Annotated in this window: 58 protein-coding genes and 2 other annotated features (2 of these 60 only partly in view); of the genes, 11 read left to right on the top strand and 47 right to left on the bottom strand. The window is 36.8% G+C overall.

The annotated features are described in order from the left end of the window. From rpoD to rpsU, 10 genes are all read right to left on the bottom strand, one after another. A protein-coding gene (gene rpoD, locus J3U71_RS04375; RefSeq protein WP_220219689.1) for an RNA polymerase sigma factor RpoD crosses the window boundary here: on the bottom strand, positions 1–94 show its beginning. Its footprint begins 1,028 nt before the window's first position; the window shows 94 of its 1,122 coding nt (coding positions 1–94); the start codon lies at positions 92–94; its stop codon lies off the left edge, out of view. Positions 95–107: 13 nt separating this feature from the next. Beyond that, positions 108–1,904 carry a DNA primase gene (dnaG, locus tag J3U71_RS04380; protein WP_267392647.1) on the bottom strand — a complete coding sequence of 599 codons (1,797 nt, stop codon included), beginning with the start codon at positions 1,902–1,904 and terminating at the stop codon, positions 108–110. Between the two features lie 25 nt (positions 1,905–1,929). Then, the gene (glyS, locus tag J3U71_RS04385) at positions 1,930–3,996 is read right to left on the bottom strand and encodes a glycine--tRNA ligase subunit beta (protein WP_267392781.1); all 2,067 of its coding nucleotides are present in this window, start codon (positions 3,994–3,996) and stop codon (positions 1,930–1,932) included. Then, the gene (gene glyQ, locus J3U71_RS04390; protein WP_220219692.1) at positions 3,989–4,906 is read right to left on the bottom strand and encodes a glycine--tRNA ligase subunit alpha; all 918 of its coding nucleotides are present in this window, start codon (positions 4,904–4,906) and stop codon (positions 3,989–3,991) included. Before glyQ ends, glyS begins: the two co-directional genes overlap by 8 nt. Positions 4,907–5,156: 250 nt before the next feature. After that, on the bottom strand, positions 5,157–5,912 hold the full coding sequence (recO, locus tag J3U71_RS04395; protein ID WP_267392646.1) for a DNA repair protein RecO: 756 nt from the start codon (positions 5,910–5,912) through the stop codon (positions 5,157–5,159). 1 nt (position 5,913) lies between these two features. Beyond that, positions 5,914–6,822: a GTPase Era gene (gene era, locus J3U71_RS04400; protein ID WP_267385552.1), complete on the bottom strand. Its 909-nt coding sequence runs from the start codon at positions 6,820–6,822 to the stop codon at positions 5,914–5,916. After that, positions 6,822–7,346 (bottom strand): rRNA maturation RNase YbeY, encoded by a 525-nt coding sequence (gene ybeY, locus J3U71_RS04405; RefSeq protein WP_267392645.1) that lies wholly within the window; start codon positions 7,344–7,346, stop codon positions 6,822–6,824. Before ybeY ends, era begins: the two co-directional genes overlap by 1 nt. Then, positions 7,346–8,308 carry a PhoH family protein gene (locus J3U71_RS04410; protein WP_267392644.1) on the bottom strand — a complete coding sequence of 321 codons (963 nt, stop codon included), beginning with the start codon at positions 8,306–8,308 and terminating at the stop codon, positions 7,346–7,348. Before J3U71_RS04410 ends, ybeY begins: the two co-directional genes overlap by 1 nt. Positions 8,309–8,330: 22 nt before the next feature. Then, complete coding sequence (locus J3U71_RS04415; RefSeq protein ID WP_103751662.1) at positions 8,331–8,774, bottom strand: GatB/YqeY domain-containing protein; 444 nt, start codon at positions 8,772–8,774, stop codon at positions 8,331–8,333. Between the two features lie 125 nt (positions 8,775–8,899). Beyond that, a complete protein-coding gene (gene rpsU / locus J3U71_RS04420) occupies positions 8,900–9,076 on the bottom strand; it encodes a 30S ribosomal protein S21 (protein ID WP_009560161.1) in 177 nt (58 codons plus the stop codon). 189 nt (positions 9,077–9,265) lie between these two features. Here rpsU and J3U71_RS04425 point away from each other — a divergent pair, with 189 nt between their 5' ends. The 3 genes from J3U71_RS04425 (at position 9,266) to J3U71_RS04435 (ending at position 11,929) form a co-directional block, all read left to right on the top strand. Continuing rightward, a complete protein-coding gene (locus J3U71_RS04425; RefSeq protein WP_103751663.1) occupies positions 9,266–10,093 on the top strand; it encodes a pyruvate, water dikinase regulatory protein in 828 nt (275 codons plus the stop codon). A 127-nt stretch (positions 10,094–10,220) separates the two neighbouring features. Then, the gene (gene msrA, locus J3U71_RS04430; RefSeq protein WP_267392643.1) at positions 10,221–10,769 is read left to right on the top strand and encodes a peptide-methionine (S)-S-oxide reductase MsrA; all 549 of its coding nucleotides are present in this window, start codon (positions 10,221–10,223) and stop codon (positions 10,767–10,769) included. A gap of 281 nt (positions 10,770–11,050) precedes the next feature. Beyond that, positions 11,051–11,929, top strand: coding sequence for a YitT family protein (locus J3U71_RS04435; protein WP_220268002.1), 879 nt, complete (start codon positions 11,051–11,053; stop codon positions 11,927–11,929). Between the two features lie 50 nt (positions 11,930–11,979). Here J3U71_RS04435 and msrB read toward each other — a convergent pair whose 3' ends face one another. Beyond that, a complete protein-coding gene (gene msrB, locus J3U71_RS04440; RefSeq protein WP_220268003.1) occupies positions 11,980–12,411 on the bottom strand; it encodes a peptide-methionine (R)-S-oxide reductase MsrB in 432 nt (143 codons plus the stop codon). A gap of 146 nt (positions 12,412–12,557) precedes the next feature. On the opposite strand from msrB, the gene J3U71_RS04445 reads away from it, so the two are divergent. Together J3U71_RS04445 and tpx are read left to right on the top strand one after the other, a co-directional pair. After that, on the top strand, positions 12,558–13,751 hold the full coding sequence (locus tag J3U71_RS04445; protein ID WP_220268004.1) for an aminotransferase class I/II-fold pyridoxal phosphate-dependent enzyme: 1,194 nt from the start codon (positions 12,558–12,560) through the stop codon (positions 13,749–13,751). A gap of 87 nt (positions 13,752–13,838) precedes the next feature. Beyond that, positions 13,839–14,336 carry a thiol peroxidase gene (gene tpx / locus J3U71_RS04450; protein WP_220268005.1) on the top strand — a complete coding sequence of 166 codons (498 nt, stop codon included), beginning with the start codon at positions 13,839–13,841 and terminating at the stop codon, positions 14,334–14,336. Positions 14,337–14,377: 41 nt separating this feature from the next. Here tpx and J3U71_RS04455 read toward each other — a convergent pair whose 3' ends face one another. From J3U71_RS04455 to prmA, 7 genes are all read right to left on the bottom strand, one after another. Then, a complete protein-coding gene (locus tag J3U71_RS04455; RefSeq protein ID WP_103751669.1) occupies positions 14,378–14,878 on the bottom strand; it encodes an NUDIX hydrolase in 501 nt (166 codons plus the stop codon). A gap of 76 nt (positions 14,879–14,954) precedes the next feature. Then, a complete protein-coding gene (gene aspS, locus J3U71_RS04460; protein ID WP_267392642.1) occupies positions 14,955–16,802 on the bottom strand; it encodes an aspartate--tRNA ligase in 1,848 nt (615 codons plus the stop codon). A 5-nt stretch (positions 16,803–16,807) separates the two neighbouring features. Continuing rightward, positions 16,808–18,094: a histidine--tRNA ligase gene (gene hisS, locus J3U71_RS04465; RefSeq protein WP_220268007.1), complete on the bottom strand. Its 1,287-nt coding sequence runs from the start codon at positions 18,092–18,094 to the stop codon at positions 16,808–16,810. 281 nt (positions 18,095–18,375) lie between these two features. Beyond that, positions 18,376–18,813 (bottom strand): D-aminoacyl-tRNA deacylase, encoded by a 438-nt coding sequence (gene dtd / locus J3U71_RS04470; RefSeq protein ID WP_220219702.1) that lies wholly within the window; start codon positions 18,811–18,813, stop codon positions 18,376–18,378. Further along, entirely contained in the window at positions 18,813–21,047 is a 2,235-nt protein-coding gene (locus tag J3U71_RS04475; protein WP_267392641.1) for a RelA/SpoT family protein, read from the bottom strand. The genes dtd and J3U71_RS04475 overlap by 1 nt, the downstream gene beginning before the upstream one ends. A gap of 15 nt (positions 21,048–21,062) precedes the next feature. Next, positions 21,063–21,416 carry a hypothetical protein gene (locus J3U71_RS04480; protein ID WP_267392640.1) on the bottom strand — a complete coding sequence of 118 codons (354 nt, stop codon included), beginning with the start codon at positions 21,414–21,416 and terminating at the stop codon, positions 21,063–21,065. A 44-nt stretch (positions 21,417–21,460) separates the two neighbouring features. After that, entirely contained in the window at positions 21,461–22,405 is a 945-nt protein-coding gene (gene prmA / locus J3U71_RS04485) for a 50S ribosomal protein L11 methyltransferase (protein ID WP_267392639.1), read from the bottom strand. A 58-nt stretch (positions 22,406–22,463) separates the two neighbouring features. Here prmA and ybaK point away from each other — a divergent pair, with 58 nt between their 5' ends. Further along, positions 22,464–22,964 (top strand): Cys-tRNA(Pro) deacylase, encoded by a 501-nt coding sequence (gene ybaK / locus J3U71_RS04490; protein WP_220219706.1) that lies wholly within the window; start codon positions 22,464–22,466, stop codon positions 22,962–22,964. Between the two features lie 157 nt (positions 22,965–23,121). Beyond that, positions 23,122–24,069 (top strand): sugar-binding transcriptional regulator, encoded by a 948-nt coding sequence (locus tag J3U71_RS04495; protein ID WP_103751677.1) that lies wholly within the window; start codon positions 23,122–23,124, stop codon positions 24,067–24,069. Here the strand turns inward: J3U71_RS04495 and citX are convergent. The 18 genes from citX to J3U71_RS04585 form a co-directional block, all read right to left on the bottom strand. Beyond that, a complete protein-coding gene (gene citX / locus J3U71_RS04500; protein ID WP_267392638.1) occupies positions 24,062–24,610 on the bottom strand; it encodes a citrate lyase holo-[acyl-carrier protein] synthase in 549 nt (182 codons plus the stop codon). The two genes, J3U71_RS04495 and citX, sit on opposite strands and share 8 nt — an antisense overlap. A 200-nt stretch (positions 24,611–24,810) precedes the next feature. Beyond that, positions 24,811–26,349 carry a citrate lyase subunit alpha gene (citF, locus tag J3U71_RS04505; RefSeq protein ID WP_103751679.1) on the bottom strand — a complete coding sequence of 513 codons (1,539 nt, stop codon included), beginning with the start codon at positions 26,347–26,349 and terminating at the stop codon, positions 24,811–24,813. Next, complete coding sequence (gene citE / locus J3U71_RS04510; RefSeq protein ID WP_220219708.1) at positions 26,339–27,253, bottom strand: citrate (pro-3S)-lyase subunit beta; 915 nt, start codon at positions 27,251–27,253, stop codon at positions 26,339–26,341. The genes citF and citE overlap by 11 nt, the downstream gene beginning before the upstream one ends. Continuing rightward, a complete protein-coding gene (gene citD / locus J3U71_RS04515) occupies positions 27,254–27,550 on the bottom strand; it encodes a citrate lyase acyl carrier protein (protein ID WP_103751681.1) in 297 nt (98 codons plus the stop codon). Then, positions 27,540–28,598, bottom strand: a complete 1,059-nt coding sequence (gene citC, locus J3U71_RS04520) for a [citrate (pro-3S)-lyase] ligase (protein ID WP_267392637.1) — start codon at positions 28,596–28,598, stop codon at positions 27,540–27,542. Before citC ends, citD begins: the two co-directional genes overlap by 11 nt. A 34-nt stretch (positions 28,599–28,632) precedes the next feature. Beyond that, on the bottom strand, positions 28,633–29,424 hold the full coding sequence (locus J3U71_RS04525) for an alpha/beta fold hydrolase (RefSeq protein ID WP_103751683.1): 792 nt from the start codon (positions 29,422–29,424) through the stop codon (positions 28,633–28,635). Then, positions 29,425–30,891, bottom strand: coding sequence for a DASS family sodium-coupled anion symporter (locus J3U71_RS04530; RefSeq protein ID WP_103751684.1), 1,467 nt, complete (start codon positions 30,889–30,891; stop codon positions 29,425–29,427). Between the two features lie 16 nt (positions 30,892–30,907). Beyond that, positions 30,908–31,606, bottom strand: a complete 699-nt coding sequence (locus J3U71_RS04535; RefSeq protein ID WP_267392636.1) for an RraA family protein — start codon at positions 31,604–31,606, stop codon at positions 30,908–30,910. Positions 31,607–31,624: 18 nt separating this feature from the next. Beyond that, the gene (locus tag J3U71_RS04540; RefSeq protein ID WP_267392635.1) at positions 31,625–32,554 is read right to left on the bottom strand and encodes an L-lactate dehydrogenase; all 930 of its coding nucleotides are present in this window, start codon (positions 32,552–32,554) and stop codon (positions 31,625–31,627) included. Positions 32,555–32,775: 221 nt separating this feature from the next. After that, a complete protein-coding gene (locus J3U71_RS04545; RefSeq protein ID WP_267392634.1) occupies positions 32,776–34,173 on the bottom strand; it encodes a flavocytochrome c in 1,398 nt (465 codons plus the stop codon). A 29-nt stretch (positions 34,174–34,202) separates the two neighbouring features. After that, positions 34,203–35,606 (bottom strand): class II fumarate hydratase, encoded by a 1,404-nt coding sequence (locus tag J3U71_RS04550; RefSeq protein WP_267392633.1) that lies wholly within the window; start codon positions 35,604–35,606, stop codon positions 34,203–34,205. Between the two features lie 225 nt (positions 35,607–35,831). Then, positions 35,832–37,880, bottom strand: coding sequence for a copper-translocating P-type ATPase (locus J3U71_RS04555; RefSeq protein WP_267392780.1), 2,049 nt, complete (start codon positions 37,878–37,880; stop codon positions 35,832–35,834). Positions 37,881–38,008: 128 nt separating this feature from the next. After that, entirely contained in the window at positions 38,009–39,388 is a 1,380-nt protein-coding gene (gene brnQ, locus J3U71_RS04560) for a branched-chain amino acid transport system II carrier protein (protein WP_267392632.1), read from the bottom strand. A gap of 137 nt (positions 39,389–39,525) precedes the next feature. Further along, positions 39,526–39,775, bottom strand: a binding site (T-box leader). 92 nt (positions 39,776–39,867) lie between these two features. Then, entirely contained in the window at positions 39,868–40,509 is a 642-nt protein-coding gene (locus tag J3U71_RS04565; RefSeq protein WP_267392631.1) for a copper homeostasis protein CutC, read from the bottom strand. A gap of 15 nt (positions 40,510–40,524) precedes the next feature. Next, entirely contained in the window at positions 40,525–41,475 is a 951-nt protein-coding gene (locus tag J3U71_RS04570) for a N(4)-(beta-N-acetylglucosaminyl)-L-asparaginase (protein WP_267392630.1), read from the bottom strand. A 126-nt stretch (positions 41,476–41,601) separates the two neighbouring features. Beyond that, positions 41,602–43,017 carry a DASS family sodium-coupled anion symporter gene (locus tag J3U71_RS04575; protein ID WP_103751694.1) on the bottom strand — a complete coding sequence of 472 codons (1,416 nt, stop codon included), beginning with the start codon at positions 43,015–43,017 and terminating at the stop codon, positions 41,602–41,604. A gap of 21 nt (positions 43,018–43,038) precedes the next feature. Further along, positions 43,039–44,859 (bottom strand): FAD-binding protein, encoded by a 1,821-nt coding sequence (locus J3U71_RS04580; protein WP_267392629.1) that lies wholly within the window; start codon positions 44,857–44,859, stop codon positions 43,039–43,041. 12 nt (positions 44,860–44,871) lie between these two features. Further along, positions 44,872–46,656, bottom strand: coding sequence for an FAD-binding protein (locus J3U71_RS04585; RefSeq protein WP_267392628.1), 1,785 nt, complete (start codon positions 46,654–46,656; stop codon positions 44,872–44,874). A 211-nt stretch (positions 46,657–46,867) separates the two neighbouring features. On the opposite strand from J3U71_RS04585, the gene J3U71_RS04590 reads away from it, so the two are divergent. Further along, entirely contained in the window at positions 46,868–47,749 is an 882-nt protein-coding gene (locus tag J3U71_RS04590; protein WP_220268024.1) for a LysR family transcriptional regulator, read from the top strand. 494 nt (positions 47,750–48,243) lie between these two features. On the opposite strand, the gene dhaM is transcribed toward J3U71_RS04590, so the two are convergent. The 5 genes from dhaM to J3U71_RS04615 all read right to left on the bottom strand — a co-directional run bounded on the left by dhaM (position 48,244) and on the right by J3U71_RS04615 (position 51,600). After that, a complete protein-coding gene (dhaM, locus tag J3U71_RS04595) occupies positions 48,244–48,615 on the bottom strand; it encodes a dihydroxyacetone kinase phosphoryl donor subunit DhaM (RefSeq protein ID WP_267392627.1) in 372 nt (123 codons plus the stop codon). A gap of 2 nt (positions 48,616–48,617) precedes the next feature. After that, positions 48,618–49,199 carry a dihydroxyacetone kinase subunit DhaL gene (dhaL, locus tag J3U71_RS04600; protein ID WP_267392626.1) on the bottom strand — a complete coding sequence of 194 codons (582 nt, stop codon included), beginning with the start codon at positions 49,197–49,199 and terminating at the stop codon, positions 48,618–48,620. Positions 49,200–49,217: 18 nt separating this feature from the next. Continuing rightward, positions 49,218–50,213, bottom strand: a complete 996-nt coding sequence (gene dhaK, locus J3U71_RS04605; RefSeq protein WP_267392625.1) for a dihydroxyacetone kinase subunit DhaK — start codon at positions 50,211–50,213, stop codon at positions 49,218–49,220. A gap of 111 nt (positions 50,214–50,324) precedes the next feature. Next, positions 50,325–50,807 (bottom strand): nitroreductase family protein, encoded by a 483-nt coding sequence (locus J3U71_RS04610; protein WP_220268028.1) that lies wholly within the window; start codon positions 50,805–50,807, stop codon positions 50,325–50,327. Positions 50,808–50,850: 43 nt separating this feature from the next. Then, positions 50,851–51,600, bottom strand: coding sequence for an SLAP domain-containing protein (locus J3U71_RS04615; RefSeq protein WP_267392624.1), 750 nt, complete (start codon positions 51,598–51,600; stop codon positions 50,851–50,853). Positions 51,601–51,812: 212 nt separating this feature from the next. On the opposite strand from J3U71_RS04615, the gene J3U71_RS04620 reads away from it, so the two are divergent. Together J3U71_RS04620 and J3U71_RS04625 are read left to right on the top strand one after the other, a co-directional pair. Further along, positions 51,813–52,667 (top strand): glycosyltransferase family 8 protein, encoded by an 855-nt coding sequence (locus J3U71_RS04620; RefSeq protein ID WP_220268030.1) that lies wholly within the window; start codon positions 51,813–51,815, stop codon positions 52,665–52,667. Positions 52,668–52,822: 155 nt separating this feature from the next. Beyond that, positions 52,823–53,104 (top strand): HU family DNA-binding protein, encoded by a 282-nt coding sequence (locus J3U71_RS04625; RefSeq protein ID WP_220268031.1) that lies wholly within the window; start codon positions 52,823–52,825, stop codon positions 53,102–53,104. 57 nt (positions 53,105–53,161) lie between these two features. On the opposite strand, the gene J3U71_RS04630 is transcribed toward J3U71_RS04625, so the two are convergent. The 5 genes from J3U71_RS04630 to J3U71_RS04650 form a co-directional block, all read right to left on the bottom strand. Further along, a complete protein-coding gene (locus J3U71_RS04630) occupies positions 53,162–53,863 on the bottom strand; it encodes a methionine ABC transporter permease (RefSeq protein ID WP_267392623.1) in 702 nt (233 codons plus the stop codon). Beyond that, entirely contained in the window at positions 53,856–54,917 is a 1,062-nt protein-coding gene (locus tag J3U71_RS04635) for a methionine ABC transporter ATP-binding protein (RefSeq protein WP_267392622.1), read from the bottom strand. Before J3U71_RS04635 ends, J3U71_RS04630 begins: the two co-directional genes overlap by 8 nt. 29 nt (positions 54,918–54,946) lie before the next feature. Next, positions 54,947–55,804 carry a MetQ/NlpA family ABC transporter substrate-binding protein gene (locus J3U71_RS04640; RefSeq protein WP_103751708.1) on the bottom strand — a complete coding sequence of 286 codons (858 nt, stop codon included), beginning with the start codon at positions 55,802–55,804 and terminating at the stop codon, positions 54,947–54,949. Between the two features lie 43 nt (positions 55,805–55,847). Then, positions 55,848–56,088, bottom strand: a binding site (T-box leader). A gap of 59 nt (positions 56,089–56,147) precedes the next feature. Then, a complete protein-coding gene (locus J3U71_RS04645; protein WP_127326205.1) occupies positions 56,148–56,339 on the bottom strand; it encodes a hypothetical protein in 192 nt (63 codons plus the stop codon). Further along, the gene (locus J3U71_RS04650) at positions 56,281–56,850 is read right to left on the bottom strand and encodes a dihydrofolate reductase (protein ID WP_220219729.1); all 570 of its coding nucleotides are present in this window, start codon (positions 56,848–56,850) and stop codon (positions 56,281–56,283) included. The genes J3U71_RS04645 and J3U71_RS04650 overlap by 59 nt, the downstream gene beginning before the upstream one ends. Positions 56,851–57,044: 194 nt before the next feature. On the opposite strand from J3U71_RS04650, the gene J3U71_RS04655 reads away from it, so the two are divergent. Further along, positions 57,045–57,356: a TipAS antibiotic-recognition domain-containing protein gene (locus J3U71_RS04655; protein WP_416381417.1), complete on the top strand. Its 312-nt coding sequence runs from the start codon at positions 57,045–57,047 to the stop codon at positions 57,354–57,356. Between the two features lie 36 nt (positions 57,357–57,392). On the opposite strand, the gene pnuC is transcribed toward J3U71_RS04655, so the two are convergent. After that, on the bottom strand, positions 57,393–57,671 hold the 3' portion of the coding sequence (gene pnuC / locus J3U71_RS04660; RefSeq protein WP_267392621.1) for a nicotinamide riboside transporter PnuC. 435 nt of this gene lie beyond the right edge of the window; only the last 279 of its 714 coding nucleotides appear in the window; its start codon lies beyond the right edge, outside the window; its stop codon occupies positions 57,393–57,395.

The following is a 57,671-nucleotide window of genomic DNA, read 5'->3' on the forward strand; positions in this document are numbered from 1 at the left end:
TTGATTTTTCCTTTTTTACAGCTTTAACAACATCTCTAACGACTTTATCTAAAGATGGTTGTTCATTTTTGCTAGTGCTTTTCTTTTCTACCACTGTAAGCCCCCCTTTAACCCTGGATTCTTTTTAATTGTAAAATCTTTTGTGTGATTGTAATAATTTCATCAGAGTCCATTTTGCGCTTGGCATCCTGAAGATTATTCATCAAATCATGCAGCTGATCATTCAATTGCCGCATTTGCAGTGCACGAATTTGCTCACTAAGTTCACGATCAGAAAAATCCTGGGGCATGTCTGTCATTTCAGCATTTACTATTATACCTTGAAGTTGACTAGGAATAAAATTTAAAAAACTATTCACTGTCGGTTTTTCTTGGGTTTCACTAAAATTTAACCATAATTCCGCTAATTTTTGGTAATTTTGATCTGGAAATAAAAACTTATTTTCCAGTAAGTAATCACGAGCGTGTTCTGAATGAATAAATAAATATAAAAGTCTCGTTTGTACCGGATCATTAGCCGGTGAAGTATCAGCTACTATTTCAGGTGGCGCATCCTGTTCAGCGCTCACCATACTTTGATTACCTTTATGTTGCTGAGCAGCATTAAACTGCCGGCGATATTTAACCAAATTTACTTTTAAAGAATCAAGCGAGACTCGTTGCTGCCGTGCAATTTTTTCTAAATAGAGGTCTTGTTCTACAGGATTAGATAATTGTGCAATCTCTCGAACCGCTTCGTCTAAATATAATAATTTTTCGCGATCGTTACTCAAATTATATTTTTTAGCCAGCCGCTTTAAGTAAAAATCGGTTGGCGTTAAAGCGCCTTTGATTTCGTCACGATATTTTTCTACACCGTATTTTTTGACATACTCATCTGGATCCAACTTCTCGGGAAGAACGACGACACCAAGATTAAAACCACCTGCTTTTTCAAATAGCTTAGTAGCACGTTCTTCAGCATGAACTCCAGGATCATCACCATCATAATTGATGATAATGTTTTTGGTAATACGCTTAAGCATGTAAACCTGCTGCTCGGTTAGGCTTGTCCCCATAGAAGCAATTCCTGATTTAACACCAGCTTGATAGGCAGCAATTACATCCATGTATCCTTCGTATAATACTAAATGTCCTTCAGCTCTTGCTGCTTTTTTGGCTTCAGCAAAATGAAAAAGTACGTTTGATTTTTCAAAAACCTTTGTTTCCGGACTATTCATATACTTGGCTTCGGTTTTATCATTAGATAGCCTTCTACCAGAAAAACCAACTGCATAGTCGCCCTCATTTGTTAAGGTAAACATTAAGCGGTCACGAAAACGGTCGAATAGTTCCCCACTTTGTCCCTGAACAAATAAGCCACTCGCAATTAAATCCTGATCTTGGTAATCATGTCCTCGAAGGTAAGTTAACAGCAGATTATTTTGCTTTGGTGCATACCCAATCCGAAAATGATCAATAATTTCTTCAGTCAGTCCACGTTGATGGGCATAATCTAATCCCCGTTTACCTGCATTGGTTGACAACAAAACGCGATGATAAAAATCCGCTGCTTCCTCATTTATTTTAATTAAAATGTTGGAATATTTTGGTGTTTTGTTGGTAAACTCACCAACATCAATATGAGCAATCTCAGCTACCTTTTGAACACTTTCAGGAAAAGTCAGGTTTTCCTTTTCCATTAAAAAGGTAAAAACATTGCCACCTTTGCCACAACCAAAACACTTAAAAAATTGCTTTCCCTCATTAACGGTAAAAGAAGGCGTTTTTTCTTCATGAAAAGGACATAGTCCGACATAATCTTTCCCTTTCTTTTCAAGAGAAACATACTGGCTAATCACGTTAACGATATTGACATTATCGCGAACTTTGGCAATGGTTTCCTCAGGTATTAAGCCAGCCATTTTTTCACCCGCTTTTTTAATCTATTTATTTAATTACTAATTTACTCAAATCACCCAAGTTATCGGCTAATTCAGCAACTGCACTTAATTGGTTTAACCGGTTATTTTTAATTTCTTCGTTTTTATCTAAAATCATATTAGTCTCGAAGTAGCGGTCAATAACTGGTTGTAATTTAACAAAACCGTCATACAAATCAGTTAAGTTAGAAATATCTTTTAGTGCATTAACGCCAGCATATAATTCTTGCTCGCTCTCATTAGCAAATAAATCGGGATTAACTGCATTCTTACCCTTGTACTTGGCTTTTTTCAGAATATTCTTAATTCTGATTAGACTTTCAACCACTGGTTTAAATTTATCATCATCATGGTGCAGTTGCAAAACATTAGCAGCTGCCAAGATCTGAATTGGATCTTGTTGGCTGGAAGCAAGAACTGCATCAATAATGTCGTACTTAAAGTTATTTTTCTGCAAATATTGCTTAATTCGATCACGGATAAAGGCTGCAATTTCTTCGTCTTGTTCAGCTGTTTTTGGTAATTTAGCTGGAGTCTTATCGTCAAGAGCACTAACAATTTCAGGTAAAACTTCTTTAAATGGCAGAGACCATTTTTGCTTCAACAAAATTCGTACGATACCGTATGCATAACGGCGAAGAGCATATGGGTCATTTGAAGAACTTGGTATCATGCCAACGGCAAAAAAGGTGATGATGGTATCAAGCTTATCTGCAACTGACAATAAGGAGCCAACTGTAGTTTCAGGTAATTTACCTTCGGAAGTTGTCGGCATGTAATGTTCCTTGATTGCAACGGCAACATCATCTTTTTCACCAGCAAGTTTAGCGTAATGCATCCCCATAATTCCCTGAAGTTCAGCAAATTCACCAACCATTTGGGTTACTAAGTCAAATTTATACAGTTCACTTGCCCGATCAAAATCCTTAACCGTTTGTTCGTCTAACTTCCACCGCTTAGCAAGCAAATCACCAATGATCCGAACCCGAACAGTTTTTTCTGCCATTGAGCCAATCTTATCATGGAAAGAAACGTTCTTTAATTTATTTACAAAATGACTCAACGGGTATTTGCGGTCTTCATCATAAAAGAATTGGGCATCATCTAAACGAGCAACCAACACTTTTTCATTACCAGAAACAACATTTTCTAAGTAGTCTTTATTACCATTTCTGACAGAAATAAAGTGGTTGATTAAATGACTGTCTTGATCATAAACTTCAAAATAGCGCTGATTATCTTTCATTGAAGTAATTAAGACTTCTTGTGGCATTTCTAAATATTTTTTGTCAAATGAACCGGCAAAAACAGTTGGATATTCAACTAAATTTGTAACCTCTTCTAACAGATTTTGGTCCATTTTGATTTGCCAATTATTTTCTTTAACCAGCTGATTCATTTGATCAACAATCATTTCTTTACGCTTTTTTGCATCAACGATTACAAATTGATCTTTTAAAGCATCCTCATAATCAGCAGTGTTTGCAAGCACCACTGAGTCGCCCAAGAAGCGGTGCCCCTCTGTTTTACGACCAGCTGTAATATCTAAAATTTTGACAGGAATAACATCGCTACCAAATAAGGAAACTAACCAGTGAATTGGACGAACAAATTCAAAGTCGTGTGAATCCCACCGCATTTTTGTCGGGAAGGTCATTGCTTTGATAATGTCGCTCATGCCTAAAAGGATATCAGCTGCTTTTTTACCTTCTTTTTGAACGTGAACGTATGCATACTCGGTTCCCTTAAGTTCTTCGAAGTAGATATCGTCAGTTGACATTCCTTGGCCACGCGCAAAACCTTCAGCCGCTTTCGTCCAATTTTTGTCTTTATCCAAGGCAATCTTTTTGGCTGGCCCTTTTTTTATCTCATCGATATCATCTTGCTTTTCAGCTAATTCTTCAACTAGGATTGTTAGTCGACGAGGAGTAGAAAAAGTTTTTACGTTTTTGAATTTTAAACCATTTTCTTTTAAGAATTTTTCGGTTCTTTCGGCAAGTTGCTTAACGCTACGCGAAACAACGTGCGCAGGCATTTCCTCAGTACCGATTTCAAATAAATAATCTTTAGTCATCTTCAAGCCCCGCATTCTTATCTTCTGCATTCTTTAACAAAGGAAAGCCTCTCTTTTCACGCTCTTCTACAAAGCAGGTAGCTATTTCATGTGCCATACTTCTAATTCTTGCTAAATAACCAGCACGTTCAGTAACAGAAACTGCTCCGCGTGCATCAAGTAAGTTAAAAGTGTGTGAACATTTCAAGATGTAGTCGTAAGCTGGTTGAACTAGGTTTAACCCAATTAGTTCTTTAGCAGTTCTTTCGTAGACATCAAAGAATTTCAATAAATCTTCTTGATTAGATTCTTCAAAGGCATATTTTGAATTTTCATACTCGGCTTCTTTAAAGATATCACGATAGTAAACTCCGTTACCCCATTCCAAGTCAAAAACAGAGTTAACGTCTTGAATATAGGAAGCTAATCGTTCAACACCATAAGTGATTTCACTCATCGTTGGCTTTACGTCAAGTTCGCCGACCGTTTGGAAATAAGTAAATTGGCTTACTTCCATTCCGTCTAGCCAAACTTCCCAACCGACACCGGCACAACCCATTGATGGATTCTCCCAGTTATCCTCGACAAACCTGATATCGTGTTCAAGCGGATTAATGCCTAAAACTTTTAAGCTATCAAGATAATATTGCTGAATATCGGTTGGAGCAGGTTTAATGACCACTTGAAATTGGTGGTGTTGGAAAAGCCGATTGGGATTATCTCCATAACGGCCATCAGCTGGGCGTCTTGAAGGCTCAACGTAACAAGCAGCCCAAGGTTCTGGTCCCACAGCTCGTAAGAATGTGTACGGGCTCATCGTTCCTGCCCCTTTTTCAACATCGTATGATGGCATAACCATACAGCCCTTTGAAGACCAAAATTCTTCAAGTTTAAAAATCATATTTTGAATTGTCAGTTTTTTCTTTGCCATTTCTGTTCCTCCCTGCATTAGGCCATAAAAAAAGCCTATGCAAAACTTGCATAGGGACGATTAAATCGCGGTTCCACCCTAATTCAGGAAAATTAATAATTATTCCCTGCTCTTAATTAGATTGACTAGAGGTGCCTTTTCCCAGATGTCCTTGCACCGTCCGACACTCGCTTTACTGGTACTTTCTCTGATCCTCATCTTTATCAAAACACACTAATATTTTACCATAATAACAATTTAACCTAAAGCTTTACATGGATAAATTCAACTCATCAAGGAATTTTTTCGTTTTTAAATTAAGGTCAATCGTTTCTTGGTAAATGCGATCGATTGCTTTACGGGTAGCTTTCTTGGTAGCAGAATTAATTTTTACTGTTCCCAAACGCTCAAAAGGTAAAAGAGCAATTGTACGCAAAACGGCAGTTTCTTTCGGTAATAAATGAAGACGGGCAGAATCTACGTAAAAGTGCTGACTGCATAAGATGCCACCCTGTTTAATTGAATAATCGAATTCGCCTTGTTGCTTGCCGCAAATTACACAGTGCCGCAGTTCTGGTGCAACTCCATAAGCGGCTAATAGCTGCATTTGCACCATTTGAGTGATCATTTCAGGGTCTGTTCCAGCATCAATTTTTTGAAGAGTATAAAAAAGCAAATCGTAATATTTACCAATGTTTTGGTATTCAATAAAAGCGTGGTCGGCTAAATCTAAAATAAATGAAGCATAAGCATTTTTGGTTAAATCATTAAAAATGCCATCAAATTGCTTAACATTCTTATACGTCCGTAAGTTACTTAATCCTTGACCAGAAGAATAGATGACGTAAGTACCAAATGAAAAATTAAGCAGACTTGCCCCTAATTTTGATTTTGGCCTCAACGCTCCGCGAGCAATCATCGTAATAATGCCATTTTTTTGCGTCACGATTTTAGCTAGTAAATCAGCTTCATGAAATTTTTGTCGTTTAAAAATAATTCCTTGAACTTCTTTCAGCTCGCGCGCCATTTTAAGTTAAATCCTTGGTGTTATACCCAATTTGTTTCAAAAATCTTGGATCAGAGCGCCAGTTACGTTGAACTTTTACCCAAAGATGTAAGTTTACCTTTTCACCGAGTAAGTCTTCAATTTGCTTACGTGAATTAATACCAATCTTCTTAAGCATACTGCCATTTTTACCAATAATAATTCCTTTTTGGCCGCTTTTTTCGACGTAAATAGTTGCTTCAATTTGGAGTTTATTATTTTCATGCTTATTCATCTGTTCAACCCAAACAGCCGCAGCATGAGGTACTTCTTCAGCAGTAAGCTGCAAGATTTGCTCTCGGATCAACTCTGCCACCATAAAGTATTCTGGGCGATCAGTAATTTGATCAGGATCATAATACGCAGGACCTTCTGGCAAATAGTCATAAAGAACTTTATTTAAATCCGTAATACCAATACCTTGCGTAGCAGAAATCGGCAGGTATTCCTTGAAAATTCCTAATTGACGATAGTCATCAATGATCGGCAATAATTCATTAGGGTTAACCTGATCGACCTTGTTAATCACTAAAAATACGGGTACCGTAACCTTTTTCAATAATTCGATAATGTACTGGTCACCCTTACCCATTTTTTCAGGTTCAACCATAAATAAAATCAAATCGACCTCATTTAAACTAGAGACACTGGCTTTATCCATGTAATCATCTAACTCAACATGAGGCTTAAAAATTCCAGGCGTATCGACAAAAACAACTTGCATATCGTTGGTAGTATATATGCCGGATATTTTATTTCGCGTAGTTTGCGGCTTATTAGAAGTAATTGCTACTTTTTGTCCAACTAAAAAATTCATTAGAGTCGATTTACCAACATTGGGACGGCCAAGTAACGCAACAAAACCAGATTTATTTTTCTTTTCTTCAGACATTATTTTCCTCTGCCTTTATCTAATTGATCAGGATAAAGCGGTAAACCATAGTCTTCCAAAACTTTACCTTGAATCCCAAACATTTCTTTAGCCTCTTTTGGATCAATATGATCGTAGCCGTTTAAATGTAAAAAACCATGGACTAGTGTGTAGCCAAATTCACGTTCCCAACCAGTACCATATTCTTCACTATGACGCTTTATGACCCTTGGACACATAAATAAATCGCCAATATCCTCTTGAAAAGTTGGATCAGCTGCAAAAACAGCAAAATCAAGCATGTCATCGCCATCTTCAATTGCAAAAGAAATGACATCCGTTGGCCGATCTTTTTCACGATACTCGGCATTAATTTTTTGACTACGTTCTTCGTCAACGAAATTAATGCTCATTTCCAAATTATTTTTCTTGCCAATTTCATTTTTAGCAAGTAAAAGCAGTTTAGCAATCCAATCTTGCCAATTTTGGTCGTTATTTTCTAAAAAACCGACTTCATCATTGTAAGTGATTTCGATTGGTGTCATTAATTTCGTTCATCTTCCTTTTCATAAGCATTGATAATTTTGGCAACTACCGGGTGACGAACAACATCATTAGCGGAAAACTGAATAAATTTAATCTGTTCAATTCCCTTCAAAATGTGTTGCGCGTCAATTAATCCGCTACGCTGACGTCCAGGTAAATCTACCTGGGTCATATCACCATTAACTATCATTTTGGAATTAAAGCCTAACCGAGTTAGAAACATTTTCATCTGCGCATCGGTGGTGTTTTGTGCTTCGTCTAGAATTACAAAAGCATCATCCAGAGTCCGTCCTCGCATATATGCTAAGGGGGCAACTTCAATTACTCCGCGCTCCATCAAATGACCAGTTGTGTTTGTTCCTAATATAGAATATAGAGAATCATAGATTGGTCGCAAATACGGATCTACTTTTTCTTTTAAATCGCCGGGCAAAAATCCCAGTGACTCGCCAGCTTCGACAGCAGGCCTAGTAAGAACTATCCTAGAAACCTCACCTTTTTTAAAAGCTGCTATTGCACAAACAACAGCCAAAAACGTTTTACCAGTACCAGCAGGTCCGATACCAAATACAACATCATTTTTGGCGATTGCTTCAACGTACTTCTTTTGTCCCATATTTTTGACTCTAATCGGTTTGCCTTTAGCATCACGAATTAAAATCTTTTTATACAGGTCAGGAAAATACTCTGTTGTTCCTTTGTCAGCCATTTTCATCGCACTGACGACATCGGTAGCTCCGATATTAATATTGGCACTGACAACATTATCAAGTGCCTTTAAAACAGCCAATACTTTCTTAGTATTAGCGTCTTGATTAGCACCCTCAATAATAATTTCACTGCCAGTGTCAGTAACATTGACATCATAGCCTTCGGCTAAAAGAGTTAAGTTGCTATCATTAACCCCAACAAGCTTTTGAATGTTTTCTGGATTTTTTGGAATAAAAGTGGTTTGAACCAAATATCCATGCTCCTTTTCTTAATTAACCAAGCTGACTGCGTACCGCGTCAGAAGCTGCTTTACCGTCGGCTCTACCCTTGATTTTTGGCATCACTGCTTTCATTACTTTACCAAAATCTGCTTTTCCAGTAGCACCAACTTCTTTAATTGTTGAAGTAACTATTTCGCTTAATTCATCATCGGAAAGCTGCTTTGGCAAGTAACTCTCAACAACAGCCAGTTCTTTTTTAGTTTCATCAGCTAAGTCATCACGATTAGCTTTGGCAAATTCGGCAATTGATTCTTCACGCTGCTTTTTTTCGCGGTTAAGAACGGTTAGTTCCTCATCGGAATTCAATTCATGTCCTACTTTAATCTTTTCATTCATTAAAGCAGACTTAATCATTCGCACAGTGTTAAGCTTCACTTTATCACGTGCCTTCATTGCTTCTTTCATATCAGACATAATTTGTTCAGATAAACTCAAAGTAACTCCCTCTTTCTAATTAAAACCTAGATAAATTATACCAAATTCCTGAACTAGATTGGCAAAAAAATAACTAATGTTAAAAAAGACACCTACCACAATTGATAGGTGTCTTTTCAAATCCATTAATAATGTCTACGCTTCCGAGCTGCTTCTGATTTCAGCTTTCTGCGGACACTAGGTTTTTCATAGAATTCGCGCTTACGATATTCTTGCAAAGTACCACTTCTTGAAACGGAACGTTTAAAACGACGAAGAGCATCATCAATAGACTCGTTTTCGTGAACGACTGTCTTGGCCATATGTGATCCCTCCTTCCATTTCTTGACGTAACCGTCATGCATTTATATAAATTATATCAAACCATATTAATCGGTCAATACATACGTACAATATTTTTCAAAAAAATTTGTGCGTCAGACTATTTTTTATTTCAAATCTGTTAATGAGGGTGCTTAAATTGTATAATTAGAGAAAAAAAGGAGCTAATAATGGTTGAAGAAACACCAAAAAAAGAAGTCAACATAGTAATTATTTCGGATTCGGCTGGTGATACTGCTTTTAACAATGCTGTTGCTGCAGCTGCACAGTTCCCCGATGCACAAATTAATTATCGGCGTTACCCATTTATCATTAATAAAGAAAAATTAGAGGAAACTTTCCAAGAGGTAGAAAATTACCCTAATTTAATTATTATCTACAGTTTGGCTAAGGATGAAATGCAAATTCCAGTAATACGGTTCGTGCGTGAGCATCATATTGAGAGCGTTGACGTTCTCTCCCCTGCAATGGAAGCAATTCAAAAAACTACCGGTATGCGGCCGCAAATGAAAATTGGTGCCCAGCATAAAATGAACCAAAAATATTTTGACCGTATTTCGGCGATGGAATTTGCAGTAATGTACGATGATGGCAAAGATCCAAAAGGCTTTCTTGAAGCTGATGTGGTCTTACTAGGAGTCTCACGAACCTCTAAAACCCCATTATCATTGTTTTTAGCTAACAAGAACTTAAAAGTCGCAAACTTGCCTCTAGTTCCCGACACGCATATTCCAAAGGAAATATATAAAGTTGATCCTAAGAAAATAATTGGTTTAACTAATGACCTGTCGGTTTTAAATGAAATTCGGCGCCAACGAATGATTTCGTACGGATTAAACCCAGATACTACTTATTCGAATACCGATGCTATCAAAGCTGAGCTTGATTCTGCTAAAAAGCTATATGACAAGTTGGGATGTTATGTCATTAACGTGGCTCACCGCTCAATTGAAGAAACGGCAGCACTAATTTTAAAACATTTAGGGATTGAAGATTAGTAATTGTTTTATCTAACAGATAACCTTGAAAGAGTTCGATTAATTGCAGTTATCTCAGGTCTGAATTAGACTTACCTTAAAGCACTTAATTAATATGTGTTAAATTTTACGAGAAGGTGGACAAAAGATGACAGAAATAAATTCTGATAAGTCAAATTTAGATACTGCAATTTTTGCAGGTGGATGTTTTTGGTGTATGGTTAAGCCATTTGATTCTTTACCTGGAATTAAAAAAGTGGTTTCTGGTTACACAGGTGGCACAGTAGAAAACCCAACCTATGAACAAGTAGTCAGTGGAAGGACTGGACACACAGAAGCTGTTGAAATTACTTTTGATCCCCAAGTAATGCCTTATGAAAAGCTATTAGACTACTATTGGCAAGTAACGGATCCAACCGATGCTTCTGGTCAATTTCAGGATCGCGGGGCTAATTATCGTCCAGTAATTTTTTATAATTCTTCAAGTCAAAAAGTTGCTGCTGAAAAATCCAAACAAGAATTACAAAATAGCGGTAGATTTGGTGCTCCAATTGTTACAGCAATTGAGCCAGCAAAACCTTTCTACCCTGCTGAAGATTATCATCAAGATTTTTATAAGAAGAATCCATTAAGATATCAATTAGAAGAATCTGGCGGTCGTGAAGAATTTATCAAAAAACATTGGAAGAATAAATAATTTTTTGCAAAAATAGTTACTATTTTGTTTAGGTTATCATTTGTATTATTGTATTTACGATAAGTTCTTATTAAAAAAGCAACTTCAATCATATAGAAACTTTTAAGTGCTTTTGAACCATTGTTTTTCTTTATATATAAGATGTTTATACACTTTAGGCTAATATAAATTTTTAATGTAATATACGCCAAAAAGGTAATCGGTTTAACGACTGATTATTTTTTTGGTATAATGCAGAGCTAGAAAATTACTTACAACTATTTTGCAAAAGGAAAATATAAATGGATCAACTCGATAAATTTAATCGGCGTTATAGTTTATTATCAAAGATTTCTGCCTCATTTTTTTATTCTTTAACGGTCGCCATTGCCCTTAATTTTTTCTGGGGACCCGGACATATGTATTCGTCTGGAATTACCGGTTTTGCTCAATTGATTAATACGTTAAGTGAGCGCTTTTTGCCGGTTACGCTGTCTACTTCGGAAATGTACTTCGCATTAAATCTTCCCATTTTATTATTGGCATGGTTTAAAATCGGGCATAAGTTTACCTTCTTCACTGTGGTAACCGTTATTTTGGGTTCAATTATGATGCACGTCATTCAGCCAGTCAACATGCACGTTGATCCGTTAGTTTGTGCAATATTTGGTGGAATGATTAACGGCTTAGGAACCGGTTTTGCTTTAAAAAATGGTATTTCAACTGGTGGCTTGGATATTATTGGTATTGTCATTAGAAGAAAAACTGGTGCAAGCTACGGTAAAGTCAGCATTTTAATTAACCTAGTTATTATTGCTGCTGCTGGTTTTGCTTTTGGCTGGAATCGAGCACTCTATTCGGCATTAACTATTTTTATTAATGGACGCGTGATTGATGCAATCTATACGCAGCACCAAAAATTACAAGTAACTATTGTCACGGATCAACCACAAGCAATCATTGATGGTATTCAAGAAAAAATGCATCGTGGGATTACCATTTTTCATGATGTCGAAGGTGCATACAGTCACAGCGAAAAAAAGGTTTTAATAACTGTTATTGATCGTTACGATATGTATGATATTTTACAAATCGTCAAAAAGAGTGATCCATACGCTTTCATGAGTGTTACCGAAGTTGAACGCGTATATGGCAGTTTTAAAGAGCAGGAAATTGTCTAACCAAAAAGCACACCTCGTTTGAGGTGTGCTTTTATTTTACATAATTTTTATTATTTAAAGATTTTTTTAAATTCGCCATAACCCTTTTCATCGAGTTGGTCATAAGGAATAAAATCTAAAGCCGACGAATTAATGCAATATCTTAATCCGCCTTGATCGGCTGGTCCGTCATTAAAAACATGTCCTAGATGAGAATCGGCATCAGGACTTTTAACTTCGGTCCTTTCCATGCCCATTGACTGATCACGATGATATACCAGTTTTTCAATTGGCTTTGTAAAACTAGGCCAGCCACAACCCGCGTCGTATTTATCCTCACTTGAAAATAGTGGCTCACCTGACACAATATCAACGTATATCCCTTTTTGATAAAAATCATCATATTTACCTTTAAAGGGATAGTCGGTAGCTGCATGCTGCGTTACTTCATATTGATCTTGGGTTAATTCTTTTAACCTTGCGTTTTTCTTTGTCTCGTCCATATTTTCACCTTCTTTATTTAACTATACCAAAGTTTCTTTTAATAACCTCATTATGAGCTCAATAAATTAACGTTAATTTAAATATTCGCAACGCAAATACTAGGTTATAATGATATCTGTACAAAAATTCTAGAAAGGTTTTTTTTATGCCAACATTAGCAAAAAGTTTATTTAAAACGATTAATCAGAAAATTAGTAAATTACCAAAATCCGAAATTCGTGCTTTCAGCGACAATATCTCGCAAATTCCTGGAATCATCAAACTTACTGTCGGTGAACCTGATTTAAAAACTCCGGAACATATTAAGAAAGCCGCAATGAATGATATTGCCTGTGATGATTCCCATTACGCACCCGAAGCAGGAAAAGAAGAATATTTAAAAGCGGTTAGCAAATATTTAAATGATAGTTTAGGTGTTTCCTACGATTCGAAAGGAGAAATCTGTGCAACTGTTGGCGTTTCAGAAGCACTAAATGTTTCAATAATGTCGATTATTAATCCGGGTGATAAAATTATTGTCCCTACTCCCGTGTGGGGCGTTTATTTTGGCATTATTGAAATGGCTGGTGGAATTGCAGTTCAAGTCGATACCTCCGCTAATAATTTTATTCTTTCTCCAGAAATGTTGTGTGACACGTTGGAGAATGAAGGCAAAGGTGCCAAGGCCATCATTATGACGGATCCCTCCAATCCTACTGGTCGTGTTTATTCTAAAGAAGAACTGACAGATTTAGCTGAAGTCATTTGTGACTATAACTTATTCGCTTTAAGTGATGAAATTTACGCAGAGTTAATATATGGCCATAAAAAGCATTATTCCTTAGCACAAATTATTCCTGAACGGACCATTTTGTTATCGGGTCTATCAAAGAACTTTGCCATGACAGGCTGGCGAATTGGCTACATTGCCGCTCCTAACGAAATTATGAAAACAATTATTAAAGTAAATTCGTTTATGATTACTTCCGTAACCGATAATGTTCAAATCGGAGCAGCTGAAGCGTTAGAAAATGGCGAGCAAGATTATGTAGAAGCTCGGGCAATTTATGAAAGAAGATTGCATATTGTTCAAACTGGACTTGAGAAAAATGGGTTCAAAATGGCTACTCCCGAAGGTGCTTTTTATGTTTTTGCGCAAATACCAGACAAATTTGGCCAAGATGACGTTGCTTTTGCTAAAGATTTAGCTGTTAAAGCTAAAGTTGGTGTTGTTCCGGGAAGCTACTTTGGTAAAGGTGGACAAGGCTTTGTTCGTCTTTCTTATGCCTCTTCAGATGAAAATCTAAAATTAGCTGTTTCTAGGATCAGTGAATACGTCAAAGATACTTTAAATAATTAAAGTGCGTATCGTTTGGGGTTTAAAGGCTTTCTAGTTTAAACTAGAAAGGTATTATTGTTATTTTATATCAGAAAAGGGTTTAAAAGAATGAAAATTACAATGAAAAATGAGCCTTTAACAACTAATGGTCAACCACCTGTTGTCGGCGCTAACTTACCAGATTTTGAAGTTAAAAAAGCTGATGGTACAATCGTTAAAATGAGTGAGCTAATCAACCAACCTACTTTGATTAGTGTTGTGCCTAATATCAACACTAGCGTTTGCAGCATTTCTACTAAGCGCTTTAATGGTGAAGTTGACAAGTATCAAAACATTAATTTCTACACTGTTTCAACAAACACGCCAGCTGAACAAAAAGATTGGTGTGCAGCCGAAGATGTTGAAAACATGGAACTTTTGTCAGATGAAAGTCATGATTTCGGTGAGAAGATGGGACTTTTTGTTGAATCTGCTGGAATTGATGCAAGAAGTATTTGGATCGTTGATGCTGACAACAAAGTTCTTTACCAAGAACTAATTCATGAAATGACTAATGAACCTAATTATGATGCAGCATTAAATTTCTTAAATAATTTAAGCAAATAATAACCAAAAAAGGCAGCTAGTAAAGCTAGCTGCCCTTTTTATTAAAATAGCGGTTTTTGCAGTATTTGCCAATCAGTATAAGTTTGATCCTGTAAACTAAATTCATTCGGTCTAAGTAAGTATTCTTTTGCCTTTAAAACAAGTGGCGAAGAATTTTGAATATTAATTTTAGCCAAAGGAACTTTGACTGCGCCGAGTGAATCTTGCCCAGCAAATTGCTCTACGCTTTGCTGCAGTTTTCCTGTAAAAGACGTAATCCGATAAAACACGCAAATATGTTGGTTATAATGCCACTCCTGATAATCCCACGGATACCTAAAGGAGGTGACTCCGATTTGGTCAAAATGAAGAGCCTCAAGCCCAGTTTCTTCCTTAACTTCACGAACAACGGCTTTAGCTAACTCTTCCCCATCTTCTAAGCTGCCTCCTGGTAAGTCATAGCGATTAATGTAGGGTCCGGCATTTTTTCTGATAACAACTAATTCATTTGAATTACCAATTATTCCATAACAGCCAAACGCACGATGATATTTTTGTGACATAATTTTTCCTCAATTAAAATTACAATGTTTTCTAAAAAATAAAGAGATGAAGCTTTTTTGCTCCATCTTTTTGCATTTAATCTTCTTCCCAAGTTGAATGGGCAGCATAATCCTTAACGGCCTGCTCTTGCAGGTTGGCGTCAGTTTTCGCTACACTTTCTTGGTATTGTTCCTCAACTTCAATTCCTAAATCAGCTAATTGCTGATCGGCTACTGGAGCTGGAGCATGCATCATTGGCTCGGAAGCATTGGCATTCTTTGGAAAGGCCAGTACATCTCGAATATTATCTTTTTCTGCTAAAAGCATTGCAAACCGATCTAAGCCAATCGCCAAACCTGCATGTGGTGGGAATCCCATATCTAAAGCTTCGAGTAAGTAACCGAATTGTTCATAGGCACGTTTCTTGGTAAATCCTAAAGCTTTGAACATTTTTTCTTGAATTGAACGTTTATGAATACGGATTGAGCCACCACCAAGTTCATCACCGTTCATAACGATATCATAACTGCGAGCATGCGCTTTATGTGGATCGGTATCAAGTAGCTTAATTCCCTCATCATCGGGCATCGTAAATGGGTGGTGAGCAGCAATCCATCTACCAATACCTTCATCGTATTCAAATAGTGGCCAATCAACTACCCAAACAAAATCAAATTCATGTTTAGGAATAATTCCAGTTTCCTTAGCAAATTCACGCCGTAAATGATCAAGTGAGTCACAACAAACTTTCCATTTATCAGCTACAAAGACTAACAACTCGCCACCTTCGAGTTGGAACTCATTAATAAGTTGTTCTTGGTTCGTAGTAGTTAAAAAGCGTGCAACTGGACCTGAAAATTCATTATTTTCATATTTAACCCAGGCAAGACCTTTTGCATGGAAACGTTTGATATATTCTTGTTTCTTTTCAATTTGCTTGCGTGAATATGCCTTAGCACCACCCTTAACAGCAATTCCCTTTACAAAACCACCATCAGCAATTGCACCTGAGAAAACTTTAAAGTCGCTATCCTTGAAAATAGGACTTAAATCATGAATAAGCATGTCAAAACGGATATCAGGCTTATCTGTTCCGTAATTATTCATTGAATCGGTCCAAGAAATTCGTGCAATCGGCGTCTTCAAGTCAATGCCCATTACATCCTTCATAATCTTTTTAAGCAGTCCTTCAGTATAGTCTTGTACTTGCTGTTCATCGGTAAAAGATGTTTCCATATCAATTTGCGTAAATTCGGGCTGACGATCCCCACGCAAATCCTCGTCTCTGAAACATCTTGCTAATTGATAATACTTATCAAAGCCTGCTCCCATCAATAACTGTTTGAACAATTGTGGTGATTGCGGTAAAGCATAAAAACTACCGGGGTAAATACGCGATGGTACTAAATAGTCACGAGCTCCCTCAGGTGAGGACTTACCCAAAACTGGTGTCTCAATATTAATAAAGCCGTTTTCGTCAAAATACTCGTGAGTAGCTTGCAAAATTTTAGACCGCAAAATTATTGCTTTTTGTAAATTAGGCCGACGCAAATCCAGATAACGGTATTTCAGCCGAGTCTGTTCCCCAACTTCAATATTGTCTTTAATTTCAAATGGAGGGTTTTGTGACTTATTTAAAATGTTAATTTCGCTAGCATCAACTTCAACTTCACCAGTCTTCATTTCGGGGTTAACACTTGAACGCTTAACAACCTTGCCTTTTACTTGAATAACGTATTCATTACCCAGTGAATCAGCAATTGCCATCAATTTTTTTCCTGAGTCATGGTTAATCACAACTTGGACAATGCCTTCACGATCGCGCAGATCAATAAAAACTAGGTTCCCCAAGTTACGAACACGTTGAACCCAACCATATAGGTTAACCTCTTGATCAATATATTCGGCAGTAATGTTGCCACAGTAATTCGTTCTTTTTTCCATTTTGTTTAATCCTTTAATTTCTTTATGACTTCTTTGATATTGTCGACATCGGTCAAGTTTAATTCTAATGTTTTACCATCACTTAATCTTTTAACATTCAAAATTCCGTTAGCAAGTTCCTTGGCACCTAACGTGATTACAAACTGGGCGTGCACACGGTCGGCCTTTTTAAACTGTGCCTTAAGTTTCTTTTGGTCAACATCATATTGGGCCTTAAATCCTTGATTACGTAAAGAGCGCGCTATTTCAACCGCTTTAATTTCCGTTCCGTCACCAATATTGGTAATGAAAAAGTCGATTCCTTGATCGGCAAAAAGAGCTGGATTCTGCTTTTGTAAAACTAGCATTAAGCGCTCTTCGCCAATACCAAATCCTACAGCTGGAGTTGCCGGACCATCAAATTCTTCAACTAGATTATCATAGCGTCCCCCACCTAAGATTGTAGTGGCAGATTCCCATAGACTAGGATCTTCAACCATGAATTCAAAAATAATTCCTGAATAATAATCTAACCCGCGAACCAAATCATTATCGATTGTATATGAAATGCCGAGCTGATCGAGCATTTGGGTAATTTGGTCAAAATTCTTTCTTGCATCATCATTAAGATAATCAATTATTTTAGGAGCATTTGGTAAAAATTGTTTATCTTGTTCGTCTTTAGAGTCTAAAATCCGCAATGGATTCTTTTCCAAACGACGCTTAGAATCATCCGATAATTGCTCTTTTAATGGTCTAAAGTAGTTAACTAATGCATCATGATAATCTTTTCGAACCTGAGCATTACCCAGGGTATTAATGTGTAATTCATAATTTTTTACCCCAAGTTCTGCCAGTAAATCATGAGCCAAAACAATTGTTTCAACATCAGCCAATGGATTTTTGGAACCAAAACTTTCAATTCCAATTTGGTGAAATTCACGTTGACGGCCTGCTTGTGGCCGTTCATAACGGAATGTTGATTCAAGATAATAAACATTGAGTGGCTTGACCATTTCGGGTGCATATAATTTATCTTCAACATATGCACGAACCACACCCGCAGTTCCTTCAGGTCTTAGAGCAATATGTCTGCCACCCTTATCATTGAAATCATACATTTCTTTTTCAACTACATCAGACGTTTCACCGCTAGAACGTGAAAATACTTCATAGTTTTCAAAACTAGGGGTTCTAATTTCACGGTAATTTGCTCTTTTGAAGAAATCACGTAAAATTTGTTCTACTTTTTCCCAAGATCCTGATTGATCAGGGAGAATATCAACTGTTCCCTTAGGTTTTTGAACTCTCATTTAATCATCCTTTTTAATAAAAAGACGCCCTTGAATAAAATCAAGGGCGCTCTGAATTAGCACGGTACCACCTTTTGCCTGCTGCGAATAACGCTCGCGATGCGGTTATTATCTGGTAAAGGGGTCACAGTTTAGCTTTTTATCCGTTCTTTCAGCAAGATGAACGTTCTCTGTTATTAAAAAGTGCTAATCTTCAGTCTCTGTCATTGATAATTTCTTTTTTAAGCTTATAGTTTTAACCTTAAAAAGTCAACCTGTACTGTTATTTCGGCTAAAATTTTTTATAAGTCAAGTACAATCGTAAAAGGTCCATCATTTTCTAAAGTAACTTGCATGTCGGCACCAAATTTGCCGGTAGCAACATCCAAGCCATTATTTTCAAGTTCATGATTAAAAGCCTGCCATAACTCATCCGACTTTGGTGGTCTCATTGCCTGAATAAAGCTAGGACGATTACCTTTCTTAGTATCGGCAAGTAAAGTGAATTGACTAACACTCAAGATTTTGCCGCCAACATCTTTAATTGCCAAATTAGTCTTTCCGTCTTGATCTTCGAAAATCCGCATTTTAGCTATCTTAGAAGCAGCTTTTTTCACCGTTTGGCTATCGTCGCCTTCTTTTAAGCCAACTAATAATAGAAGGCCCTTTTTGATTTCACCAACATTTTCGTTTGCAATTTTAACGTTAGCATAATTTACTCTTTGAATTACTACACGCATTAATTATCAGCCCTTCTAGTTTCATAAACATCAGGAATATCACGTAACTTGGTTAAAATACTATCAAGTTGACCAGAATTATTGACAGCAACTGTTGCATAAATATGAGCAATATTTTCGTCATTAACTTTACCTGAAAGATTGTTGATGTTAGGCGTTAGTGAGTTTAATTTAGTTAAAACATCGCTTAATAGACGACTGCGGTTATAACCAAAAACTTCAATATTAGCGTTAAAGGCCTGCACGCTGTTTTCTTCAACATTTTCCCATTCTACTTCAATTAGGCGTCCTTGACTTGCATCATTATGAATAATATTACGACAATCTTTACGATGAATAGTAACACCACGGCCTTTGGTAACATAACCCACAATCTTATCTCCAGGAACTGGATTGCAGCACTTAGCCAAATGCAGCATTAAATCGCTGATACCTTGAATCACCACGCCATTCTTGTGTTTAACTTTCATAGCTGAGGAATTACTATTATTTGTTTCAGAAACTGCTTTTTGTCCTGAATTTAAAATTTCTTCTTCAAGCTGCTTTTGGCGCTTTTTTTCATCCTCATGGCGAATGTCGGCAGTCAAGCGATTAACCACACTAATGGCCGAAAGATCACCAAAACCAACTGATGCAAACAATTCATCTGCTGTATGATAATTTAATTGTTGCAATAGTTGCTCGATGTGGTCTTTATCCATGAATTCCTTAGGTGAGAAATTTTGCTCGCGTAAATTATCCGCGATCATCTGCTCACCTTGCTCAATGCTATGCTCTCGGTCTAAGTTTCTAAAATAGCGCCTGATTTTATTTCGAGCGCGTGAAGTTTTGACCATGTCCACCCAATCCCGCGATGGACTAGCATTGGATTGCGTCATAATGTCAATGACATCACCGTTTTTTAACTTGTAGTCTAGCGGCACTAATTTGCCATTCACTTTAGCGCCAACTGCGTGACTTCCTACTTGAGTATGAATCTCGTAGGCAAAGTCCAACGTAACTGAGCCTTTGGGCAGTTCGTAGACCTCACCTTTAGGCGTAAACACGTAAACACGGTCAGAGAAGATCTCACTTTTGACGCTTTTCATAAATTCGTCGGCATCCTGTGTTTCATCCTTTAATTCAAGAATTTCTCGCACCATGTCAAGTTTTTCGTTGGAGGAAGTTTGCTCAACTCCTGAGAAATTGCCACGCTTATATGCCCAGTGGGCAGCTACACCGTATTCCGCCACTTCATGCATTTGTTCTGTTCTAATTTGAATTTCAAGTGGACGGCCACCGGGACCAATGATTGTAGTGTGAAGTGATTGATAACCGTTTACTTTTGGAACGGCAATATAATCTTTAAATCTTCCGGGCATCGGCTTCCACTTAGTATGGACGGCACCTAAAACTGCATAACAATCCTTGACAGTCTTAACAATTACCCTAACCGCTAAGAGATCGTAGATTTCATTAAAATCCTTATGCTTATTAACCATTTTTTTATAAATGGAATAGATATGCTTAGGTCGACCATGAATATCATAAGTAATTCCTAAACCATCTAAACTTTCTTTTAATGTATTAATTGCATCTTGAATATATTTTTCCCGTTCGCTTCTTTTTAAGCTCATTAAGTTAACGATTCGGTAATAAGCTTTTGGATTAAGATAATGAAAACTGAGATCTTCCAGTTCCCATTTAATAGTACCGATACCTAATCGATCAGCTAATGGAGCATAAATGTCCATTGTTTCTGAAGCAATACGTCGTTGTTTATCCGGCCGTAAATGCTCTAGCGTGTGCATGTTATGCAATCTATCAGCTAACTTGACCATAATGACACGGATATCCTTAGCCATTGCTATGAGCATTTTACGGTGATTTTCAGCTAAGAACTCTTGGTGCGATTTGTATTCATATTTATTTAGCTTAGTAACGCCATCAACAATGAAAGCAACATCTTTACCAAAGATATTTTTAATATCGTCATTAGTTACTTCCGTATCTTCGACTGTGTCATGTAAAAAGCCGGCAGCTATTGTATCTGGGTCAAGTCCAAGAGTGGCCAAGGTCCCTGCCACTTGCGTGGGATGCACAATGTAAGGCTGACCAGACGCGCGTTTTTGCTCTTTATGCGCATTTTCAGCAAATTCATATGCCTTTTCAACAAAAGCAATTTGTTCATCATTCATGTATTTTTTACAGGTGTCAATTACTTGATCATGCGTCATTTCCGCATATTTTGACATAGAACCCGACCCTTCTTATTTATAAAATTGTCTATCCATTAAGCCAAAGATTTCAAAGATTAAATAAATTAAACCAAATAATAAATTGTAGTTAGCATATTTGATTAAAACAATTAAACAAAAACAAACTGGCAGCAATAACAGCCAATACCATTTCAAGACAATTTTTTTAACCAATATTCCTAAGTGGTAACTGACCAGACAGTTAAAAACGATAAAAAGTAATCCAACACGCCAAACGGTTGGAATCCGGCACAAGCTAAAAATAAATGGTAATAATAAAACCAATATTGTCCACCAGATAATAGGCATTGCTTGATACTGATTTAACTTTTTAATAAATGGTATGTGTTTTAATTTATCAATCAATTCACTTTTTCCTTACTTAACTTAATTGTCTATTATAACTCTTTTTATTGTTCTTTTCGCGCAACTACTAAACTTACCCAACGATCCTGTTTCATCGTTAATTCAACCTTAAAGTCATAATTATCTAGGGCTTTTTCTATCTTTGTTAACTGTAAATAATCGATTCCGGAGAAAATAACTTTTCCGTCATTTTGCAAATGATCATTTAGCTGAGGTATCAAGTCGAGTAAAATTTCCGCCAAAATATTAGCAACAATAATATCAAATTTACCATCAATATTCTCTAATAAATTTGCTTTTTTAATCTGAATATTATCTAAATGATTTAAGGCAACATTTTCTTGAGCTGCTGTGACTGCTTCGTCAGAAACATCGGTGCCAATTACCTTGTTAGCTCCTAAAAGTGAAGCGGCAATAGCCAAAATTCCTGATCCAGTTCCAACATCAATTACGCTTTTAGGAGCAGTCAGTGTTCGCTCTAAGCCCATCATTGCAAGTTGTGTAGTTTTATGGCCACCTGTGCCAAATGCTAATCCTGGATCCAAATTAATTAGCTTTTGATCAGAAAACTGGGGTTGGTAATTTTCCCATTCTGGAACAATTGCCAGGTGCCTGGAAAAATTAATAACGTGATAAAATTTCTGCCATACTGTATTCCAGTCTTTATCTTCGATATAAGATGCACTAATTTTGGCTTGACCAATATCAAGTCCGTATCCCTTCAATTCCTGTAACTTTTGGCAATAATCTGTGAGTAATTTATCGCGGTCTGAATCTTCCCTAAAATACGCATAAAATTCTAAGTCTTGAGGAAGATCGTTGATTTCTTCCAGATTAACAATGGTAGAATCATTTTCCCAGCCGGCATGTTCAAAATCAGACCGCTTGCGTGTTTCTGTTCCCAAGCAATGAAGGACGTCCTGGCTGTATACATTGAGTGCATCTTCTATTTCGTGACTAGTCTCAATTTTAATAATTAATAATTTCATGAATAAACTCCCTTTTTTATTTCTCTTTATCAATGCTATGATTAAAAAGGTGATAATTATGGCGAAAAAGAAAAATAAAATTGAAAAAACGTTAGTTGAAAAAATTTTAGATAGAAATAAAATTCCATATCATCAAGCTGAATTTGCTACACACAAAGACTCAGGTGGCGTTGCGCAAATGGATACTTCTATTCTAAACGAGAATGAACATTTGGTCTACAAAACACTTGTCTGTTCTGGTAATAAAACTGGAGTGTTAGTTGGAGTCATTCCTGTTACCGAACATTTAAGCATGAAAAAGCTAGCAAAAGCTTCTGGTAATAAAAAATGTGAACTTCTACCATTGAAGGACCTTGAAAAAACAACTGGTTATGTTCACGGAGCAAACACGCCAATTGGTATCTACTTCAATCATCATTTTCCAATTTACCTAGACCAAGACATGAAAAAAGAAACTGAAATAGCGGTTTCTAGTGGAAAAGTCGGAAGAAGCGTCTACTTAAAGCCAAATGACTTGCAATTAGTGACCCATGGTACTTTTTGTGATTTGCTTGAATAAGTTTACAATTTATGGTGTTTTTTTGAATAATAATAAATATATTTTATTAACTTTTTAAAATTATTGTTTTAAATAAATTTTTGTTTATATTTTTATAGAATAAAGAGCCGTTTTTGTAATATAATTTAAAATAATATTAAAGAAAAGGGATACCCACATGACACTATTAACAGATGAACAATTAGCTAATATTGCACAAGATTATTTTCTAAGTCAACTAAATATTGCTGATATATCTAATAAATACAACATTTCACGCTACTTAATCACGAAAGCGATTGAAGAAGCTAAGGATAAAGGAATTGTCAAAATCAGCATTTCCCAAAGCCCGAAAAGGTCGCAAAAGTTAGAAAATGAATTTCAGCGCATTTTTAATCTCAAAGAAGTTTATATTCTTGAAGATTTAGAAACGAAAAATCAGGACAACGAAGTAATTGTCAACTACGCGGCAAAACAAATTCAAAACTACACTAAATCTGCCCATTTAATCGGTTTAACTTGGGGTACGCTTCTCAAGGATATTATTGATAATTTTACTGAAGAAACAAGGGATGATTTAACTTTTATTCAGCTTGTTGGTCAAGCTGTCAATACCAGTAGACGAAAAAATCAGCTAACACAAGAGGCTGCAGATAAATTTAATGCTAAGAGCTTAACCTTTCCTGCCCCACTTTATTCAATTAATCCGCAAGTCGTAAAAGAGCTTAAAACTGAACCTTATTATGAATATTTTGCTAAGAAATTTTCTGAAATAGATTTGCTTTTTGCCAGCATTGGTACAGTTCAATCACTAGAATCTGACCAATTCTTCATGGATTACTATGCTGAGAATCTATTGAAAAATGTCGATAGCCTTCAAATTGCGGGCGTCATCTTCGGTCGACCATATGATATTAACGGTAACTTTTATAAACCAATTGACTCACACATTTGTGGTATCAGTATGGCAGACATTATGAAAATACCTACTCGTTTTGTTGTCGTTAAAAATCGCTTTAAAGAAGATGCATTGTTAGGAGCATTACGAAGCGGCGTAATTACTCATTTGGTCACAAATAGCGGTATTGCCGAACGCGTTCTACGTAAAAACAAGAGTTTTATTTAACTTGCTGATAGTAAATCCGACTAATATATTCTTGCAATTCTTGTACCGAATGACGTCGTGAGCGAGCACAGTCTTTAGCTGGACGATCGCATAAAAAGCATTTACGAGCGGGCATGTCCAAGTCAGTGCGTGATAGTGATAGTGCTGCCAGTTCGTTTTCGACTAAAACATCAGCGTCGAAAAGTCGCGTTAATTGTGATTGGTTTTCAAAATCAATTGCAGTCTTTTTGACGGCTCGACTATTGTCATTCACCAAATAAAAATTTTCGCATCCGGTGGGCTTATCCCACTTCTTCATTAATTTAAAGGATAAGTGTTCTTTCTTGAGTGACTTTTCCAAAGTTTTTATACCTGTTAAGAAGAGCTGCTTTAGGTACTGGTTATTTTTAATTGGCCCAGGTATGTTAAGCTTAACGTCTAGTAAAACACTATGCGGAAACTCTCGAAAAAGTTTTTTCTGTAAATTAACGCGTTGATCTTTGTCCGCAAGAACCTGTTCTATTGATTGTTTTGTTCCAGATGCAAATATGGTTTTAGTCATTAAAAAAACTCCTTTTTAAATATAAGAGCTAGAAATCTACTTCGATTTATTCAGAGGTAGGTTTTTTGTTCTAAAAAATAGAAATCTAATCTTTAGTAATTATAGCTTAAACCGGTTGGGGTTAATTTGGCTAGATATAAAAAGCTTCAAAAGTCGTAACTTTTGAAGCTTTTATGATTTATCAGAAAAATGCTAGACTATTAGTCTTTTACTTCTTTGATTGTGTCAATAATTGTACCATCACGATATTGAATCAATGCTACTGTTCTATCAGTATACTCTAATGGCTTTGGAGTTCCTACTTGTTTTTCAGCCATCTTTTGCAAATCCTTAATATCAACAATCTTAAGCTCTGGTACTTTGCTAAATGCAGCAATTAAATCTTGCCGTTTTGGATTGATTGCAATTCCCCGTTCAGTAACTAAAACATCAATCGAGTCACTTGGAGTAACAACAGTTTCAACTGAAGGTACAATCGTTGCGTTACGTCCACGTACAAGTGGCGCAGTAATAATCGTCATTTTGGCAGAGGCAGCATCTTGGTGACCACCAATTGCACCACGAATTACCCCATCCGAACCAGTCATTACATTAACGTTGAAGTCAGTATCAATTTGTAAGGCCGACAAAATAGCAACATCTAAATTATTTACTACTGCTCCCTTATTATGTGGGTCAGCGTACCAAGAAGCATCAATTTCTTGTTGGTTTTTATTTTTAGCCATTGATGCAGCAGCACCCTTATCAAAGTCCTGCACATCCATTACCTTGTTAACTAGTCCCTCTTCGAGTAAATCAGTGGTTGGTTTGGTAATTCCACCTAATGCAAATGAAGCTGTAATATTATCATCAAGCATCGATTGCCGTAAATACCTAGTTACAGCAAGAGCGGCACCACCAGAACCAGTTTGGAATGAAAAACCTTGCTTATAATATGGAGAATTAACAATCACTTGGTTAACCATCTGCGCAATTTTTAATTCCTTAGGATCCTTGGTAAAACGGGTAGCGCCAGAACCAATTTTATCGGCATCACCAATTTGATCAACTTTTACTATATAGTCAACTTGAGTTTGTTTAATTGATGCAGGCGTATTAGGATAGTCAACAATATTATCAGTAAGTAAAACAACTTTATCTGCGTATTGTGCGTCAACTAAAGCATAGCCTAATGAACCAAAGACTGCATCACCTTCTTGCCCGTTAGCATTTCCAGCTGGGTCAGATACAGGAACACCTAAAAAGGCAACATCAATCTTAATTTCGCCTTCTTCAATTGAACGTGCACGATTACCATGTGAGCGAAAAATAACTGGATTTTTCAGGCCACCATGAGAAACAAAGTCACCAAGACTGCCACGCATACCTGAAGAAGTAATATTCGTAATGACGCCCTTTTTAATTGCCTCAATTACTTTATCATTCATAACGCCGGTTAAAGAAGATGGTGCTAGGGTTAAGTCCTTATAACCGAGTTTAATAATTAAATCCATTACCTTGTTGAAGGCAAAATCACCGTTTCTAAAATGGTGGTGGAAAGAAATAGTCATCCCATCCTTGAGTGTTTTCTTAATAACTTCTTCTAAAGATTCAACTACTTTGTTTTCGCCAGTGGTTACACTAACTTTAGGAGCCACTCTTTGAACGTCAGGATTACCGATATTAACACCCTCAAATGGTTTTAAACTCATTTTTGTCATTAAATCATCCGGTAAATTGCGTTTTACTTTATTCTCCAATGTAATTGCCCTCCTCATCAATTAAGTTTGACGCTTTGGCTGTTTCGATTACGCGATTAGCCTTTTCAACAACAGGTTTATCAACCATCTTGCCATTCATTGAAATTACTCCAGAGCCCTTAGCTTTAGCTTCGCGAATTGCATTTTGAACTGCTTGAGCATTTTCAATTTCATCTTTGGTTGGGTTGAAGACTTTGTTAACCATTGGAATTTGTCTTGGATTAACCAGTGATTTCCCATCATAACCTAGTTCATAAATATAGTTTGTTTCGCGGTAAAAGCCTTCCGTATCATTCATATTAGAAAAGACAGTATCAAACGCGTAAACGTCAGCTGCACGAGCTGCTTGCAAAACCATATTCCGAGCAAATTCGAGTTCACGACCATCAGGATAACGATGAGTATGCATATCAGCAGTATAGTCTTCACCAGAAACGGCCAAGCCCATCATTAACGGCGTAGAAGTGGCAATTTCAGGAGCGTTTAGAACTCCCTTAGCACTTTCAATAGCTGCCATTACACCGATTGAACCTTTCTCGACGCCATATTCTTGTTCAGCTTTTTCCATATCACTGACCAATTTTTTAATCATTGCAGCAGATTCAGTTTTTGGCAACCGAATAACATCAACGCCAGCTTTAACCATTGCTTTTACGTCTTCATCATAAAATGGTGTATCCTGGCCATTTATTCTAACGACTATTTCTGCTCCGCCGAAATCAACAGTTTTGATGGCATTATATACAAGCATCCGTGCAGCGTCTTTTTCGGTTAGAGAAACAGCATCTTCTAGATCCAGCATAATTGAATCGGCACCATAAATTCCAGCATCTTTAACCATGGCAGGATTATTACCTGGTACAAACATCATGGTTCGACGCAAACGGTTTTTTACATAAGTCATTTATTGCAATACCTCCAATTCTGGTTTATCCGAGGTCTCAGTTGCTCTTTGGGCAGCGGCAAGTGTCCGCGCTGCGATTACACAATCAAGAGCTCCTTTATCGGTGGCCTTTACTTTTGCATTTTCAATGCCATATTTTTGTAGGGTCGTAGTAATTACCTTTTTGATTTGATCACCATAAGCCTTGATAACTTCTGAGTCTAAATCAATTTGAATTCCTTCGTTGCCCTCTGAAATCATGATTTGGATGTCTGAGGATTCTAACGTTCCTGCAACACCAACTGTCTTAATTTCCATTGATATTCATTCCTTTCTTTATTCGCATTTGTAAATCTTGCTTGTTGTTAATAATAAATTGCATTGTGCTACCTGGAACCAAAGGTTTTATTTCTGTTAAGTGGTCTTGCTTAATTAGCTGCCGCACTTTTGTTGCTGTTATTACCTGACTATCTGCTTGGAAACGTTCAACAATTTTAACTTCGATATCAGGACTTAAAGTCTTTATCAGGCTTTGGTTATAGAAATTAGTTGTTCGCGAAAATGGTTCTGTTCCTAAATATCTTCTGTTAATTGTTAGAGCGGGAGCAACATAGTTTTTAAAAACTAAGGCATCAATTTCAGTCTGAACAGTAATTAAATCATCGGCCGATTTTAGGAAATAAGCTGGAAATGTCGACTGGGAAACCATATAGTCTCCACCACTGACGACAAGGACATTTTTTAAATCCTTTGTCCCCTCTTTTACCAGCTGCATTCTTTCATTGGTTTTAAAGAGCGAAGCATCTGTAGCCACAACAAAAACATAAACCAAATCATTTTCTTTACTTGCTAATTCAACGAGTTGACGATGACCAAGCGTAAAAGGGTTTGCATTCATGACAATTGCTGCCACTTGCAGTTTTTCTTGGTCTTTAACCCGAGGAATTTGTGCTAAAAAATCATTAATATCTGGTGTCCCATTTTCTAAAAAAGCGGCTGACTCATTATGAGCGAGTTCTTGAAATCCTAAATGAGCAAAACTTGTAGAATACTTTTCTTTGGTGAAAACAAAGCTATGAAAAATCTGTTGACTAAAAAGATATTGCTGCAAAGCAGTAATTATCTGGTTGAAACGAGCACCTGGAGTTGTTTCATCATCATTTGAAACCGCGATGTACTTTAAGACATTGTTCGCTGTACTTCCAGTACCAACTAATTCCCCGTTTTCATTAATCAAACCTAAAGTATGATCAATTACGTTGACTTCACGGGAATTAAAATTTGATAGACCATGATGATACAAAAAATTTTGCCATTTTTTGTAAGTCTCTGGTGTTTTTAAATAAAGATCTACGATCTTATCCATTAAGTAACTTCCTCTTCAATATCAACTTTTGCATTCAATTATGCAAGAAATTTATTATTTCTTTGTACATCAAATTTGGCTGTTCAGCCTGAATTAAGTGCCCACAGTTAGGAATCACTTTTGCCTTAATTAATGGATTTAATTTTGCTGTTGCTTCAGCAAAGTGATAGTCAAAAAAGGGTGACTTTTCACCAGCCAAAACTAACATTGGCTTCTTTAATTCAATCAGCACATCACGCCAATCTTGTTCAGCATGATTAATGCGACACAATAGGTTTTCTTCAGGATGATATGGAAAACTTTGAGCTTCCTTTTTTGCGAGTGCAAACATTGCATCGTCAACGTGGGTGGCCATCCCGGTACCAAAATCGGCCTTTAGATAGCTCGGATAATTATTCCAAGTAAGGTCTTGATATCCGTATTGCCAAGTTTTATCTTTTATCATTTTGGGAGGTTGATCCAGATCCACGATCGCCTTTAGGCGCTTTTCACCATAAAGTGAAATATAAGCCCACAAATTCGCAGCACCCATCGAATTGCCAATGCCAATAATATCAACTAAATCTAGCTTTTCAATCAACTGGTTTAAATCAGCGGCATGTCGACTAATTCTTTGGCCTTTAAATGTTCGCGCAGATCTGCCCTGGTTTCTTGGATCGATAATAATAAAACGATAATCTGAGCTAAAAAGCTCTATTGCCTTTTGCCATAATGCGGCAGAGCCACCGATTCCCGGGATAGCAAGAATTGGTGGTTGCGTAGTTTTTGTATCATAATAATGGATTCTTACTCCATCATTAGTTATAAAGTCTGCTTGACTAATCATTTACCACATGCCAATAATTTTCATCCAGAAAGTACCGATTACCCCGAAAATCAATAGATATACGATACCGAGGATAAAGTTCATCTTCCACCATTCGCTTTGTTTGATATAACCGGTGGTGGCTAAAATGGAAGCTGGTCCGTTGGCATAATGTGTAGTTGAAGCGTTAATTGCACCAGTGAATGCTAAAAGCATTGCTGACAGGGCAAGTGGTGCTCCGGTAGCGACTGCTACTGATAAAAATGGTAGATACAATGCTGTCATATGAGCTGTTCCACTGGCAAAGAAGTAGTGGGTGTAGAACATTAGAATTACTAATACTGCTAAAACAATTTCCCAGCTAATTCCGTGAAGGCCAGATTGGATAGTCTTTGAGAACCAATCAATAAAACCAAATGAGATTAGCTTGCTAGCCATAAATACCAAAATTGATAGCCAGATTAAAATGTTCCAAGCTCCAGTCTGCTTCAAAGCATCCTGCATGGTCAAAACCCCAGTTAACAAGAGTAGGCCAACAGCTAAGAATGCAACGAAAGTTGAATCTAATTGTGGAATTTTATAAATTCCTGATAAAACCCATAAAACAATCGCCAACAAGAAAACTGCAGACATTATTTTTTCAGGCTTAGTGACAGGACCCATATCTGCTAAACGGTCATCTGCCCATTTTTTAGCATTAGGAGTTTCCTTAATCTCAGGTGGGAAAATTTTATAAATGATTAATGGAATGACAATTGTTGCAATTATTGCTGGCACAATTGCTGCAGTAAACCAGCTTATCCAGCTCATTTGATAGCCCTTTTGAATTGCCATTTGGGAAGCAACCATATTAGGAGCAGCACCTGTAATAAACAGAGCTGTCGAAATGACGTTAGCATGAAAGGCAATAAAACTTAGATAGGCACCGATTTTTTTCCGAGATGGATCATTTGGTAAAGAATCATAGTCTTTTGAGATTGATTCTGTGACTGGCCATACTACCCCACCTGTACGTGCACTATTAGAAGGAATTAAAGCTCCGAGAATCAATTCAAGACCAGTAATGGCATAGCCAATTCCAATCGAGCGTTTACCAAAACGACGAATCATCCAATAAGCGATTCTATTTCCTAAACCGGTTTTACTAATACCATAGGCCATGATAAAAGCCATTGCAATCAACCAAGAAGCGGAGTTACTGAAAGCACTCAGGATCCCGGCATTAACTGCACCGGTTTTTGGATTTACCTCATTTTGAATTGGTGCTAAACCAACCAAAACAGTTACAATCAAACCAATTAATGTGGTACCACCAATTGGTAAGGGTTTAGTAATACAGCCAACAATGGTAGCTACAAATATTGCAAACATTTCCCATGCTTGTGCTGATAAGCCATACGGTCGAATTGGAGTAAAACACCATAAAGCAATACCAATTATTACTGGTAAAACAAATCCTTTATAGTTTACTTTCTCTAAAGTTTTCATAATTATCCTCTTTTATTTATGGGCGGTAAATATCGTCGATAATTTTATAATCCTTGTTTTTCAGTTCCTCATCAAGCCAGTCAATATTTCCAGTTCCATTATGAAAACTCTCAGCTTTACGATCATCTTCTTGGTGAAAGGCCTGGACTTTAGGAAGTAATTCAGTCGTCTTTTCACGAGCTACTTTAACCACGCCATCAGCATCGCCAACAATTAAATCACCAGGATTTACGCTGACCTCACCACAAGAAACTGGAACATTAATTTCTCCTGGACCTTCCTTATATGGACCATTTGGCGAAGTGCTTACAGCATAAATGGGAAGATCCCAATTGCGTAAGCTATCAATGTCACGCATCGGACCATCTACAACAATACCAGCTACGTGTCTTTGATCACGAAGCCATGTCATCATAACTTCACCGATAACGGCCCTAGTATTGTCGCCCTCATTATCAATTACAATGACATCACCTTCATGACAGTATTTTAAAGCCGCATAAATAGTTAAGTTATCACCAGGACGATTATGAACTGTAAATGCCGGGCCACACATCTCTTTTGTAGGACTAGACATCAACTTAATGCGAGTAGCCATTGCCCCTCTGCGATTCATACAGTCCGCTATATTAGATGTCGGCAAATCTTTATAGCCTTCAACAATTTCTTTATCAGGAAGTTCTCTTTTCAGGAAAATCCGTTTACCAACTTGCATGTTTATCTCTTTTCTTCACTAATCTAAGCTTATTCCAGCAAGAACTTCTTGCATCTTATCTGCAGAATTGAGCATTTTCTTAATTTCAGAATCAGATAATTTAGCTTCAATAACATGACTAATACCAGTTCCGTCAATTGCTGTAGGAGTTCCTAAGTAAAGGTCATGCTTAATGCCGTATTCACCATTAATTGGTGCTGAAAGTGGCAAAACAATTGCACGATTATCCAGAACGGCATTAACAATTTGAGTCAGCATCATTGCGATGCCATAGAAAGTGGCACCTTTGTTTTCAATAATCTTGCCCCCCTTTTGGCGAATATCTGCTTCAATATCATTTAAGACATCAGCAGTAATTGCGTCATAATCTTTTAAGGCTTTTTTAGCAACAACTGATTCATCAAAGTTTTCAAATGAAGTATCACCGTGTTCGCCAAGAACCATTGAATTTACTTCAGCTACAGGTACATTCAGTTTTCTTGCAAGTTCAACTTGTAAACGAGCTGAGTCAAGAGAAGTACCTGTACCAATAACCTTATTCTTAGGAAAACCAGATAATTTTTGGGTTAAAGTGGTCAAAATATCAACTGGATTTGCTGAAACTACAAACACTCCATCAAAGCCGGAATCTACAACTGGTTGAATAATACTCTTCAAGATTTTGACATTTTTGTTTACTAAATCTAATCTAGTTTCTCCGGGTTTACGTGGAACGCCTGCAGTGATTACTACCACATCAGCATCCTTTGCATCTGAATACTCGCCGGCATGAATATTACACTCACCAGCAAATGGGATGATGTCTTCAAGATCCATTGAATCGCCTATTGGCCTTTTTTTAACAACATCAGTGATGACTAGTTCATCAACATTTGTATGTTGCAGTAGGTCATTGGCAAAAGTTGATCCAACAGCTCCATCACCAACAAGTAAAACTTTTCTAGACATAATTTAATCCTTTCAATCTCTAAAAAATGAAATCCTTTTCATCTGTCATTATATATGTGAAATGGAAATTTTGCAATATTTTAAAGAAATAAATTATTTTTTACTTTTTTAAATATTAAAACTAATTTTTATTTTTCAATTTTAAAAAATAAAAGTAAATTTACAAAATTAAAAAAGCACTCAATTTTACTAAGTGCTTTTAAAACTTTAAAATTCAATTACTATTTTGCTGAATGAACAAATTCAGCCATTTGCATACCTGCTTGGCGACCAAAGATAACTGTTTCAGCAATTGAGTTACCACCAATTCGGTTATTTCCATGCAATCCACCAGAAACTTCGCCAGCTGCGTAAAGGCCAGAGATGATATTTCCATTAGTATCTAAGACTTCTGTCTTAGGTGTAATGTGAATACCACCCATAGTGTAGTGAATAGCCGGATTAATGTGGATAGCAAAGAAAGGTCCGCGGTCAATTGCACGGTCCATCCCAGTTGTCCGGTTAAATTCTTGGTCATTGCCTGACGAAACGGCTTCATTCCAAGTCTTAACCGTATTTTCTAAGTTTTGACCATTAATACCGTTTGCTTCCGCAATTTCGCTTAACGTGTCACCGTGGCTTACTAAACCGATGTGATCATAAAATTCAACGGCAGTGAAATTGTCACGAACACCCTGATCAAAAATGAGGTAAGCCCCATTTTCGTGCAAGTCATTAATTGAATTAGAAACAATTTTACGGGTATTCATTTCATTAACAAAGCGTTTACCAGCCTTATTAACTAAGATTGCTCCCTCACCACGAAGTCCTTCACCAATCAAGTAAATATGGTCTGTGTCTGTTTGAGCAGTTGGATGTACCTGGATAAAGTCCATTTGTTCAAGTTGAGCATCAATTTGATCAGCTAACTTAAGTCCGTCACCAGTTGCACCTGGTTGATTAGTTGTTTTAAAGTCAACTAAGTCTGGTCGATATTTCTTGATCAATTCTTTTGATGAGCCAAAACCACCACTGGCAAGTAATACTGCCTTGGCATTAACGGTCTTGTTCCCTGCTTCAGTTTCAAGTTCGACACCAGTAACATTCTTATTGTCATCTTGAACTAACTTAATTACCTTAGAATTGTTAAAAATAGGAATATTTTCTTTTTGGATTTGCTTTAACGCACCGGTAACAAGATAATTTCCTACAGGTGCCATTGAAGCAGGACGGTGGGCACGCTTTTTACTCATTCCACCAGTAATAGTTAAATTGGTTAATTCAATTCCATGATTACTCAACCAGTCAATTGCAATAGCTGAATGATCCACGAAGTAACGCAGCAATTCAGGGTCATTTAATCGACCTCCGCCTTGCATTGTTTCTTGGTAAAAATCTTCTTTGTTATCAATAATTCCTTCGTTAATTTGAACCAAGCTTTCTGATGCATTCATACCGGATGAAGCCCGATTAGTGTTTCCACCTAGTTCAGCATTTTTTTCAAAAACAGCTACTTTTAAGCCCAATTCATTTGCCTGAATTGCGGCTGTTAACCCGGCACCACCAGCACCGACGATTATTGCATCGTAACTATCTTTTATTTCGGAACATTTGCTTGGTGTAAAGACAAATTTAGCCATTAATCTAATCTTCTCCTATACCTATAATATTATTTTTCAGGTTCAGTACGATCAATATTGGTCATTTCCATGTAGTCCATCCATTTATCGTATTGCTCTTCTGTAACTTCACCACTCTTCAAAGCTGCTTCTTTCAAAGTTGTACCTTCTTTGTCAGCAGCTTGAGCAATTTTAGCGGCAGCATGGTAACCAATATGAGGTGACAAGGCAGTAACTGTCATCAATGAATTTTCTAGTAGCTCATCCATCTTTTCTGAGTTAACAGTTAAGCCATCAATCATCTTATCAGCAAAGCCCTCAATTGTTCCAGTTAAAATATCACAAGAATCAAGGAATGCAGCAATCATAACTGTCTTGAAAACATTCATTTCGAAATTACCTTGTGACGCGGCAAAAGTGATGGTGGTATCATTGCCGAAAACTTTTGCGGCTGCCATTGTTACAGCTTCAGCCTGAGTTGGGTTTACTTTACCTGGCATGATTGATGAACCCGGTTCATTAGCAGGAATGTTCAATTCATGGTAAGCAGCTCTAGGACCAGAAGCTAAGAAACGAATATCCTGGGCAATCTTAAACATATCAGCGGCTAATGTCTTTAGTGCGCCATGAACAACATCGATTCCTGAGTGATGTGCCAGACCCCAGAATTTATTCGTTTTAACCTTAAATTCATGTCCATATACTTTTGACAATTTAGCTGCAATTTTTTCGGTCATTCCAGGAGCAGCATTTAAGCCAGTTCCAACAGCAGTTCCACCTATTGCTAATTCATACAATGTTGGCTTAAGCTCTTGAATATATTCTAAATCATGCTTTAAAGCTGAGATATAACCGGAAACTTCTTGACCAAAAGTAATTGGCGTAGCATCTTGCAAGTGAGTACGACCAACTTTCACCGTCTTCCAATACTTGTCTTGTTTAACTTTGAGTTTTTCAATTAAATGCTTAATTGCAGGCTCCAGTTTATCAAGTGCTTCAACGGCAACAATATTCATTGCTGTTGGATATGTATCATTTGAAGATTGACCACGATTAACATCATCGTTAGGCAAAATATTCAATCCTGGGTGCAATTTATTAGCTAAATTAGCAACAACTTCATTAACATTCATATTGCTTTGCGTTCCTGAACCAGTTTGCAAAACATGAAGTGGAAAGTCTTTTTGTAATTCTTCGTCTCTTAATTGAAGTAAGTGATCAACCGCATCTTCAATGGCTGCTCCTTTTTCTTCAGGTTCATCTCCAACCTCGACATTTGATTCAGCAGCTGCCTTTTTCAAGTTAAGAAAGGCCCGAATAATTGCTAATGGCATTAATTCACCGCTTGGAAAATTATTCCGGCTCCTTTCAGTTTGCGGACCCCACAGTGCATCCTTAGGAATTTTAACTGGACCGATCGTGTCACTTTCAACACGGTATTCTTCTTCGTTCATTTTAGTTCTCCTTTTTGGTTTTTACTATATTTTATCTGAAAAATTGCCGATTTACGACTTCAATACTCATCATACCTGTTCTTAAATTTTATTTCAATATTTTTCAAAAGAAAGGGCTTTCTTTTTAAATTTTTAAAAAGAAGTTTTATTTTTTGAAATCAACCCCACGACCAATATTTTGTAAACAAAAAGCACCCCACACAGGAGATGCTTAGAATTCATTTATTAAATATGAAGAGTTTCAGCATTAATTGCTACAATAACTGTCGACAAGGACATTAAAATTGCTCCGACAGCCGGTGCTAAAATAATGCCCCATGGGGCCAAAATACCTGCCGCTAGTGGTAGTGCAATAATATTATAACCTGCTCCCCACCATAAATTTTGAACAGTTTTCTTTTGCGTATTCTGTGCCAGTTTCAAAAAGCTAATAATATCTGTTGGTTCGCTGTTTACTAAAACGACATCGGCTGAATCAACAGCTACATCAGTCCCTGCTCCAATTGCGACCCCAATATCAGCTTTAGCCAAACTAGGAGCATCATTGATTCCGTCACCAACCATCATGACTTTGTTGCCTTCACTTTGTAATTTAGCAACAATTTTTTGTTTGTCTTCAGGCATCAATTCTGAATAAACTTCTGTTATTCCGAGTTTCTTAGCAATACTATTAGCAACTCTTTTATTATCACCAGTTAACATTACTGGGGTAATATTTAATTGTTTTATTTGCTTAATCAACGAACTTGCAGATGATTTAACTTGGTCACCCACAGCAACATAACCAATTAGAGTTTTATCTTGAATCAAGTAACTAGTAGTATAATCGGCAACATCAATAGTCGGAAAATTAGTTATGATTTCGCGGGCCGCTTTTTCATTTACTAGTAAATATTCTTTACCACCTAAAACACCCGAAACACCTTTACCCGAAATATTTTTACTCTCAGATAACGGCAACAACTCAATCTGCTTTTCATGCGCATATTGCAAAATACTTTTTGCGATTGGGTGAGTTGAATCTTGCTCAATCGAAGCAATTAATTTCAATGCTTCAATCGGAGACACTGATTCTTTTAATGAATCACACTTACGTACTTGAAATTTACCCTCAGTCAGTGTGCCCGTTTTATCCATTAAAAGATAGTTAATCTTAGAGCTGACACTTATCACATTTCGATTTCTAATTAATAAACCATTTTTGGCACCAATAGAAGTGCTTTTAGCATTAACCAATGGAATTGCTAGCCCTAAAGCATGAGGACATGCAATTACTAAAACGGTAACCATTCTTTCTAGCCCATCGGCAATGCCATTGATGCTTGTCCACACGATTAGCGCAATGATACCAATAATTAACGCTGCGTAGAAAAGCCAACCAGAAACTTGGTCAGCCAAGGTTTGCAGCTTTGATTTATTCATCTGCGAAGATTGAACAAGTTTATTAACATTAGCCAAAAAACCGGAATTGGCAGAGTTTGTTACTTTAATAGTTAATGCATTTGAACCATTAACAGAACCCCCGATTACTTTATCGTCTTTTTTACGCGTAACATCATTCGATTCGCCCGTAACTAGCGATTCATTAATATCACTTGTACCATTCAAAATAATCCCATCAAGGGGAATACTTTCACCCGGCTTAACAATAATCGTTGCGTCTTTTTGAACTTCATTGATAGCAACATCACTAGTTTGACCGTCTCGTTGAACATGAACTTTATCCGGTAGCAACTTGGCCAAATCATTAACTGAACTGCTTGCGTTCATTACCGAGGTCATTTCAATCCAATGCCCAAGTAACATAATTAAAATCAACGTTGCTAATTCCCAAAAGAAATCCATTATATGATTTTTACTATTCAGCAGATCGTTTTGGATAAATGCATATAGACTATAAACATAGGCAGTCGTAATTCCCAATGAGATTAAAGTCATCATTTCTGGCTTTTTAGACTTTAATTCGTAGTACGCTCCCTTAAGAAACGGCTCGCCACCGTAAACAAAAAGAATAGTAGCAAAAATAACAACAACCCATTCGGAGCCAGGAAACGAAAATTGAAATGGCAAATGAACTCCCATTGCAGGTGCTAAAAATAGAATAGGAAGTGAAAGAATTACAGAAATCCAAAATTTTTGTTTTAAATTGCCCATGTGCATCATGTGATTGCCATGCATCATCATGTCACCACCACCCATGCTCATTTGCTGGCCATGATCCATATGCATTGATGAATCATGGTTCATTCCATGACTATTATCATTCATATTCATATTATTCAAATTTATCAAGTCCCATCTTTAAACATCAACCATATCATTCAGTTAACTTTAATCTACTTTGATAAGTGAATGATGTCAAAGAAGAGGCTCAACAATTTAGTAACAGCTAATTAAAAAATTTAAGCCTTTTTGAGCTTAGCATTTTGATATAAATGATGGATAAAGCCGATTACTAAGCCTATAATTGTTGGAATTACCCAGTCCATGCCAATTTTGGCAAAAGGTAGAAAACGAGTTTGAATAGCTTGTAATTGCAAAGCCCAAGATTGCTGGCTTACTACAGGAGGAAAAGAGGCAATCATGTCAAAAATAGCTGGAATGAAAGTTAATCCGACTGCCCAGTAATAAACTATTGCATCATGATTAAATAGTGGACCAGTAATTGACAAGATTATCAGAACAATTGCAATTGGATAAAGAAACATTAACATTGGTGTTGACCATGATATGATTGTGTCAAGCCCAAAATTAGCGGTGATAAAAGAAGCCACTGTCATTATCAATAGCCAAGTATGATAACTAATTTTGTTGAAACTGCGGTGAAAATCTTGCGCAAAGGCTGCTAATAAGCCAACTGCTGTTGTTAAACAGGTCAATGTTACTAAGGTCGCCAGCAACGCATGGCCAAAGTCCCCTAAATAGTAAGTAACAATTTGGTTAAAAGTGGTACCTCCTTCTGGCGCGATTTTAAAATGATTAAGAGTCGTTGCTCCGAGCCAAATTAAGCAAATATAAATAATTCCAATAGCACTTGTTGCCAATACACCAGCCTTAGCAGTCACTTTTGCGTTACTCTTAGCTGAGGTTTTACCAAGCTGCTTAACTGCCGAAACAATCGTATAGCCAAAAGCTAAACCGGCTAATGCATCCATCGTGTTGTAGCCTTGCAAAAAACCATTAAAAAATGGCATGGTTTGATAAGCAGGAGTAACACTTTGCTGTTTAGCAGCCCCCATAGGTGAAATTGCTGCCAATAAAAAAATAAAGAATAACAACACTAAGAATAGTGGGTTTAATATTTTTCCGATACTTTCTAATATTGATGACTGCTTATATGAAATAATAAAAGCTAATATAAAAAAGACAGCAGAGAAAAGTAATAGACTAATTTGAGAGTATTTTTGCGGTAAGATTGGAGCTAGACCAACCGAAAAAGAAATACTCGCTGTTCGCGGTGTTGCAAATAATGGTCCTAAAGTTAAATGAATTAGAACCATAAAAGCAAGTGCAAATTTAGGCCCAAGTGGTAGACCAATATCATAAACACCTTTTGCATGGCTGGCACTAATAGCTAAAACTGCTAATAAAGGTAATAAAACTGCTGTGACCAAAAAGCCAAAGGTTGCCATTCCCCAGTTTGCGCCCGACATTTGACCTAAATGAATGGGAAAAATTAAATTTCCTGCTCCGAAAAAAAGTCCGAATAACAACGAGGCAACAACAAGATATTGCTTCCAGGTTAAGGGCTCTTGATTTAAGTCTTGTTCTAAATTTTCCATAATAAATCTCCTTTAATTTATACTCGCTGATGGTTCCGACATTCTTTGTATCAATATTCCATATGAAAGACCACTTTCTGCGTAATTTTAGAAAGGTAAGCTTAGGTTTTATAACTAAAAAAGCACCCTTGAAATTAATCAAGGGTGCTTTTAACACGGTACCACCTAAATTACTAATAACCTAGTCAAAAAACCAAGTTAATAAGTCACTTCACGTACGGCAATAATGCGATACGCTAACACGATAATGGGTGTTCCCAATATTAGCTACTTTTAATTCACCATATAGCTCAAAGTTACTTTCACTCTGCCATCACGGTTCTTTTTCAGCAACAGAACTCTCTAAAACGCTACGTGCAAAGTTACTTTTCTTTTCATTGCTTTCTTAATATTAATAATATTTTAATCAAGACATTATTTTTTGTCAACGTCAAATCTAAAAAATAAGATTAATCAGCTCATTCTGCCTATCATAATCGTTATGGCAACACAATTTTTGTTCCATGCAATTGAGTAACTCTTAGTTCACCAGCAACCAAAGGTGCATTACTAGTATTAATTCCACCGCCAGGTAAAATTTCAATTTGGTTATTCGCCCAAGCAATAATCTTTTTCAAATGATCAAAGTTGGCTTCTACCGGCTCTTCTAAATTTCCTCCGTGCGTCAAGATACGTTTAACACCCATACTAATCAATGATGTTACTACATTTTTTTGCTCAGATTCTGTTATATGATCAAACGCCATATGCATTACAACGTCAAGTCCTAGTGCTGTAGCTAGCGAAACTAACTCTTCCATTTGGACCTTATTAAGCAAATGTTGCTTAGTCAAGCAGCCAAATGTCACTGCATCTGCTCCTAACAAGCCCGCAATTTGGATATCATTTTTCATCATATCCAGTTCGGTACTATCGTAAACAAAATTGCCACCCCTGGGCCTAATCATAACAACGACTGGAACCTGAAAACCATGAGCATAGTCAACCGTTTTTTTGATTACACCAAATGAAGGCGTTGTTCCCCCAGCCTGTAAATTATTATTTAATTCAATTCTACCGGCTCCTGCAGCAATATTCTTAGGGACAGACACAAAATTTTCAACGCATGCTTCTTTAATCACGATTGTTTTTCTTTCTTAATCTAATGAAATATGAGTTTCAGCCTCAAATTTTTCGAGCCATTTTTGTGTAAATGGAAAAATATGGGTTTTGTTGTCCTCCGGCTCAGCTACAAAAATTGTTGGCGTTTGATTAGTGCCAGCTACACAAAAAGCAAATTGAACGTTAGTAGCTACGCCAAAATTACCGTTTTGATCCAAAGCAATAAGTGATATCGCTCCTACGCTACCATACTTTTCCTTTAGCTTATTAATAAAGGGGTAAAGTGACTCATCACAAGCCTGTTGCGGACTTTTTCCCTCACCCATTTTATTAACAATTTCATAGGACAAGCATCCCTTCATAATATCTTCGCCAAGACCTGTCGCAGCTGCTCCACCAATAGAACTATCGACATAAAAGCCTGCTCCCGATAAAGGTGAGTCACCTATTCGCCCATTTTCTTTCATAAATAATCCGGAAGTTGATGTTGCCGCAACCATCGAACCTTTTTGATCAAGCGTAACCGCACCAACCGTATCATGCCCATCATAAGGGACTAAGTTTTCCTGCTTTTTAGCTTGAATTCTATCTTCCCACTGAGTTTTTGCTTTTTTAGTTAGCATATTTGTCATGGTAAAACCATTTTGCATGGCAAACTTAGTAGCACCTTGACCAACTAAAAAGCTATTCGTTTTGCGTTCACTTAATTTTCGTGCAACAGATACTGCATTTTTGACATTTTCAATTGCGGCTACCGATCCTTGAGCAAAAGTGTCACCATCCATGTAACCTGCATCCATCTGCACCACGCCCTCTTCATTGGGTAGACCGCCGTAACCAACAGAGTGGTAATCGGGAAAAGATTCTACATCATTAATTAGTTGTTCAACTGCATCACCGGCAGATTGATGCTCTTGTAATAATTTACTGGCCTTTTTAAGTCCCTTAAAGGACATTCTCCAAGTCGAAATTGCTGCCCAAGTCATGTTTTTACCTTCTTTTTATTAATTTAGATAATTTTAATCTTAAACTATGTATAGAAGAGTTACAACTATTGGTAACAACAAAAAAAGATTCTAACCTAATATAAAAGGCTGAGAATCTTTTTGTAATTACCACATTCCAATTACTTTTGTCCAAACAAGTCCGCCGCCAAGCCAGATTACGTTCAAGACAACGCCAATGATGGCACTGAGTTTCCACCAATCTTTATTGGAAACATAACCAGTTGAAGATAATAAAGCGGCTGGACCCGCAGAGTAGCTCGAAGTTGACAGGTATAGTGAACCATCTAATGCAAGCATTAAAGCGGCCATGACTGGCGGTACTCCAGCACCAATTGCTATTGATAAAAAGCCAGCATATAGAGCTGAAATTTGAGTTGATACACTTGGGAATAAATAATGTAGGTAAAAGTAAGCCAAATATAAAATTACTAATACTAAAACCCAATTCATTCCGTGCAGTGCACTTCCCAGAGTCTTTGAAAACCATGGGAAAAAGCCAAGCGTCATTAGTTTTTGCGACATCAACATGATGATTGACAACCAAGTTAAGATATTCCAAGCAAAGCTTTGTCCAAGAATATCTTTAACATTGATAACACCACAAATAAGTAAAAGAGCCACGGCGATAAAACTAACTTGGGTAGCATCAATTCCAAATTCTGGTCCAACTAACCATAAAATAACTGACAGTAAGAAAACGATTCCCATAATCTTTTCGGCAGCCGTCATTTTGCCAAGTTTTTTCAATTTATCGTCTGCCCAATCATGAGCATTAGGAGTTTCCTTAATCTTCGGTGGGTAAATTTTATATAAAATAAAAGGAACGACTAATAATGAAATCAAACCAGGAACAATCGCTGCTAAAAACCATTGCATCCATGAAATTGAAATATTTTGTGTTTTTGCTATTCCAAGAGCTACCATGTTACCAGCTAAGCCGGTTAAAAACATAGTTGAAGTGACAATATTAACTTCGTACTCATTAAAAACCAGGAAAGAACCCATGTCCCGTTCTGTTCCCTTTTTAGGATCAGAACCCATTTCTTTTGATAAGTTATCAATAATCGGGTACATAATGCCATTAACACGCGCGTTGTTACTTGGAATACCAATTGCCAAAACAGTCTCAACTAAGGATAATGCGTAAGCTAAGCCTAAAGTTCTTTTACCAAAAGTTTTAACAAAGAAATAAGCAATTCTCTTACCTAATCCAGATTTGATAAAGCCTGCTGCCATAAACATGCACATTGCAACCATCCAGGCCGTCGAATTACCGAATCCCGCCGTAACTTCGTCCATTTTGAAGATACCGGTTAAGGTGGCAATTACGACAGCAATAATAGTTGTAGCCATCATTGGTAACGGCTTAGTCACACAAGCAACGATGGTTGCAATAAAAATCGCGAACAAGTGCCAAGCTGTGACATTGATTGCTGTTGGTCTAATCGGTGTGACTAGCCAAAGAATAAGGCCAATCCCCACTGGCAAGAGCCATTTTTTCCATTCAAATTTATCTAACATTTTTGTTTTCTCCTTAGAAAATTATTCGTTCGCCTTTTTAATAGCTGAACTAACAGCCTCTTTTAAAGCATGGGTTGTTGTGGAAGCACCTGAAATGGCATCAACAGCTGTTGTGTTTTGTTCCACCATTTCTTGTGGCAGACGAGCGATCGCAACAGCCCCAATACCTTCAGTCTCATGATTTTCCAAAACTTCAATGTTCTTAATTGTTTGATCTTCATAAGTTACTCGGACCAGAATTCTGCCCCCAATGCCTGCTTCAGAAGAACCAAGATATTGATTCTTTTGCAAAACGATTTGGCTTTCGTTGTTGCCATCGAGTAGGTCATTTATGTTCGGGAGAGTGCTTACATTTGCAGCTTTTGTCGTTAAACTTGGTAACTGTGCAACTTTTTCGCCAGCAATTTTACCAAAAATCAAACACTCTGCTAAATTGCCACCGCCTTGGTAACGATTGGTACACATGCCACCAAGTTCACCAGCACTATACAAACGTCTAATCACTTTACCGTCATTATTTAGAACTTGAGCAAATTCGTTATGTTGAGGTCCTCCTTGAGTATTTAAAACTGCTGGAGCTAATTTGACGGCATAAAAAGCACCATTGTCGTTGAATTGAACCATTGTTTCTGGGGCCCGATTAAATTCAAGATCTTGGCCTTTTTGCACAAATTGATTAAATCTAGCAATTGTATTTACCAGATTTTTACCAGGAACTTTAATTTTGGTAGCCAAAGCTTCAACTGTATCAGCCTTAACGACCTTGGCAAAAAAGTCTTGGTACTTCAATCTTCCTTCTTCTTTTTCCTGCAGAAACTTTTGGTACTGGTTATGATCAAAGACAAGCCATGCGTTATCGTATGCATGCGGCAAAAGATAATCACCGTGTTGGTAAATATGACCATGCCTAAATTTGGCATCCTCACGCATGAACCGTGTCCCATCATCGGCAACCGCAATAATGGAACCCTCCTTAACATTTTTCCAGCCACTAATTTGTCTTCCGCGAACGTTGTCTTTTTCGGCAATTACGTAACTAGGTACTATGCCAAGAGACTCGTAATTACCCATATGCCACATCTTAGCACCAACTTCTGCAGCCATTGTAATGCCATCGCCTTGATTATATAAGGTACCCAATGGGGTCAACTTGCTAACATGCAGATAGTCTTGCTGCATCTGAGCATTATTTTCAAAACCACCAGTTGCCAGCACCACACCCTTTTTTGCGCGAATATAATAGTGCTTGTGATTACGAGAAATTACTGCTCCAACAATTTCATCATTTTCAGGGTCCTGCAAAAGATGCTCGGCCTTTGACTTCAGCCAGACATTAATTTGCGAACTACGTGAGAGAACTTCTTGGCGAAGTATTTTCCATAAACCAGCATCAAAATCCTGATTATGCACCAAGGCAAAGTCAAAGGTTTCAGAACCATTATATTCGGGATACTCGCACAAATTCTTTTTATTAGCCAAATGATCACCTGGCTGATAGTCTTTTGACCAAATAAACGGATCAATCCCCAGATACTTTTTAAAGTAACTCGGCATTTGAACAAAGCCATCCAAATAAGCATTTAAAGTTGGCTTATCAACATTGAATGGTGCGGCTAATTGCTGATAATAACTAGTTATTTTTTCTTTATTATGTGCCATTGCCACATGCTGAGCTGAATAGCGGGTATTACCGCCTTCGTGGCCATAAGGGGCAGCGTCTATAATTAGCACCCGACAGCCTTTATCTGCAGCAAAACGAGCAGCTGTTGCTCCAGCCCCACCAAAGCCTAAAACTAAAACATCATATTCTCCATCCCACTTAGTTTGTGCATCAATTTTCATTTTTCTTCTTCTTTACTGCTTCTTAGCATTTTTGATTGCTTCATTAACTGCTTCCTTGAAGGCAGCACTTGTAGTGCTGGCGCCACTGACTGCATCAACATCTGTTGTCTGTGCGGAGAGCATCTTTTTGGTCAAGACCGGTATTGCTTTGCCTCCTAAAGATGGTGTTTCTTTTTCCTGCAAAGTTTCGATTTTAGCAATTTTATTATCATCTAGCGTTACGCGAACAACGATTGGAGCATCGTTAATTCCGTTTTCACTAATACCAATGCCTTGATTTGCATCAGCTTCGTAATCAGCTGAAGTGGCGTGCGCATCCGACTTAAGGTCCGGATTTTCCGAAGCATTTGTAACAACATCTACTTCTGCCATTTTTCTTTTTGGCCAAGCTGCATTTTCGCCAGCAATCTTACCGGAAATTAACAAGTCTGCGATACTGTTTGCGCCAATGTATTTTGTTGCAAAGATGTCGCCAAGTTCTCCTGCTTCATATAAGTGCGGAATAACGTTATTTTCCATATCAAGTACCTCGCACTTTTCATTTCTGCGAGCGCCACCATGAGTATGTAAAATATTATGTCTAATCGCAATGGCATAATAAGGCCCTTTGCCAAAAGCACGCATTGTTTCAATTTTGCGGTTTAACACCATATCCCGTTTTGTTTCTGTTACTTGAAAATTAAAGTCAGCAACTGCTTCAGCTAATTTTGGAGCACTAATTTTTTCGGCTAACTCTTCGATCGAATCGGCTTTATCTGCATATGAAATTAACTGCTTAATTTGCTCTGCCTTGTCTGAAGAATCATTTGCTAGTTGATCATATTGTTTTTGATCCATGACAATGTGAGGATGATTTTGATTTGGCAACATAATCCAATTACCATGGTTATACTTATAACCGTGGCGATCTTCTTCATCTTCACGGTAATAACGCGTTCCGTCATCCCCAGCAACAAAAATACTGCCGTTAAATAGGCTTTGCCAATTGATCATGTAAGCAAACTTCTCTCTTGGCTTGCCCTCATTTAATGAAAAGCCATGGGAATCATAATTAGACATATGCCATAGCCGAGCACCAGCTTCGACAGCTAAATCAATTCCCTTACCCTTATTGTATAAAGTACCAATTGGTGCTAATGACCCTTGGCCGAGAAAAGTCTGTACCATATCCTGATTATTTTCGAAACCGCCACAAGACAATACGACACCATTTTTGGCTGCGACATTTTGCACGATGCCATGGCGTTTAATCTGTACGCCAAGAATTGTTTTTGAAGCAGGATCCTGAATAAGATATTCCGCCGGACTTGAAAACCAGACGTCAATTTGATCTAAACGTTCGTATACTTTCTTACGAAGTAATTTCCAAAAGCCACCATTGTACATGCCAGCCGTCATTGTTTGCGAGCGCATAGTAACCGCATGATCATATTCGGGATATTCACCTTGTGGCCTTCTACCAGTATATTGGGCATCAATTCCAAAATATTTTTGTGAATATTCCTTCATTTGTAAAACATTATTTACAAAAGTATCTAAAGCTTTTGGATCGTATTTAAACGGATAGTAAGTTTGTTTATAATAATCACGCAAATCATCGAAATTATCGCTCCAGGCAAAGGCCCCACCGGCATAGCGGGTATTACCACCTTCTTGACCTTCTGGCGCAGAATCAATCAATAAAACTTTTGCCTTTTGATCAGCGGCAAATCTCGCCGCACCTGCACCAGCTCCACCGAAGCCAATCACGATTACATCATAGATTGCGTCCCACTTAAGAGTTGAATCGTAGATCATTATCTTACCTTCTCTTTCCTAAAAGATTACTTATACTTAATGAAATATATCCTTTAAGAAAAATTAAGTCCAATTTATTTTTTAAAAATTTTAATTATAAAAGATTATTCAAAAGTATTGTCAAGTAAGGAAAAATTGCAATTTTTTCTCAAGTTTAATATAATCAAAAAAGATAAGATTATAAAAGTTTTTAATTAATTAGGAGATAAATATGAACGAAAAAGATCTTCTATACTTCTGTAAATTAGTAGAAACAGGTAATTATACAGCAACAGCTGAATTATTTGACGTAACCCAGCCGACCATTTCAATGGCAATTAAACGGCTGGCAGATAAATTCAACGATCCACTTATTTTGCAAAAAAATAGAAAGAGCAAAATTACTTTGACAAATGCTGGAGAGCTACTTTATCAAAAAGCTAAAATTTTGTTACAAGACATTGCCAGTATTAATTATGATGTTAAGCATGCTAGTGATAAAAAAATAAGATTAGCTTTTTCGGGTGAAGCAGGCAACTCATTTATTGCCGATATAATTATGCAATTTTACCAGGCAGGCTTAACTGACCTCATTGACACTAATATTGAAAGATCAACTGATGCATTCTCTGATCTAACAAATGGTGAAGTTGATGTTGCGATTTATTCATGGATGGTCCCGATTAACGATCCTGAATATTTTGTTCATAACCTTAAAAAAACAGAATTGGTTATTATTACAGGTTTAAATGATCCCTGGAAAGAAGTTAGCGAAGTTAACGCCTCTGATTTACGTAATCGGAAATTTATAGCTCGTTCACAAGGTTATTTAACAAGAGAATGCTTAGAAGAAGTTGGAAAACTGGGTAACTTTTCACCTGATATAATTTATACTGCTCAAACAATGCAAACTATGATTGACTTAGTAAAAAGGAATATTGGTATTGCCCTAGCAATGGAAAGTAGCCTTAAAGACGAAACTGGTATTCATGTGATTCATTTAAAGCCAGGGCAAAAATTATATGCTTATATGCAAATTGCTATGCGCAAAAGCTTTGTTCCTAATAAATACCAAAAAAAAGGTATCGAAATATTACGGCACTTTAAGCCATAAGTACAAGAACTTTAAAAGTTAGAAAAACTCATGACTACTACAGATCATTTTCTGATTTTAGTAGTCATGAGTTTTTTAAAGCTAAAATATTAACTATTGTTATTTTTAATTTTCATATCCATAAGCAGAATCCAACTACAAGCTAAAAAATTCTTGTTAATTACTGATAATAAAAACATTTCGATTTAATGTTTCAAATAGCGTTTAATAGAGCTCTAGTTGCCTAGAAATTGATAAGCGGACAAAAGAAATATAAGATCAGCTATAATTCATTTCAATTCTAAATTGTTTGAGCTAACCATAGCGAAGAAGCTATAAAAACAAAATAAAAATATCTAAGAATCTTTTAATCTACTGCAATAAAAAAACATTATTCATTTGTTTTACTTACTGTGATAATGTGCTACATCATAATTCTATGAAAATTTTTCAGAAACAAATTATTTTCAGAATATATTTTTTATGTCCAATATTGCACTATTCATGCTCTTGCTTTACTCCTTAACAACTAAAGGCTGTAATTGTTTTTCTATTTCATTAAGTGGGACATTAGCTTGAAGTAAACTAGCGGCAGTATAAGCCCCTTCAATAAGTGCAGTGTTATATAAATGAACTTTTTTGTCTGAAAACTCTACGGCCATGTCTAGGTTCATTTTGGCACTGCCTAGATCATAAAAAGCTAAGATTTCATCTGCCTGATTTTCGTTAAAAGCCTTAATAATTTTATCCATACTGGTGCCAATATCATTGTCATTGGTACCGCCAGCAAGAGTGAACGGCACATCTTTAGCCACCTGCTTAATAAGCTTTTCAATGCCAATAGCTATTTCTGGCACATGGGAAACAATGGTTATTCCAAAAGTCATAATTATCCTTCCGTTTCAAGTAATGCTGCGAATAAGTAGCCACTTGATTGTGAACCTGGGTCAACATGTCCTTTAGAACGCTCGCCCAAATATGATGCTCGACCTTTTTTGGCAATCATTGGAGCGGTACTTTTAACTGCAGCAGTAATTCTAGACTCGGTTAACTGGCCTTCTTTAACTTTTGGTACTAGTTGTGCCCAGACGTCAACCATAGTTTTATCCCCTGGCTGTGCACCACCGCGTTTTTCAATCCCATTTAACGCAGCTTCTAATAATTCGCCTAAATCTGTTGTAGTAGCACTTTTTTTAGCCATTTCCAAGAAAGCTGTTCCATATAAAGGACCAGACGCGCCACCAACTGTTGAAATCAGGGTCATTGCAATCTCCTTTAGAGCCTCTGATTCTGAAGCTGGAGGAGTAGTAGAAAGTTTTTTAACTACCGCTTGCATACCCCGATCCATATTAAAGCCGTGGTCACTATCTCCAATTGGCGTGTCAAGATCACTTAAAAGTTGCTTATTTTCAGCTATTTTGGCAGCAAACTTTGTCATCCACTCAATTGTTTGATTGACAGTTAATTCCATTTAATTATTCTCCTTAATTTACCAAGCAATAGTTTCAACCGGATTATTTAAATACTCGAGCCATTTGTTATCCTGAATTTCTAGCATAGTAAGTGAAATTCCGGCCATGTCCAAAGAGGTCATATAATTACCAACCTTGGTAAACACAGGCTTAAGGCCACTCTCATTCAGCTTGTTGAATAAGTCATTAGTAAAAATGTATTGCTCCATCAGCGGAGTAGCACCCATGCCATTTACCAGCACAGCATACTTTTTAGCAGGGTCTAATTTTAGTTCGTTATCAAGTTTTCCTAGCAATTCCTTTACTAATTCATTAGCAGGTTTAATCTTTTCAACCCGATAGCCTGGTTCTGAATGAATTCCAACCCCATACTCAATTTCATCATCTTTTAACGTAAAACCTGGTTTACCCGTTTCTGGATTGGTAGCAGCAGAAAGAGCCACAGCAATTGTTTTAATATTTGGCAAAACTTGCTTGGCCAGTTCTTCAATTTCTGCTAGACTGGCCCCATTTTGAGCAGCTGCACCTAAAATTTTGTGCATCAAAATTGTTCCCGCAACACCGCGGCGACCCTGCGTATAGGTGCTATTTTCAACCGCAATATCGTCATCGACAACAATAGATTTAACTTTGATATCTTCCATTTCCGCCATATCCATTGCCATTTCAAAGTTCATAACATCGCCCGAATAATTTTTAATGACCAGAAAAACACCTTGTCCATGGTCAGTCGCTTTAATTGCGGCATAAATCTGATCTGGTGTAGGCGATGTAAATACTTGTCCGCATACAGCTGCACTTAGCATTCCTTTTCCGACAAAGCCAGCATGGGTCGGCTCATGACCTGATCCACCTCCACTAACTAAACCTACTTTGCCCGTCATTGATGCCTCATTCGCACGCACCAATGCATCAGTTTGCGGTATTCGCCGAATATATTGTGGATATGCCTTGCTCATCCCGCTAACCATTTCGTCAACGACATCGTTAGGATTATCAATAATCTTTTTCATTACCAAAAGCCTCCTTTTTAGTTAAATCAGTTATAGATTAATTATAGCAATAAGCGCTTTCATAGACTATTGCTGAAAACAAAAAAACGAAGATTGCTCTTCGTTTTCGCTTTATTTAATTAATACTTGATATCGTTTAGATCGATCATCATCCGGATGTTCAGCCGCATGACCACAGGCGACAATGACACTTACCTCGTATTCACCAGAAATACCTAAGTCTGCTAGCAATTTGTCATCAGTATTGAGAATTCTTGCCGCATTCATTAAATAAACTGAACCTAAATTTAAATCTGCTGCTTCAACCATAATATTTTCAGCCGCCACGGAAGCATCGCGTTCACCAAACATACTATTTTTCTTTACGTTAATAACAAACAGCAATGGTGCGTCATAACAAGCACTCTTGGTTAAAGTTTCAATCCGATCAAGAAGTGAACTATCTTTCACAACAGTCATCCGCATATCTTTAGTTTGGTGCATTCCACATGGAGCCGACTGAAAAGCCGCAATCAACTTAGTTAAATCTTCTTGATCAACGTTTTCATTAGTATATTTTCTAATTGCTACTCTTTTAAAAACAGAATCAGACATTAGCTGCATCTCCTATTTAAAATAGTGACCTGAATCGATTGAATTATTGAGCTAAAACTTTACCACTTTTATGATCTAAATTTGCCCATCTAATGAAGTATGTATCAGTAATTTGAACGTACTTTTTACCATGGATCTTCTTAGTATTAATTACCATCACGGTCTTACCCTTTTTAACATATACGTTAGCTTTGCGAATACCTTTGCTATTATATACGTATGACTTCTTTTTTACCTTATATTGAGCTGCCTTAAACAATTTAACGTTTCTAACGCTAATGTATTGATTCTTCTTATTATTAAAAGCAATTAAAGACTTGCCTTTCGGATTTGCAAGACCGGAAACAAGAATTATAGTGCCCTTCTTTAACTTAGAATTTTTCACACGTTTACCATTTTTATCGTAAACATATGAATTCCTTGTTAATTTAGCATACTTACCCATTAATGATAAGGCTTTAGAAGAATCTGCAGAATTTTTACTTGGCTTCTTAGAAGTATCATTACCTGTTGCTGGCTTAGTTTGATTCCCAGTTGTTGGGGTTTTTGAAGCATCCTGGTTATCAGCCGGCTTAGTTTGATCCCCAGTTGTTGGCGTTTTAGTCGTATCTTGACCAGTTGTAGGCTTAGTTTGATCCCCAGTCGTTGTGGTCGAAGTTGAAGTACCAGTACTAGTAGTAGCTGATTGGCTTGTGCTATTACTTGTTTCTGCTGCCAATACTGGCGCTGCAGCACTTAAACTAAGTGATAACGAAGCAGCACCCACTAAACCTAAAATTGTTTTTTTGTTCATATTTACACCTCATTAAAATATCTATTTGTTTCTATTTTACTACTTTATGCCAAATTTTTCCTGTTATAAATCAGATGGTATGTTTATTTCTTTGTTAAAAGTCAAAAAAACTTTTAGTTTAAACTTATTTAGTAATATCTTATAAGGAATTAAAACCGGTTTTGCTTTATACTATTTAGAGAAACAATAATTTTTAATTGAGGAAGGCTGACATGAAGCAGAAAAAAAGCGATATAATTGAAATTTTAGTTACAATTGACCAAAACTACATTAAGCCTCTTGAAGTAATGATGTATTCAATGAAACTTAATAATATGGAGCAAGATTTTTGCATTTGGTTAATTCATGATAACATTGAGGATTCTGCTCTACGTGACCTAACGAAATTTGGTAAGCAAATTGGCATGCAGGTCAAAACTGTGGCAATGAATAATAATATTACATTTCCTGATTCACTTTTAAACCTGCATGATTACCCTAAAGAAATGTATTTCAGATTATTATCAGGTAAAGTTTTACCGGCTAATTTGCATAGAATACTCTACCTTGATCCTGATATTTTAGTAATTAATTCACTTAAACAGCTTTGGGACTTGGATTTAGCTGGCAACATGTTTGCTGCTGCTGTTCACGAGGGTTTAACCGATATTATGAGCTCAATCAACAACATTCGCCTAGGTACAACAACCGGCTACTTTAATTCAGGCATCATGTTAATGGATCTTGACCAAATGCGAAAAAAGGTCAAAATAGAAGATATCACGGCAGCAATTGAAAAAAATCACGATACTCTTATTCTACCGGATCAGGATATTCTCAATTATCTCTATGGTGAAAACATCCTAAAAATACCTGAAACACTTTGGAATTATGATGCTCGCGCATATTCAGTTTACTTAGCTAGAAGTACCGGCGATTGTAATATAGAATGGGTAATGGAAAATACCTCGATTTTACATTTTTGCGGGAAACCTAAACCTTGGCAAAAAGAAAAGCATTCAAGATTTAAAGCTCTTTATCTCAACTATCAGCAAATGACTAATCGCATCTTAAAAAGACAAAAATAAATATGATATTTAGCCTTTTTCTGTTGATGAAGCTACGAACTGTGCTAAAATATAAAAAGTTGCGAAATATCAAGCGACACAAAGCATTATGTAATTCGTGTATAGTTTAATCACAAATTAGTCCTGCTTAAATTTTTTAGAAAAGAGAAGAAAATATGGCTTCAATTAATAAATCTGAACTTACCAAAGAAGTTTCAGCAAAAACTGGTTTTAAACAAAAAGATGCGGAAAAAGTTATCGATTCACTAGTCGAATCAATCAAGGACAACTTAGCTAAAGGCGAAAAGGTTCAAATTATCGGTTTCGGCTCATTCGAAGTTCGTGATCGTGCTGAAAGAAAAGGTAGAAACCCACAAACTGGTAAAACCTTGACCATTCCCGCAACTAAAGTGCCAGCTTTCAAACCAGGCAAAGCTTTAAAAGACGCGGTTAAATAGTTTAATTATAAGTTAAAAACAACAGACAAATTTGCCTGTTGTTTTTTTTGTTTTATTTTACCTATTTTGGTGGTTTAATTTATTAGCCAAAAAATCACCGGTAACTTGCACAATAAAGATTAGGATAATGACCAAAACTGTGGCTACAAAGGTCACATCGTTATCAAAACGCTGATACCCATAAGAAATGGCCGTATTACCCAAGCCACCAGAGCCGATAGCACCAGCCATTGCAGTTAAGCCGATTAAACTAATAATTGTTACCGTCGATACTCGGGCCAATTCTGAACGAGCTTCGTTTAAATAGACATTAAAAATGATATCCCAGGTTGTTGCCCCCAAACTTTGCGCTGCTTCAATTTTTCCGTGATCAACACTTTCTAAAGCCACCTGAACTTGACGAGCATAGAAGGGAAAAACTCCAAGTGATAACGGAACCAGTGCAGCATTCATACCGATCTGCGTTCCGACTATTAATTGGGTAAACGGAGCAATGAAGGCTAACAAAATGATAAACGGAATTGCCCGAAAAATTGAAACAATTTTATCACAAATATTAAACCAAAACTTATTTTGTCTGATTCCACCCTCTTTGGTTAAAACTAGAATTACCCCGAAGAGGATACCTAAAATGCCACCAAAGATTGCTGACCAAAAAGTCATAAATAAAGTTTGAAAAATACTCGTTCCCCAGCCAGTATCGCCGCCCCAGCCTAAGTTCACGACATTTGGAAAAATTTTACTAAACCAACTAATCATACAAATTCCCCTTTTCATTCAACCTAGTTACTGCTACTCCTTCTTCGGTTAAAAAGGCAACTGTCTGCTTCTGCTTATCGTTATCACCCTTGACCAAAACTAAAAGCGTACCGATTGGTTCATCGTCTAGTAACTCAACATTCCCGTATAGCATGCTAGTTTCGACTCCGATCTGGCGGTAAAGGTCAATAATAATTGATTTGGTTACGTTAGCTAAACTATAAATAAGTTGGTAAATTGCTTCATGATCATTTAGCTTAGTTAAATTTAGCGACTCTAATGTGTTAATTACTTTTAGTGAGCCGCCTACAAAGCTCTTTGTTAAGCTGTTTTTCGGATGCAAGACTACATCACGCAGCGTACCGTTTTCAATGATTTTTCCTTGCTGCATTAAAGCAACTTTGTCACAAATCTTTTTAACCGCGCTCATCTCATGTGTAATCAAGACAATTGTAAGGTTGAGTTCTTCTTTTAATTTTTTTAGGAGGGTTAAAATCTGTTGGGTATTTTGCGGGTCAAGTGCACTAGTAGCTTCATCCGAAATGAGAATATCTGGTTCATTGGCTAAAGCACGTGCAATTGCAACCCTTTGCTGCTGCCCACCGGATAATTGAACCGGGTAAAAATCTGCCTTTTCCTTTAAATCAACTAATTCTAACAGTTTCAGGGATTTTTCCTCTATTTCCTTATCTTTTAAGCCAGAATGCTTTAAAGCAAAAGCAACATTTTCAACTACAGTTATTTCGTTAAGCAAGTTAAAGCTTTGAAAAATCATTCCGATTTTTCTACGCTCCAATTGCAGATTCTTGTTAGAAATAACCTGCTTACCGTCTTTGACAAAATCTGTGCCATTAACTTTAATGTTCCCAGCCGTTGGTTTTTGTAATAAATTAATTGTTCTAACTAAGGTTGACTTACCTGCCCCAGAAAAGCCAACAATACCGTAAATATCACCTTTTTCAACGGTTAGGCTGACATCATGGACTGCATGCACTATTTTTCTTTTTTTATCAGCGAAATCAACGTTGACATGTTGCAACTCAATAATACCCATTAAATTTTCTCCATTCACTTAAAAACTAACTAAAACTTGATGTCCCAAGCAGTTTTTTGCATGTCACCGTAATATTTCTTGTCTAAGCGCTTAGTTTCTTCCGTCTGGTAGGCCTTCACAACGGCGAGGTAATCTTTATTCTTCTCCTCACCCTTACGAGCACAAATGATGTTAACCCATTTTAATGAATCCTTGTTAACCGGCTCAACAAAGATTGTTTGTTTCTTACCTAAACCAGCGGGACGAGCAAAGTCATTATTAACAACTGCGGCATCAACTGAGTCAATTACCCGACCACATTGATCAGCATTTATTTCTTTAATTTTTAGGTTTTTAGGATTTTTCACAACGTCAGCAACAGTAGCTAATTCCTTGCCTTTACGCAGTTCGATTAAACCGGCATTTTTTAAAACAAAAAGTGCACGGGATTCGTTGCTGGCATCATTTGGAACTGCAATTGTAGCACCTTTTGGTAAGTCGCTCAGTTTGTGATATTTCTTGGAATATAATCTGATCGGATTAATTTCTGTGCGGCCAATTGCCACTACGCCGCCCTTATTCGCTTTATTCCACGCTTTCAAAAAGGCATAGTGCTGAAAGGCATTTAAGTCAATATCACCATTTTTAACGGCTTTGTTTGGCTGGTTGTAATCGGTAAAGTTCTTCACTTTAACCGTTACACCATATTTCTTTTTTGCAGTAGCCGCAACATGATTCCAAATATCTTCCTTTGGCTTAGTTTCACTAACTATTCCCACAGTAACAACATGGTTGCCACCTTTTTGGCTATTATTAGGTTTAGGACCAAAGCTAAACCACCCAATCACAATCACAACTAAAGCGACGATTACGCCGATAACAATATTTCTTGTCTTCTTCTTCGACATTACAGAACCTCCAAAGTTCAACAAAAAAGCACTCATCCCTAAAAATAAGGACGAGTGCTTCGCGATACCACCTTTAATTTGTTTATTACTCACGTAATAAACCTCAATAGCTATCTATCAATAGCTTGCATAAATAACGGATGCAACTCCGCCGAAAGCTAAATATCACTAACGGTCATCATTTCAAGCCCATGTTCATTATTCCTTGTCTGCTAACTCTCACCAAAATGTTAGCTCTCTTTATCAACTTGGCAAATAACTACTCTGCTTTTCAAGATGTATTAATTATTTAATTGTTTATTAATTTAGCACCTAGTTTTAGTTCTGTCAACCACGTTTAAAATTATTTTTGCTGATGCTTGTGAAAATTCTGATATTGATCCCAATTATCACGCGCTACCACAAAGGTAATGATGGCCATGCCAATTACTTGCCACCATAAGTTAGGATTGATCATTTCAGCTTGAATAATACTATTAACAAGGATCAGGATACTGATCACTAAAACGATTACGCTTATGATCATCTTCTTCATTTCGTTTCTCCTTTCTAGCATAAGTTAAAAATTCATATGAATATTTATTTTGATCATCAGGTAAATGAGTCTCTTTTTTTATTAACTCAAATTGCGAATAGTCAATGGTCGGCATAATCGTGTCACCAGCAAAAACAGCTTTTATTTCCGTTTTTTCTAAATAATCTACTTGCTTTTTCAATGCTTGGAAAACCGATGTACCCCCGATAACAAAAATCTTTTCATCTTGATGTGACTTAAGCCAATGCTTTAATTTATTTAACGAAGATAATATGACAACTTGGTTATTGTGATCAAATTTGTGTGCCACTTCGCAACTACTTGATAAAACAATATGTTGTCTATTAGGCAGCAGTCTAGGTAAGCTAGCAAAAGTTTTACGGCCCATAACAATTGGATGGCCAACTGTTAACTTTTTAAAATGTTCCAAATCCTTAGGTAAATACCAAGGTAAATGCCCATCTAGACCAATTTGATGTTTCTCATCCTCAGCCCACACAAAAATAATCATTAATGCACCTCTAGTTTTATTATACAGCTTTATTCTCGTTATTTATATCTTTTACCTTTAACTCGACCAATTAACATAAAACAGCAAAAAATTAGCTAGGCGACTGCTTGTCAAAACCCTAAATTTATTTTTCCTGATTTAGCAGTATGCTATAGTAAAATAGTAAAAAGTATACAAGCATGAGGAGAAATGAAATGACTAAAAGTGCTGCAGATTTTTCAGATAAAAATTTTAACCGAATGAAAACAATTGAAGCGGATTTAGTCCGCAATTTACAAGAAGTTGTTAAAGACCCTAGCACAGAAAGTAAATTGAGTGATGCCATTTTCACAGATCATCAAAATTGGCTAAAAGTCATCATGCCAAACTACTCAACTGAAATTCATTTAGGAATTGTTAACGGCTATGAAAGTGATGAACGCTACCAATCATATTACGATGACAAGGCTGGTAAAGGTGCTACTAAAATACTAATCAAAATTGTCAAAGATCATTTGACAAAGTAAAAGGTGAAATCCCCCATAAAGAGGATCTCACCTTTTTTAGTGAAACCAACTAGTGTGCTTGTCAGTAAAAGCTAGCAGGTCATTACTTAAATATAGAATATACGTGAAAAATAACGTTAAATTTGCGTCACCCTGAAAAGCAGTAACACCCCACAGAATGATCGCAAAGATTCCTTGAATTGACCAAAAGTAGTATTGCTCCCGAAAACGAAACGTGCAAAGGACTGAGCCAGTGATGCCAATTGCACCGGCGATTGCATCAATCCATGGCCTTGGACTAATAAAGATTTTTGTGTCCATTAAGTAAAGCAGACC

Origin of the sequence: Lactobacillus sp. B4015, from assembly GCF_026536055.1 — a bacterium.
GTDB lineage: Bacteria > Bacillota > Bacilli > Lactobacillales > Lactobacillaceae > Lactobacillus > Lactobacillus panisapium.

Excerpts from the sequence above, each read along its gene's own strand:
- J3U71_RS04445 (WP_220268004.1), top strand. The coding sequence starts at position 12,558 with ATGCCAACATTAGCAAAAAGTTTATTTAAAACGATTAATCAGAAAATT.
- J3U71_RS04650 (WP_220219729.1), bottom strand. The coding sequence starts at position 56,850 with ATGATTATTTTTGTGTGGGCTGAGGATGAGAAACATCAAATTGGTCTA.
- J3U71_RS04575 (WP_103751694.1), bottom strand. The coding sequence starts at position 43,017 with ATGTTAGATAAATTTGAATGGAAAAAATGGCTCTTGCCAGTGGGGATT.
- citE (WP_220219708.1), bottom strand. The coding sequence starts at position 27,253 with ATGACTTATGTAAAAAACCGTTTGCGTCGAACCATGATGTTTGTACCA.
- msrA (WP_267392643.1), top strand. The coding sequence starts at position 10,221 with ATGACAGAAATAAATTCTGATAAGTCAAATTTAGATACTGCAATTTTT.
- J3U71_RS04475 (WP_267392641.1), bottom strand. The coding sequence starts at position 21,047 with ATGTCAAAATATGCGGAAATGACGCATGATCAAGTAATTGACACCTGT.
- msrB (WP_220268003.1), bottom strand. The coding sequence starts at position 12,411 with ATGGACGAGACAAAGAAAAACGCAAGGTTAAAAGAATTAACCCAAGAT.
- J3U71_RS04570 (WP_267392630.1), bottom strand. The coding sequence starts at position 41,475 with ATGACTTGGGCAGCAATTTCGACTTGGAGAATGTCCTTTAAGGGACTT.
- J3U71_RS04540 (WP_267392635.1), bottom strand. The coding sequence starts at position 32,554 with ATGTCTAGAAAAGTTTTACTTGTTGGTGATGGAGCTGTTGGATCAACT.
- J3U71_RS04495 (WP_103751677.1), top strand. The coding sequence starts at position 23,122 with ATGACACTATTAACAGATGAACAATTAGCTAATATTGCACAAGATTAT.
- citD (WP_103751681.1), bottom strand. The coding sequence starts at position 27,550 with ATGGAAATTAAGACAGTTGGTGTTGCAGGAACGTTAGAATCCTCAGAC.
- J3U71_RS04630 (WP_267392623.1), bottom strand. The coding sequence starts at position 53,863 with ATGATTAGTTGGTTTAGTAAAATTTTTCCAAATGTCGTGAACTTAGGC.
- glyS (WP_267392781.1), bottom strand. The coding sequence starts at position 3,996 with ATGACTAAAGATTATTTATTTGAAATCGGTACTGAGGAAATGCCTGCG.
- J3U71_RS04580 (WP_267392629.1), bottom strand. The coding sequence starts at position 44,859 with ATGAAAATTGATGCACAAACTAAGTGGGATGGAGAATATGATGTTTTA.
- citC (WP_267392637.1), bottom strand. The coding sequence starts at position 28,598 with ATGGATAAGATCGTAGATCTTTATTTAAAAACACCAGAGACTTACAAA.
- J3U71_RS04535 (WP_267392636.1), bottom strand. The coding sequence starts at position 31,606 with ATGCAAGTTGGTAAACGGATTTTCCTGAAAAGAGAACTTCCTGATAAA.
- dhaL (WP_267392626.1), bottom strand. The coding sequence starts at position 49,199 with ATGGAATTAACTGTCAATCAAACAATTGAGTGGATGACAAAGTTTGCT.
- ybaK (WP_220219706.1), top strand. The coding sequence starts at position 22,464 with ATGGCGAAAAAGAAAAATAAAATTGAAAAAACGTTAGTTGAAAAAATT.
- citX (WP_267392638.1), bottom strand. The coding sequence starts at position 24,610 with ATGACTAAAACCATATTTGCATCTGGAACAAAACAATCAATAGAACAG.
- rpsU (WP_009560161.1), bottom strand. The coding sequence starts at position 9,076 with ATGGCCAAGACAGTCGTTCACGAAAACGAGTCTATTGATGATGCTCTT.
- ybeY (WP_267392645.1), bottom strand. The coding sequence starts at position 7,346 with ATGACACCAATCGAAATCACTTACAATGATGAAGTCGGTTTTTTAGAA.
- J3U71_RS04585 (WP_267392628.1), bottom strand. The coding sequence starts at position 46,656 with ATGATCTACGATTCAACTCTTAAGTGGGACGCAATCTATGATGTAATC.
- J3U71_RS04555 (WP_267392780.1), bottom strand. The coding sequence starts at position 37,880 with ATGAATATGAATGATAATAGTCATGGAATGAACCATGATTCATCAATG.
- J3U71_RS04590 (WP_220268024.1), top strand. The coding sequence starts at position 46,868 with ATGAACGAAAAAGATCTTCTATACTTCTGTAAATTAGTAGAAACAGGT.
- glyQ (WP_220219692.1), bottom strand. The coding sequence starts at position 4,906 with ATGGCAAAGAAAAAACTGACAATTCAAAATATGATTTTTAAACTTGAA.
- J3U71_RS04545 (WP_267392634.1), bottom strand. The coding sequence starts at position 34,173 with ATGGCTAAATTTGTCTTTACACCAAGCAAATGTTCCGAAATAAAAGAT.
- J3U71_RS04610 (WP_220268028.1), bottom strand. The coding sequence starts at position 50,807 with ATGTCTGATTCTGTTTTTAAAAGAGTAGCAATTAGAAAATATACTAAT.
- J3U71_RS04530 (WP_103751684.1), bottom strand. The coding sequence starts at position 30,891 with ATGAAAACTTTAGAGAAAGTAAACTATAAAGGATTTGTTTTACCAGTA.
- J3U71_RS04615 (WP_267392624.1), bottom strand. The coding sequence starts at position 51,600 with ATGAACAAAAAAACAATTTTAGGTTTAGTGGGTGCTGCTTCGTTATCA.
- J3U71_RS04525 (WP_103751683.1), bottom strand. The coding sequence starts at position 29,424 with ATGATTAGTCAAGCAGACTTTATAACTAATGATGGAGTAAGAATCCAT.
- J3U71_RS04455 (WP_103751669.1), bottom strand. The coding sequence starts at position 14,878 with ATGTCACAAAAATATCATCGTGCGTTTGGCTGTTATGGAATAATTGGT.
- J3U71_RS04425 (WP_103751663.1), top strand. The coding sequence starts at position 9,266 with ATGGTTGAAGAAACACCAAAAAAAGAAGTCAACATAGTAATTATTTCG.
- J3U71_RS04435 (WP_220268002.1), top strand. The coding sequence starts at position 11,051 with ATGGATCAACTCGATAAATTTAATCGGCGTTATAGTTTATTATCAAAG.
- J3U71_RS04620 (WP_220268030.1), top strand. The coding sequence starts at position 51,813 with ATGAAGCAGAAAAAAAGCGATATAATTGAAATTTTAGTTACAATTGAC.
- J3U71_RS04550 (WP_267392633.1), bottom strand. The coding sequence starts at position 35,606 with ATGAACGAAGAAGAATACCGTGTTGAAAGTGACACGATCGGTCCAGTT.
- J3U71_RS04645 (WP_127326205.1), bottom strand. The coding sequence starts at position 56,339 with ATGAAGAAGATGATCATAAGCGTAATCGTTTTAGTGATCAGTATCCTG.
- J3U71_RS04640 (WP_103751708.1), bottom strand. The coding sequence starts at position 55,804 with ATGTCGAAGAAGAAGACAAGAAATATTGTTATCGGCGTAATCGTCGCT.
- dtd (WP_220219702.1), bottom strand. The coding sequence starts at position 18,813 with ATGCGTGTAGTAATTCAAAGAGTAAATTATGCTAACGTTAAAATTGCA.
- J3U71_RS04625 (WP_220268031.1), top strand. The coding sequence starts at position 52,823 with ATGGCTTCAATTAATAAATCTGAACTTACCAAAGAAGTTTCAGCAAAA.
- tpx (WP_220268005.1), top strand. The coding sequence starts at position 13,839 with ATGAAAATTACAATGAAAAATGAGCCTTTAACAACTAATGGTCAACCA.
- aspS (WP_267392642.1), bottom strand. The coding sequence starts at position 16,802 with ATGGAAAAAAGAACGAATTACTGTGGCAACATTACTGCCGAATATATT.
- brnQ (WP_267392632.1), bottom strand. The coding sequence starts at position 39,388 with ATGGAAAATTTAGAACAAGACTTAAATCAAGAGCCCTTAACCTGGAAG.
- J3U71_RS04635 (WP_267392622.1), bottom strand. The coding sequence starts at position 54,917 with ATGGGTATTATTGAGTTGCAACATGTCAACGTTGATTTCGCTGATAAA.
- era (WP_267385552.1), bottom strand. The coding sequence starts at position 6,822 with ATGTCTGAAGAAAAGAAAAATAAATCTGGTTTTGTTGCGTTACTTGGC.
- recO (WP_267392646.1), bottom strand. The coding sequence starts at position 5,912 with ATGGCGCGCGAGCTGAAAGAAGTTCAAGGAATTATTTTTAAACGACAA.
- dnaG (WP_267392647.1), bottom strand. The coding sequence starts at position 1,904 with ATGGCTGGCTTAATACCTGAGGAAACCATTGCCAAAGTTCGCGATAAT.
- hisS (WP_220268007.1), bottom strand. The coding sequence starts at position 18,094 with ATGAGAGTTCAAAAACCTAAGGGAACAGTTGATATTCTCCCTGATCAA.
- dhaM (WP_267392627.1), bottom strand. The coding sequence starts at position 48,615 with ATGACTTTTGGAATAACCATTGTTTCCCATGTGCCAGAAATAGCTATT.
- prmA (WP_267392639.1), bottom strand. The coding sequence starts at position 22,405 with ATGAAATTATTAATTATTAAAATTGAGACTAGTCACGAAATAGAAGAT.
- J3U71_RS04655 (WP_416381417.1), top strand. The coding sequence starts at position 57,045 with ATGACTAAAAGTGCTGCAGATTTTTCAGATAAAAATTTTAACCGAATG.
- dhaK (WP_267392625.1), bottom strand. The coding sequence starts at position 50,213 with ATGAAAAAGATTATTGATAATCCTAACGATGTCGTTGACGAAATGGTT.